This window comes from Mesorhizobium sp. WSM4815 (assembly GCF_055811575.1).
On record NZ_JBVVQS010000081.1, the window covers coordinates 53,190 to 102,516 of the forward strand.

Genomic DNA, 49,327 nt, shown 5'->3' on the forward strand with positions numbered 1-49,327 from the left:
GTCTGTGACCGCGCCGGTTCTTTCGGCCCAAGGGTGGGAGATTCGAAATGGTTAGCGCGACACGAAACAGTTGCCGCCGGCAGCCTTGTAGTTGGTGCACAGGCTGATCGCATCGTTGCGCGACTTCGCCGGGACGCGAACGCGATAGAACGTTCCCTTGCCGGCGATCTCGGCCTTGACGATGTTGGCCGTGTGGCCGGAAAGCACGCTGCCATAGCGACGCTGCAGATCCTGATAGGTCGACTGAGCGCTTTCGACGGTCGGCTGCGAGGCGATCTGCATCGACCACGAGCCACCGCCGGTCGAGGTCGCCGCCGGACTGATGGACGCAACCTGGTCGGGCTTGACCTCACCGACGACGTCGACCGGCTGGTCGGACGGACGCTGCGGCGCCACCGGAACCGTGGCCGGCGTGTTGGCAGGCTGGTTGGTTTGAGCTTCAGCCTCAGCCGTGGGCACGGCGGCCAGATTGACTGCTTCCGGCGCGGCGGTTTCGGCCCGGTCGCCGGCCGCTGGGTCGCCCACCGAGTCGCCGCCCAACAGGTCGCCACTTGCCTGGTCGGCAACAGACGCTACGGTACCGGTTTGCGCCGCGTCGCCGGCCTGACCCGCCGGGGCCACAAGCTGCGGCGCCGGATCGACAGGCTCGACGGCAGCCACCTGCGATGCCGCGGGCGCCGGATCCTCGCGCGCAACCAGTGACCCATCTGATTTGACGACCATGGTTCTCACCTTGCGTGGCGCAACGGCGACGACATCCGGCTCGATGCCCTGCTCGGCCTCTTGCAGAACCTGGGCGATACGATCCTCGGACTTGGGTGCCGGCGCGGCGGCGTCGGCATTCCCGGCCGCTTGCGTGCCGCCGGCCGCATCGGCGGCTTCAGCCGTGTCGATGTCGTCGGGCGAAAGATCGACCACACGGCTCTGCGGCGGTTCCTTGGCCGCCACGTCCACCGGCTCTTCGGTGTTGGTGACCAGTTTTTCCTGGACCGGTTCGGCAGGCCTCGCGCCCCCCTTGGCCACGGCGTCGTAAACCTTGTTGTCCTGGTTCGGCACGACGGTGCCGCCCGGGTTTTCCGGCCTGACCTTAATCGGTGCGTTGTCCGCCTTGACGATGACCGGCGCATCGGTGCCGCCGTTGCCGCCGAAAGACAGCGCGAAGGCGCCGAGACCGCCGGCGATCGCCACGGCGCCGACGACTGCGGCGACCAGCAGGCCGCGGCTCCGGGGCCTCGCGGCATTCTGCTCGGCCAGGCCTGGAACCGACATGGCCTCATCCAGTTCGGGGTCGTAGTCGAGTTCGTCCAGGGCAAAATCGTTGGCTTGCGCTTGCGAAACCGGCCGGCCGCTGGGCAAGTCGCCGAGATCAAAGCCGCTGGCGGCATCGGCGTAAGACGCACTGACGGGCGCTGCTGCCGGTCTCGCCGCATAGGTCCGCGTTTCAACGCGGTCGGGCTCATGGCCTGACTGGAACCCGGCCGCTGACTGGAACCCTGCCCCCGGCTGGGGTCCGGCCCCCGGCTTGAACCCGGATTTGTAGGATTCGTCGTCATACGCCGTGCTGCGCGCCGGGCCGGCAGCGACGTCCACGGCATTCATTTCCGAGAGAAGGTTGGCGAACTCGGTATCGAGATCGTCATAGGCAGGCGCCGGCGGTGCGTCTTCATTGACGTCGAGTTCCGGAATATCGAGGTCGTCCGCCAGCGCTACGACGCGCTCGGGCACATCGACTGTCTCGACATCGGGCATCTCGTCATATGCAGAGGCTTGTTCGCTTTGATCGGGCGCAGGTGCCGCATTGGCGGCATCGTCTTCGGCCGGCTCATCCTGATAGGCCGGCTCATCCTGATAGGCCGGCTCATCCTGATAGGAGGGTGCCGCAGCGGTTGGCGGTGTTTCTGTGGTCGCCGAAGCCGTCGGCTGGGCTGCAAAGGCAGGCTGCGGCTGTGCGACCGGCGTTACGCGGCTCCACGAACGGGCCGGCGCAGGCGCGGCGGAGGGTGCCGTCATCCAGCTGAGCGAATCATTCGGATCCTGCTGTGGAGCGGTGGCCGCAACGTCATCGCCGTCGCCATGATCCAGACCGATGTCCTTGGCGAAGGCGGCGTGCAATGCATCGTCGTCGAAATCGATATCAGCCGGTCCGGCAGCATCTTCAGCGCCGAAATCATGGCCCACGAGCCCGTCGAGGAGAACGGTGTCGAGATCGGCGTCGGCGGCCTGGACCGCGTCTTCATTCGACTGCTCCGAAAGGTCTTGCTCGTCAAGGCTCCCGGCCAGTTCGTCGGTGGGATCCACTGGTTCGTCGGCGGCTTCTCCAGCCGCGGCTACAGGTTGCTGAACCATGGCGGCCGCGGACGCTGCCACCGGGGCAGCCCGTGCGCTCATGGTGCCCAACAGCGCGTTCAATTCGTCTTCGAGGCTCCGCTCCTCAGCGACGGCAGCTGGCGCCGTCGGTTCGGCTGCAACGCCGGGGGCCTGAGTAGCCGGCTCCTCGGCTTCATCGGCAAGCGTGTCGTCGAAGCTCAATTCAAGATCGTCGTCCAACGCATGTTCCGGGGTCGCGGCGGAAGGCTCGTCGTCGTTGGCGGCGATAGAATCCCGCTCGTCAATTTCTGGCTCGTCGACTTCGACCGGCTCAGCCGTGCGAATGTCGAAATCCATGTCGACGTCATCCATGGCGACGTCGGCCATAGTGTCGTGGTCGGCAAAGTCCTCGTCGGACTCATCCGAAACGGCCCAAACAGCCGCAGCGGGAGCCTCGACAGCGGCCTCGATCGGCTCATGCTCGTCGAGCGTCAGCTCGTCTTCGAGCGAGCTTGCGACGGCGTTGTCGAATTCATCGTCGAACGCGGGTTCGGCGGCCGGCGTGGCGATGTCGGCGGCTTCGGCAGCCTGCTCCACCTGCACGTGCTCGTCGAGCGTCAGCTCGTATCCGAACGCGGGTTCGGCGGCCGGCGCGGCGATGTCTGCGGCTTCGGCGGCCTGCTCCACCTGCACGTGCTCGTCGAGCGTCAGTTCGTCTTCGAGCGAGCTTGCGACGGCGTTGTCGAATTCATCGTCGAAGGCGGGCTCAGCGGCCGGCGCGGCGGTGTCGGCGCCGGTATTTTGTTCGTCCGCCGCATCGTCGTCCAGCCGGAAATCCTGTTCGAGCGACGCAGAGAATTCGTCGTTTACCGGCAAATCGTCTTCGAACGGCGACACGTCTTCGAGCGAACTGGCGATCGCATGGTCAAAATCGTCGTCGAACGCCGCTTCAACAGCCGGCGCGGATACTTCGGCAACACCGGAACCCAGGTCGGCGACGGCAACGACATGGGCAGTTTCGTCCGCCGTGTCGTCGTCCAGCCGGAAATCCTGTTCGAGCGACGCGGCAAGCTCGTCGTTCCCAAGCTCGTCGTTCCCAAGCCTGTCGTCCACCGGCAAATCGTCTTCGAATAGCGGCACGTCTTCAAGCGAACTGGCGAGCGCTTCGTCGAAATCGTCGTCGAAAGCAGCTTCAGCAGCCGAGGGAGTTCCGGCAACGCCAGAGCGAACATCGTCGATAGCAACGGCATCGGCGATTTCGTCCGCCGCTTCATCGTCGAGCAGGAGATCCTGTTCGAGCGACGCGACAAGCTCGTCGTCGATTGGGTCAGTAGCAGCCGCGTCGAAAACCGGCTCGCGAAGCTCGGCTGCGCCGTCATTGGCGTCACCGCCGAATTCGCCCATCAACTCCTTCTCGAGGTCGATGCCGAAATCGCCGTCGTCCGCTGGCTGACTTGCTGCAGCCGCCGTCGACTGGGCCTGCGGCTTGACCGGCTGGCGCGGGTCGAAGCCCATGATCCTGGTCAGTTCCGCGAACGGATCATCGTTGGCGATATCGTTTTGGGCGGCTGCTTTCAGCTGGGTTCTGTCTGCCATTATTGTTCCCGAACTCGCACTCATTCGGACGCCGTTGACGTCGCGCAGGGTTGGCCCTTACCAGCGCAATGTGGGCAAAAGGTGACAGGTTTTTTAGTCAAACCTAACGCATTTCGGTGGGCGCATCGGCTCCGATCAGCGTCAGGCCGGACGTCAAAACGTCCGAAACAGCCTGCACCAGCCCTAGTCTGGCATGGGTCAATTGTCGGTCGTTAACCTTAACAAAACGTAAGTCGGGATTTTCGGTGCCGCGGTTCCAATGTCCGTGGAAGCTGGAGGCAAGATCGTAGAGGTAGAATGCCAGCCGGTGCGGCTCGAGCGCAAGCGCCGCAGATTCGATCAGCCGCGGATATTCGGCAAGCTTCCTGATCAGGCCGATCTCGCCTTCGTCGGTCAGCGAAGCGGTGGCGGCGGCCAGCCGATTGCGATCGAAATTGGCCTCGCCCAGCTGTTCGCTCGCCTGTCGGAACACCGAATGGCAGCGCGCCGAGGCGTACTGGACGTAGAACACCGGATTGTCCTTCGACTGCTCGGTCACTTTGGCGAAGTCGAAATCGAGCGGCGCATCGTTCTTGCGGTAGAGCATCATGAAGCGGATCGGGTCGCGGCCGACCTCCTCCACCACTTCGCGCAGCGTTACGAAATCGCCCGACCGCTTCGACATGCGCACCGGCTCGCCCTCGCGAAAAAGCTTTACCAACTGGCAAAGCAGCACGGTGAGCTTCACCTCGTCGCCGGAAATCGCCCGGGCGAGCGCTTCCAGGCGCTTCACATAACCGCCATGATCGGCGCCAAGCACATAGATCAGCTCGACGAAACCGCGATCGACCTTGTCCTTCAGATAGGCGACATCAGCGGCAAAATAGGTGAAAGTGCCGTCCGACTTGACCAGCGCCCGGTCCATGTCGTCGCCGACCGCTGTCGAGCGGAACAGCGTCTGCTCCCGATCCTCCCAGTCGTCCGGCTTCTCGCCCTTGGGCGGCGGCAGCTTGCCCTTGTAGATATGGCCCTTGAGGGTCAGGTCGTTGATCGCCGAGCGGATTTTCCGGGCGTTGTCGGCGTGCAGGGTGCGCTCCGAGAAAAAGACGTCGTGATGCACATTGAGCAGCGCCAGATCCTCACGGATCATTGCCATCATCGCGTCGATCGTCCTGTCCTTGACAATGGCAAGCGCTTCCTCATCCGGCATCTGCAGCAAGGAACGGCCAAATTCGCTTACCAGAGCCTGGCCGACCGGCACGAGATAGTCGCCTGGATAGAGCCCGGCAGGAATCTCGCCGATGTCGTCGCCGAGCGCCTCGCGGTAACGCAGCATGGCGGAGCGGCCGAGCACGTCGATCTGCGAACCAGCGTCGTTGATGACATATTCCTTGATCACGTCATAACCGGCGAAGGCCATCAGATTGGCGAGCGCATCACCCACCACCGCGCCGCGGCAATGGCCGACATGCATCGGTCCGGTCGGGTTGGCCGAGACATATTCGACATTGGCCTTCTTGCCGCCGCCAACGGTCGAGCGGCCGTAATTGCGGCCTTCGCCGAGCAGCGCAGTCAGATGCACCTGCCAGAACGCGTCCTTGAGCCTGAGATTGACGAAGCCCGGACCGGCAACGTCTGCAGCGGCGATGTCCGGGTCGGCGCGCAGCGCTTGCGCCAGCCTTTCAGCCAGTACGCGCGGCGGCTGGCCGGTCGGCTTGGCCAGCACCATTGCCGCATTGGTCGCCAGGTCGCCATGGCTGGCGTCGCGCGGCGGCTCGACGGCGACGCGCGACAAGTCCAGCGAACCGCCGTCTTTGTCGTTCAAATCAAGCGCTTCGACGGCCTTTATAATTCGCGCGTTGAAATCGGCGAAGATGTTCATTGGTGTGGCCCTGGCTCTGGCGGCTTTGCGGGAATCCGGTCTATTGGCCGGCGAAATCGAGCCCCGCCTAGCTTAATTCAGGCGTATGGTCAAACAAACGGCGGTGTTCCTTCAAAGCGTAGGTATCCGTCATGCCCGCCAGGAAATCGGCGACGCTGCGCGCCTTGATGCGATCATCAGCCCGGTCGAGCCCTTCGCGCCAGCCATCGGGCATGGCGCGCGGATCGGCGAAATAGACCTCGAACAGGTCGTTGACGATCTGCTCGGCCTGGTTGCGCACGCGCACGACTTCGCTGTGTCGATAGAGATGCTTGTAGAGAAAGGCTTTCAATTCCTCTTCGAAAGCGGCCATTTCGGCTGAAAAGGTCACCATCGTCTCGCCTGCCGCCCTCACCGCGTCGGCGCTGTCCGGCTTGATGCGGGCCAGATTGGCGGTGGTGGAGACGATGACATCCTCGACCATCATCGTGATCTGCCGGCGCATCAGTTCGTGCCCTGTCCTCACATCGTCCAGCGCCGGATAGCGCTGACGCACGCCGTCGAGGATCGAGCCGGGCAGCGAAACCTTTTCCAGCATGTGCAGCTTCAGAAGGCCCGACCTCAGGCCGTCATCGATGTCATGGCTGTTGTAAGCGATGTCGTCGGCGATCGCCGCGCACTGCGCCTCGATGCCGGCGAAGCGGTCGAGCTCGAGGTCGTGCAGCTCCGAATAATCGCGGATCGCTTGCGGCACCGGCCCCTTCAGCCCGTTTCCGCTGGCGTCGGTCAGCGGTCCGTTGTGCTTGACCAGCCCCTCCAGCGTCTCCCAGGTGAGGTTCAGCCCGTCGAATTCGGCATAGCGGCTCTCCAGCCGCGTCACCACGCGCAGCGACTGTGCATTGTGGTCGAAGCCGCCCCAGGCCGCCATCTTCTGGTTCAGCGCATCCTCGCCGGTATGGCCGAAGGGCGTGTGGCCGAAATCGTGCACCAGCGCCACCGCCTCTGCCAGGTCCTCGTCGCCGCGCAGCGCCCGCGCCAGGGCGCGCGCGATCTGCGCCACCTCGATCGAATGCGTCAGCCGGGTGCGGTAATGGTCGCCCTCATGCGCGACGAACACCTGCGTCTTGTGCTTCAGCCGGCGGAAGGCCGTCGAATGGATGATGCGGTCGCGGTCGCGCTGGAACGGCGTCCGGGTCGGGCTCTCCACCTCGTCGAACAGCCGCCCGCGCGACTTTGCCGGATCGCAGGCATAGGCGGCGCGTGGCCGATAGCCGAATCCGATGTCGCCCAACTCATTTGTCATCGCCCCAACCGATTTCCATCGCCCCAACCAATTTCCATAGCCCCGCCAATTTCCATAGCCTACCCCGCAGTTGACTTGCCCCCTCGCGCTTCATACCTATCATGTGAAACCGAAAGCAAGGTGACGCCCATGGGCGCTGATGCCAAGACCGCCATGAAAGTCGAAATGACCGACGCCGCCGCCAGGCGGATTGCCAAGATTGTGTCTGGCGAAGCCGGCAAGACGGCGCTGCGCGTTTCGGTCGAGGGCGGCGGCTGTTCCGGCTTTTCCTACAAGTTCGACCTGGTCGACACCCGCAACGATGACGACGTCGCCATCGAGAAGGACGGCGCCACCGTGCTGATCGATGACCTCTCGCTGGTCTATATGGGCGGCTCGGTGATCGATTTCGTCGACGATCTGATGGGCCAGTCGTTCCAGATCAGGAACCCGAATGCGGTCGCCTCGTGCGGCTGCGGCACCAGCTTCAGTATTTAGAGAATGCCTACCATTGGCGCGGTCCGTCAGGTCGCGCTTTCAGCCGGGCGCGATCTCGATGCAACGCTGGCGTTCTGGCAAGACGTGCTTGGCATGGCCGTGCACGTGCGCTTCGATCCGCCTGGCATCGCCTTCATCATGGCCGGCGATGTCCGGCTGCTGTTCACCGATGGCCTGCCGGCCGGCACCGTCTATCTCGACATTTCTGGCCTTGACGATTTCCACGCCTCGGCAAAAGCCGCCGGTGTCCCCTTCACTGCGCCGCCGATGCTCGTCCACCGCGACACCGAGGGCCTGTTCGGGCCGGCGGGGGAAAGCGAATGGATGGCCTTTCTAAAGGATCCGGCAGGCAATACGATCGGCCTCGTCGAACGCCATCCGCCCGAGCAGCAATGAGGCCGTCATGAAAGTCGTCACCTGGAACATCAATGGCGTGCGGGCCCGTATCGGCAACTTGACGCACTGGCTGACGGAAAGCGCGCCCGATATTGCCTGCCTGCAGGAGATCAAGACGGTCGACGAGCAGTTTCCGCGGGCCGAGATCGAGGCGCTTGGCTACAACGTCGAAATCTATGGCCAAAAGGGATTCAACGGCGTCGCCATCCTGTCGAAGCTGCGCTTCGACGAGGTCATCAGGGGCCTGCCGGGCGACGATGCCGACGATCAGGCGCGTTTCATCGAGGGTGTGTTCTCGACCGACAAGGGCGCGTTGCGCGTTGCCTCGCTGTATTTGCCGAACGGCAATCCGATCGATGACGAGAAGAAGTTCTCCTACAAGCTGTCCTGGATGGCGCGGCTGGAGCGCTGGGCCGAGGAAAGACTCGCGCTCGAAGAGGCGCTGGTGCTGGCCGGCGATTACAATGTCATCCCCGAACCGATCGATGCGAAGTTCCCGGAGAACTGGCTCGGCGATGCGCTGTTCCAGCCGCAGACCAGGCAGGCGTTCCGCCGGCTGAAGAACCTCGGCTTCACCGAAGCCGTGCGCGCGGTCACCGACTCGCCGGACATTTTTACGTTCTGGGACTATCAGGCCGGCGCCTGGCAGAAGAACAACGGCATCCGCATCGATCACTTGCTGCTCTCGCCCGAGGCCGCCAATCGCTTTTCCTCGGCCTCGATCGAAAAGCACGTGCGCGCCTGGGAAAAACCCTCGGACCACGTGCCGGTGGCCATCGAACTGGGTTTTGCGCCAATCTGATCATTTCGGGGCCCGAACCGCGGGATTGCCGGTGGATGGACCGTCATATCGCCACAATCGGGGTTTCCGCTGCAATCCGGGTTCGGCCGGGGTTCAGGATGACGATCAGGTTTGCGATTTGCCCATGTGCCGCCGCGCTCGCCCTCGCGGCGACGTCGGCGTTTGCCAATCCTGCATGCCTGGCCAACGGAACATCATTCCAGATCGGCCAGGTCGCCTGCCTGACGCTTTCCGGTCGGAGCCATCTCGCCCGCTGCGACATGGTGCTCAACAACACGTCATGGACAAGGATCCGGAACGATTGTCCTAAAACCAAGCTGGCGCCGCCGGCCACGCCGATTTCAACGCCGGAGTCCGGTCCCGTTCCGACGCAACCGACCGAGAATTGATCTCGACTTTCTCGAGATTCCCCACTCTTCCTGACTATTGACCCAGCCTTTCCTGGCTGTTGGCGTCGCGACTACCGGTCGCCGCCACCCTTGGTGAGGATGTCGTCGGCCAGCGAAATCGCGGTGCGGCGGTCGGCCTCGCCCGCGGCGGCAAACGCCTCTTCCTGCATGCCGCGTATCCATGGCTGGTCGGAAGGCGCGGCCCGTTCAAGCGCCGCAGTCATCATCGCCAGCCCCCGAACGATCTTGCCGCTCTGGAAGAGCAGGTGGCCGAGCGTCGCCTGCGCGCCGGCATGGCCCTTTTCCGCAGCGAGTTGGAACCAGCGTCCGGCCTGCTTGATGCTCGCCTTGACGCCGCCCTTGCCATTCAGGAAGATCTGGCCCATCTCGAACTGGGCATTCGGGTTGCGGTAGTTGGCGGCGGCGCGCATGTAGTACTCTTGGGCCGCCACCTCGTTCTCTTTGATCGGGCTGCCGGGGATGCCCGTCCTCAGATAGTCGCCGAGCGCCACGAGCGCATCCGAAACATAGCTCTCTTCCGGCGAGCCGGGCTCAACGTCCTGATCGACGATCTCGCTGAAGAACTTGAACGCCGCGTAGTCGTCGCGCTCGACGCCGTCACCCTCGGCATACATGCGCGCAAGCTTCCAGGTGGCGCCGATCTGGCCGTTTTCGGCCGCGTATTTATAAGCCTCAGCAGCCTGCTCCTTGCGGCCGTTCTTGTAGGCGGAGAAGCCGAACTGGAACACCGCCCACGGACTCGACTGCGGCTTCACGCCGGTCTTGTCGTCGAACACCTTGTCGTCGAAGGCCATGGCTTGGCCTGCGGCGCCCAAGGTCGCGCCAAAAGTGGCGATCGCGACCAGTGCCGAAAAGACAGACAGCCTCAGCAACTCAGATATCCGCATAACAATGTGTTTCTCTCGCACCACCGGGATGGGTGACCGCCCCGTCGCGGGCAGGCCCTACCGTTTGTGCATATTTCCAGATCGCGCCCGACTGATAGTCGGTCGCGCGCGCCTTCCATGCCTTTGCCCTGGTCGCCAGTTCGGTGTCGGACAGCGCCACGTCGATGGTGCCGTTCACCGCGTCGATCGAGATCAAGTCGCCATCCCTGAGCAACCCGATCGGGCCGCCCACGGCGGCTTCCGGCCCGACATGGCCGATGCAGAAACCGCGTGTCGCGCCCGAAAAACGCCCGTCGGTGATGAGAGCCACCTTGCCGCCCATGCCCTGGCCATAGAGAGCCGCCGTCGTCGACAGCATTTCGCGCATGCCCGGACCGCCGCGCGGTCCCTCGTAGCGGATCACGAGGACCTCGCCTTCGCTGTAGCTGCGATCCGTAACCGCCTGGAAACATTCCTCTTCCGAATCGAAGCAGCGCGCCGGACCAGAGAATTTAAGCTCCGACATGCCCGCGACCTTCACGATCGCGCCTTCGGGGGCAAGGTTTCCCTTCAAGCCCACGACGCCACCCGTTCGGGTGATTGGTCGGTTGGCGGGACGGACCACATCCTGGCTATCATTCCAGGCAACGTGCTCCATATTTTCGGCTAAAGTGCGGCCGGTCACGGTCAGGCAGTCGCCATGCAGATAGCCGTGGTCGAGCAACGTCTTCATCAAGAGCGGAATGCCGCCGGCCTCGAACATGTCCTTGGCGACATATTTGCCGCCCGGCTTCAGGTCGGCGATATAAGGCGTCTTCTCGAAGATCCTGGCGACGTCGAACAGGTCGAACTTTATCCCCGCCTCATGCGCGATCGCCGGCAGATGCAGCGCCGCGTTGGTCGAGCCGCCGGTGGCCGAGACCACGGTCGCCGCATTCTCCAGCGCCTCCAGAGTGACGATGTCGCGCGGGCGGATATTTTTTGCGATCAGCTCCATGATCTTTTCGCCGGAGGCGAAATTGAAGCGGTCGCGCATCTCATAGGGCGCCGGCGCCCCGCAGGAATAGGGCAGCGCCAACCCGATGGCCTCGGCGACGGTGGCCATGGTGTTGGCGGTGAACTGGGCGCCGCAGGAGCCGGCCGACGGACAAGCGGCTTGCTCGATTTCGAGGAGTTCGGCGTCGCCAATCGTGCCTACCGAGTGCTGGCCGACGGCCTCGAACACATCCTGCACGGTGATCTGACGGCCCTTGTAGGAACCGGGCAGGATCGAGCCGCCATAAATGAAGATCGACGGCACGTTGAGCCGCACCATGGCCATCATCATGCCGGGCAGCGACTTGTCGCAACCGGCAAGGCCGACCAGCGCATCGTAGCAATGGCCGCGCATGGTGAGTTCGACCGAATCGGCGATGACCTCGCGCGACACCAGTGACGATTTCATGCCTTGGTGGCCCATGGCGATGCCGTCCGTGACGGTGATGGTGCAGAATTCGCGCGGCGTGCCGCTAGCCGCGGCAACGCCCTTCTTGACCACCTGCGCCTGGCGCATCAGCGAGATGTTGCAGGGTGCCGCCTCGTTCCAGCAGCTGGCGACGCCGACCAGTGGCTGCGCGATCTCGGCCGCCGACAAGCCCATCGCATAAAGATAGGAGCGGTGCGGCGCACGCGCCGGACCGACGGTCACATAGCGGCTGGGCAGCTTGGCCTTGGAGATGACTCTGTCGTTCATTCTCTTCCCTTGCCCCGGGCGATGCGACCTGCGGCGCGACCTGCCCCATAGCCGAGCCTTTTGGCATGCTCTGGGACGCATTCGAGGTGCGCCGGGTTTATGGCGGGAAGTAGGCAATGTCGGCGGGCGCCGTTGTGGCGCGAGGGTTGTTCAGAAACTGTTGCCAAAACATCACGATCGCGTGAGGCAGAGGGAAGCGGCGTCGTTGCAATGACGGAACAATGCCATCAGCTTGGGACCGCCGGCCAGAAGGCCCACTCAACTAAAAAGGCCGGGCATTGCCCGGCCTTTTTATCGTTTAATTTGAGTAACCTACCACTTGACCTTGAAGGAAGCTGAGAGGGCGGTCACGAGATCGTCGCCGAAATCGTATGAAACGTCGGTGCCGTGAGGAATGCCGGCCTCGTCACGGACCACTCCGACCGAACCACTGGTCAGGATGCCGATGGCACCGCCAAAGCGGAGTTCGACGTTTTTGGTGGGCGAGAAAGACGCGCCGGCACCAACCGTCCAGGTATCGGTTTGGGTGCTCAAGCCCGTGGTCGTTCCGCGATCCCAGGTAAGCGTCGCTGCAGCGCTCCACTGATCGTTGAACTTGTGGCCGATACCGCCGGATACGGTCCATCCGTCGCGATAGAGCAGATCCAGAGACGTGACGAAGCTCGGGCCTCCGAAGGTGCAGGCAACCGGAGCGCCGACAGCGCAGAAATTGACAATCTGCAGCACACTCCAGTCGACCCACTTCACCGACCCGAAGGCAAGCCAGCCCGGAGCAATACCCGACTGGACCTTGAACTCGACCGACTGCGGCATGCTCGCCGTACCGATCACAGGAATTACACCCCGGCCAACCTGCGTAAGATCGACGTCCCCGGCCACGTCTCCCAAATCAACTTCGCTGTTGTAGACCAAGCTGGCACGGAGCGCGATTTCCGGAATCTCATAAGCGGCGCCGATGCGCCAGCCAACCCCGTTGCCTTCGAGATCGATCCGACCTACGCCGGTGAAGGGTACAGGAAAGCCGGTAAAATCCTGGACCAGCCGCTCCTTGAAGCCACTGATATCCTGGTAGAACACACCGCCGATGAAACGAAACTGGCCTTTGCCCGCACCCATCTTGTAGGAGCAGGTGGCTGCAAAATTTTCGCTTTCGATCTTGGTTTCGATATTGCTGTTGGCACCTGCCCAATTCAGACCGGGGTCCGAATGGATCCCCCAAGGCTGAGAATAATCGCCCATGCAATCGAGGTGGTCCCCGATTCCGACCTTAATTCCCATGCGGGGAACAAAATAACTCTCCGAATCATCGGCAGAACCGGACCGAGAGTTCAAATTGCCACCGCCACGACCAGTGCCGGGCGGTGGAAAGCCGGTAGTTGTATCTGTGTCTACGGCATTCCTGATCTTCCGTTCCGGCATCACATAAGTGCCCGAAAGCTCTCCGGCGACACGCGCCGGATCGAATAGCAGGTCGATGTTGTAGCCGCCGCGCTCGAGGCCGCCGGCATGCGCCGTCCCGATCAAAGCCAGCGAAAAGCACCCCGCCCCCAGCAGCGCTTTCCGACGCAAATTGTTCATGAATGTCCCTCCCCTAGTACGAATGGACTAAGCTAGAACCAATTCGAGTTAACGGCGCAACAACGAATTCTCGATGCGTACATGTACGCCTTCGCCGACAGCATTTCAGACAAAGTGACAGCTCCACAGCAAAGCCGGAAAACGGCTTGTTTGGCTGCAAATCGAGCAAAAACTCGGAAAAACGCACATGGAACGGCGCAAAAACCGCCCGTTTTGCGGCAACTGAGCCCATTGTTACATTATGGCAACAATGGGGCTAAAACATTCCGTTTACGTCAAGATTTACCCTGCGGAATGCCTATTTTTCGTGCAGGAAGCCGCCCGAAAAGCGCGTTCACAGAACTCGCGAATCCTGAGCATCAGGCGCCCAAGAAGCGGAAGTCGGTTTGGCAAATCCGCTCCTCCGCCAATTCGGTTCTCAAATGCCACAGATTGGTCAACCGGCGTCGCGCACGCGTGTCAGCGCCACCGAAAGCTTCTCTTGCGCCTCGCGATACTCGGCGAGTTTTTCGCGCTCGGCTTCGACGACATCTTCCGGCGCGTTGGCGACGAATTTGTCGTTGGACAGCTTCTTGTGCAGGCGGGCGATCTCTTCGGTCACCTTGACCAATTCCTTCTGCAGCCGCGCCGCCTCGGCGGCAAGGTCAATCAGGCTGCCGAGCGGCAGGCAGATGGTGGCCTCGTTGAGCACGATCTGGGCGGAGCCCTTGGGCGCCGTATCGACGAGCGAGATGTCGCCGACCCGCGCCAGCCGCTTGACGGCCGATGCCTGACGCTCAAGCCTTTCGCGGGTTGCGGTATTGGCGCCGATCACCATCAGCGGCGCGATCGCCGCCGGCGGCACGTTCATTTCCGAACGCACGGAACGGATGCCTGAGACCAGGTCGATCAGCCAGTTGATGTCGGCGGCCGCTGCCTCGTCCTCGAAGTCGGGCGACGGCCACGCGGCATGGCAAAGCAGCGACGGCCGTTCCTTGCCCTCACCTGATGTCTCAGCCCACAGCTCTTCGGTCATGAACGGCATCATCGGATGCAGCAGCTTGTAGATCTCGTCGAGCACGAAGGCGACGCAAGCCCGGCTCTCGGCCTTGGCTGCCTCGTCCGTACCCATGAAGACCGGCTTCAGCAGTTCCAGGTACCAGTCGCAGAACAGGTTCCAGACGAAGCGGTAGGCGGCAGTCGCAGCGTCGTTGAACCGGTATGAAGTGATGCCATCGGTGATTTCGCGCGCCGCGCGTGTCAGTTCGGTCAGGATCCAGCGGTTGACCGCCAGCTTGGCGTCGTTCAGCCAGAAATCGTCGTTTCTCGCGACGTCGTTCATCTCGGCAAAACGCGTCGCGTTCCACAGCTTGGTGCCAAAATTGCGGTAGCCGGCGATACGAGCCGGATCGAGCTTCACGTCACGCCCTTGCGCGGCCATCACCGTCAGCGTGAAGCGCAGTGCGTCGGCGCCATATTCGTCGATGAGATCGAGCGGGTCGATGACGTTGCCTTTCGACTTCGACATCTTCTGCCCGTTCTTGTCGCGCACCAGCGCATGGACATAGACGGTGTGGAACGGCTCCTCGCCCATGAAATGCAGGCCCATCATCATCATGCGAGCGACCCAGAAGAAGATGATGTCGAAGCCGGTTACCAGCACGTCGGTCTGATAGTGGGTCTTCAGCTCCGGCGTCTGGTCCGGCCAGCCGAGCGTCGAGAACGGCCACAGCGCCGACGAAAACCATGTGTCGAGCACATCCTCATCGCGGATCAGGATCTCGCCCGGCTTGAAATTCTCGAGCTTGTCCTCGACCCAGGCCTTCCACGGCCCTTCCAGCGCCAGATAATATTCGATTGCGGCGGCGAGCGCCTCCTCCTCGGTCTTCTCGACGAAGATGCGGCCGTCCGGCCCGTACCAGGCCGGGATCTGGTGTCCCCACCAGAGCTGGCGCGAAATGCACCAGGGCTGGATGTTCTCCATCCAGTCGAAATAAGTCTTCTCCCAGTTTTTCGGCACGAACCTGGTGCGGCCCTCGCGCACCGAGGCGATCGCCGGCCTGGCGAGCTCCGCCGCGTTCGCATACCATTGTTCGGTCAGGAACGGTTCGATCGGCACGCCGCCGCGATCGCCATGCGGCACGGCATGGCGATGCGGCTCGACCTTTTCGAGGAAGCCGTCCGCCTCCATCAGCTCGACGATCTTCTTGCGCGCGACGAAACGATCGAGGCCGTTGAGCTCATCCCAGACGGCCTGACGCTCGGGCGTTACCTCCAGCCCGGCGAGAAAGTCGTCATTGTCCGTCAGAGCGATCGCCGCCTCGACGGTGAGGATATTGATGGCCGGCAACTTGTGGCGCCTGCCGACCTCAAAATCGTTGAAGTCATGCGCCGGCGTGATCTTGACCGCGCCGCTGCCTTTCTCCGGATCGGAATATTGGTCCGCCACCACCGGGATCTTGCGGCCGACGATCGGCAGGACGAGGTTCCTGCCGAGCAGATGCCGAAAACGCTCGTCGTCGGGATGCACCGCCACCGCCGTATCGCCCAGCATCGTCTCGGGCCGCGTCGTCGCCACGGTGATGAAGGTTTTTGGATTTTCCGGATCGAAAACCTCGCCCTCGACGGGGTAGCGGAAATGCCAGAGATTGCCGTTGACCTCCTGCTGTTCGACCTCGAGGTCGGAAATCGCAGTCAACAGTTTCGGGTCCCAGTTCACAAGGCGCTTGTCCTTGTAGATCAGGCCTTCCTTGTAGAGGGTGACAAACACTTCGAGCACCGCCCTGGACAGACCCTCGTCCATGGTGAAACGCTCTCGGCTCCAGTCGGCCGAGGCCCCCAGCCGCTTCAGCTGGTTGAAGATCGCGCCGCCGGATTCGGCCTTCCACTCCCAGACCTTCTCGATGAACTCATCGCGCGTCAGGTCGCGTCGGTGGATCTGCTTCTCCATAAGCTGGCGCTCGACCACCATCTGGGTGGCGATGCCGGCGTGGTCCATGCCGGGCTGCCACAGCACGTTCTTGCCGCGCATGCGCTCGAAGCGCACCAGAATGTCCTGCAGCGTGTTGTTGAGCGCATGGCCCATATGCAGCGAGCCGGTGACGTTCGGTGGCGGGATGACGATGGTGAAGGCTTCCGCGCCCTCCTCGGCGCCTGCGCCGGCACGAAACGCGTCGGCCTCATCCCAGACTTTGGCGATCTTCGGCTCGACGATTTTTGCGTCGTAGGTTTTTTCGAGCATGGGAAGGCGTCCGGGCTGTCGGGTTTTTGCTGGTCCGGTGTAAATCGGAAGGTTTTGGCCAAGTCAACCGCAAGCAAGCGGCAGACGGCCATGCCAGCAAATAGCGCCTGGGCAGATCGGGGCAACTTGCAGGAGTGAGCGTCGCAGGGCAATCGCTTAGAAGTTTGCGCTACCCCTCATTGCCCTGCCGGGCATTTCTCCCCGTATAGTGACGGGGAGAAAGACACATCGCAAAAGATTTCGCCAATTTCCAGCGTTGCAGAAAGTGCGCCAAGGTTGCGGCCAGCCCCTTCTCCCCGTCACTATACGGGGAGAGAAGATGCCGGCAGGCAGATGAGAGGCGGCGCCGACTTCGGCGATTTGCCGGTTACTGCGCGCCGCGCGCTACACGTTCAATTTCTTCGCGCACCAGCCGCTCGACCAGCGTCGGCAGATTGTTGTCCAACCAGTCCTGCAGCATGGGCCTCAGCATCTCCTCGGCCATCTCGTCGAAGGTTTTCTTGCTGCGGCTGGCGAACGCATCGGAAAGCTCGCCGAAGGCGGCGGCAACTTGCCGGCCGGTATGTTCGGAAAGGATCGCCGGACGAGCGGACGGTGCCTCGCTCGTCGCCGGGCGCGCCAACCCGCTTCGCGGCGGGGCCGGCTCGAAAGCAGGTTCGGCCGCGTCCTCGATATTTTCGGCCTTCGGTTCGGCATCCGGCGTCTGTCTCAGATCAGCCCTGTCTGGGGCCCTGTCCGGCCTGGCCACGGTCTTCGCTTCGCTAATTGCGGCGATATCACGCCGCCACCCGGCAACGATACTGTCGGTCGTCTCCGCAACCCTTGCCGTCGCAGGCGCATCCGGCTCCGGCTTGGCGGCCGGGGCCGCTTCGGCCGCGACCCTGTCACCAGCAAGCGTCACGGGCGATTTGACCGGAGCCGAATCGGAACGCACCGGCGGCTCGACGCGCGCGATGCCAGCCTCGACGGCCGACGGTTGCGCCTGCACCTCGGTCAGCGTGGCCGGCCTCCTGGCGTCGAATCCCGGACGCAACTCGGCGCGAAACGCGCCTGCCTCCGGCGGAGCCCCGCCTGCCGCCGGCGGCGCCCCGCCTGCCGCCAGCGTCGGCACAGCTACCGCCGGTGCCGGCACGGCTACCGACGTCAGATCCTGCAGCAGGTCGTCCGTATCGTCCGGCTGCTTGCGGCCTGTGTCGTTGTCCTCGATGATCCTCCTGATGGAAGCCAGTATCTCCTCCATGGAAGGTTCGCGCTGTAAGCTGCTTGCCGTCGCCATCGTCACATCCGCCGCCCTTGTGACTCGTTGCAGATTTCCTGTCCGGCCAGAGCCGGATTCGAATCATGGCAACAGCGTAACCCACGGATCGCCTTACGAGAATCCCCAATCTGAGGGCATGTTGGATTTCAACAGATTAGAGCCCGCGCGACCTTTTGGACGCGCGGGCTCTAAATAGCTTGAAACTGGACGGAAGTTGAAACTGGTGAGGGGATCAGCGGCCGTCTGGCGTGCGCAGGCCGAACCACTTGTCCTTGACCGCATTGTAATGCTCTTCGGGCTTGTATTTCACCACCTGGAGGGCGAGACGCTCGACCGAAAGATGACCCATAGCCGACAGGATGGCATAGCTCGCCACCACCAAATCGCGTTCGGCGCTGGCCTGGTTGATCTTGGCGGTGATGAGCGTGGCCTGCGCGTTGAGAACGTCGAGCGTGGTGCGCTGGCCGACGTTGCGCTCCTCGATGACGCCGCTCAGGGCAAGCTGCGCGGCGGCGATCACCTGCCTGTTGGCCACCACGGTTTGCTGAGCGGCGGTATATTGCGTCCACGCCGAGGTCACGGCCTGCCGCACGGTGTCGCGGCTGACATCGACCTCGATCCGGGCCTGGCTGAGCGATTCCTTGTTCTGACGCACTATCGCCGACGTCCGCCCGCCCGAATAGATCGGTATGGTCAAGGTGGCGCCGATGCTGGCCGAATTGGTTGTGCCGTCCTGCCCCGTATCGGCGGAGCCCGGAGCCGTTCTGCGATAGGCGCTGGAAACGCCGGCGGAAGCCGAAAGCTGCGGCAGCAGCGCGCCTTCGGCCGATTTCACCGAAAACGCGGCCGCGTCGACCAGGTGCTGGGTGGCGAGGATGGCCGGGTGCTCGATGGATGCAATCGCGATAGCCGCATCGAGGTTCGACGGCAACAGCTTCGCCAGCGGCGAAGCGGCCCTGAGCCTGCCTGGCTCGTCGCCGACGATCTGGCGATAGGTCGCAGCGCTCGCCAGCGCCTGCGCGCGGGCGGCCGCCAGTTCCGCCACAGCGGAGGAGCGCTCGGCATCGGCCTGCGCAACGTCGGTGCGGGTGCCTTCGCCGACCTCGAAGCGCGAACGCGCGGCGCGCGCCTGCTCGGTCAGGAACTGCAGGTTTTGCTCCGTCAGCACCGCCACTTGGCGGTCGCGAATCACGTCCATATAGGCGCTTGCCGCATTGAACAGAATATTCTCTTCGGTGTTGCGCAGGCTCTCGAACGAGGCGCGGACCTGCGCTTCGGCGGCGGCGACGTTGTTCCTGGTCTGGAAGCCGTCGAACAGGGTCTGGTCGATCTGGACGCCGAAGTTGCCGGTGGTTAACGAGAGGCTTCGGCTGGGCCCGCTACGGGCATCGAAATGGCTTCTGGAGTAATCGATGTTCGCGGAACCGGTGATGGTCGGGCGCCAGCCGGACTTGGCGATGGCAACGCCCTCATCGGTGACGCGGACGCCGGCGCGGGCCGAATTGAGCTGGGAATTGTTCTGATAGGCTTTTGAAAGTGCACCGAGAATGGTTTCCGCCGAGGCGCCTAGCGGAGAAAGCGCGGTCGCCGAGAAGAGGACGGCGGCAAAAAGACTCTTTCGTAAAGACGGCACGTTATTCCCTCATTCGTTTTGCATGGGAACCACACCGCGCCGGCTTCTCCCATTCGAGCAGCCGGCGCCGTGTGTTTCAGGTTCCCTGCTGTCTGCCCCCAAAAGAACACCCCGGTTGTGCGGATCAGCAACAATTGTTCAAGCGCAAGCGAACATGACAACGGCTTTGCTGCAAGCCAAAATCACTCAGAACTCGAACGCACGAATACGATCGAATCCCGGTAGTGGCTTAATTGCCGCATTAAAGGCGCCTCTTCCGGTTACGACCCCCCCTGTTTTCAGGAACAATCGGGCCACGCCCGAATTCCCCTGCCCTTCGACGGCGACGAGCCGACCGCCTTCCGCAAGCTGGTCGAGCAGCGGTTCCGGCACTTTCTCGACGCTGCCGCCGATGAAAATGACGTCGTAGGGCGCTCCCGCGGCATGGCCTTCCGGCAGCGGTCCCTTGACCACGCTGACATTGTCGCAGCCCAGCGCCGAAAGCGTCGACATCGCGGTCTCGGCCAATGCCGGATCGCTTTCCAGCGCAACGATGGACTTTGCCAGCCGCGACAGGATCGCCGCGGCATAGCCGGTGCCGCAGCCGACATCGAGCGCCGAATCGCCAGGGCCGATCTCGGCCAGTTGCATCAGCTTGGCCAGCGGCGAAGGCTCCATGAGATAGCGCGGGCCGTCCGCGGTATTGGCAATGCGGATGTCCTCGTCGATATAGGCCAGATCGCGCTGATCGGGAGCGACAAAGGCCTCGCGCGGCACGACAAGCATCGCCTCGAGCAGCGGCGCGCTGGTTACGTCGGTGGTGCGGACCTGGCCGTCGACCATCTTTACTCGACGTTCGGCAAAATCAGCGCTCATGTTCCAACCAATCCGCCCAAGACCAACCTGTTCAAGATCAATCCGCCCAAGATCGATCCGCTTGCCGCGCCAAGACCGCGGCTCATGTCGACTGGAACTCAAGCCCCCTGGCGCTGGTGCGCGGGAGCTTGGGCAACTGGAGGCCTCGCCCGGAATCGAACCGGGGTGCAAGGATTTGCAGTCCTCTGCGTAACCACTCCGCCACGAGGCCTCATTGCTCCCGGCGTTCCACCCGGTTCCAATAGGTTGCGGCGAAAATGCCGTCAAGCGGCCATGGTGCATTCCCGGACGGTTTCCCCTCGGCCATGATGCCACGCGCCGAGCCAACGACACGCATGCTCCGAGAACCGGAGCGCAGCGGACGTCAGAGCGCTGCGCCACCAATTGGACGCGCGGCGCTGCAGGTATGCGGAGAAGCGCCATCATCTGGCCGTCGGAGCAGAATTTCCAAGCAAGGCTCTCAGCCAGTCCGGGCATTTAGCCAGGTGAGTCGAGCCGGAAAGACTCCTTCGCAGGGCTTGCTGGCTTGCGAAGTCGGTACAGCCGTCAGTTCGGCCGCCGCCGCCGTTCCCACCACACGACGAGGCGGCGCCGGTGGCGACGCACCACGGCAAACTCGTAGGAGAGCACAAGCAATCCGATCGGCACCATCCAGAAGCCCAGGATCGGCAGAAAGCCAAGAATGCCGCCGAAGATCAGCACGACGCCGATTGCAATCCTGAGGCCGCGCGAGCGCGGCATGGTAAACTCACGGCCGAAGACCGATATTTTCCGTGCCGGTGGGTGGTTGTGGCTTGCTGCGCTCATGTCTGATCAGTGGTCCGTTCGGGCAAACTAAAAGCACTAGCTGACGAAAGCCGCAACCGCCTTTTCGGTTCCGCGCACCCCGCCAGACGGCTCATATGAGGACGCTCGCACATGATTGCCAGAAATCGTGGCGCGAAAAAGCGCCGAAAAATACGAAATGCTTCTTTGCAAAGCCGAAACGGGTTTGCTATAGGCTGCGCCACTCACATGAGAGCCTCTGTTCCCCGGTAGCTCAGTGGTAGAGCAACCGGCTGTTAACCGGTTGGTCGCTGGTTCGAATCCGGCCCGGGGAGCCAACATTTTCAAAGACTTAGCTTTTCATCGGAATTGCCTACGCCCTCCTGGGGCAACATCTGGGGCAACGAAGGAAGCTCGCGAAATTTGACATCACGGTGGAATCGGGGCTTCCCTCTTCGGGAGGGGGAAATAGGCTATGACAGTTTGCGTAGGGGTCGCAGTTAACGATTGCCTTGTCTTCGCTGCTGATAGCGCTTCCAGCATCGTACAGACATACGAAGAAAATGGACAACAGAAGTCCACAATTCTGAATGTCTATCAGAATGGCGAGAAGGTATATAATATCTACAAAGGGTTGCCTCTTTGCGCCATGACCTGCGGGATTGGAAACATCGGAAGCGAATCTATCGGTACTTTAGCGAAGCGCCTTCGAAAGCTACTAAGTGGCGGGGGTGAGTACGCCATCAATTCCGATGCTTATACTGTTGAGGAAGTGGCGCAGAAAGCGCGACGGTTCTTTTTTGAAGATCGGTATCAATCTCTCGACCAACCGCCGCTCGGCTCCTCATTTGAGTTTTGGGTTGGCGGCTACTCTTCAGGCCTCGATTCCAAGCATGAGGTCTGGAAGATTGCCATCGTAAACGGGAACTGCGATGAGCCCGAGCGAGTGATCGACAACGGTGAGTCGAGCGTAATTTGGGGCGGGCAGCCAGGGCCAATACACCGGTTGATATTTGGTTTCGATCCCGATCTATTGGACGTTCTGCGCGAAATGGGTGCGGAAGAGGTTGCGATTACCCAGATTGCCGATGCATGCCGTCAGCGCCTTGTGCGGCAAGTCGTCCTTCCGACGATGCCCGTGCGCGACGCGATTGCGCTCGCCGACTATCTTGTGGCAACTACCAAGGACTTTTTTCGTTTTCTCCCCGGCGCCGATATAGTTGGCGGAGAGACTGACATCGCCGTTGTGACGCGGTATGAGGGCTTCAAATGGGTTCGTAGGAAGCACTTTTACCCCGCGCATTTGAACCCGCTGGAGACCGGACATGCCTAAGCAGCCGAAGAGTGCACCATCTACGGTTCGGACACCGTCCAAAGATCTTCCGATGCCGAAATACGACTATCAGACACCGAAATCGGGAAGCTTTGTGCTGCGCGCGCCTTCACCAGGTAGTTCGGCCCCTGCACCCGTGAAGAAGATTGCCAGCCTTCAAAACCTCGGACATTAGGGCAGTCGCGATTGGGCCGGGCAGCCGGGTGGAAATGAAAAGCCCGCCACCGTGAGGCAGCGGGCTATCAGTGGAAATGTTTTCCGGTTGATCAGTGCCGTCCCGCAGGCCCTTCGAGAAACTCCATGAAGCTTTCCACCACTTTGTCCGAGGGCGTTGACCGGGCGTTGCAAGCGCTAAGAATGGCGGCCGCGATCTTCAGCATGTCGTTGCGACTTCCGACAATCTTTGAGACCACGGCATTTTCTGTGCCGCCGTCATAGGTCGAGCGCTGCAGGACATGCAGCGTCAGCCTTAGATTGTCGCCCATGAGTTGGAGCGGGCCGGCGCCAGTGACGAACGTGTCAGAGACGCAGAACGGCTCAACGGTCGGGGCGGAAGTGAGCGCGTTCATGCGGCACCGCCGGTTGCAAGACGCCTGATATCGGCGGCGATCGAAAAATAGGCTTCGCTCGGATCAGAAAAGTTCTCCAGTCCTAATCTCTGGCCTGCGCGGATTTTCACCGCCATACCTTCGAGGGTATAGGCAGGGATCGCAAATATGCGGTTGCCGATTTCCCACTCCTCGCCGCACAGCGCATTGAATGCCTCTTCGGCAGCGTCCATCCCGCCTTCGCGGTTTATCTCTTCGCATTTGGCATGATACGCGTCGTGCAAGGCCTTGTTCGCGGCTTTTTGTTCTTTGACCTCGTTGCTCCACGCGGCATAAATGGCGGGCCGGTTGATGGTCCCCATGTCTTTAACCGTCATGGCATGGAACGCTACCCTTACGTCTTCCGGCATGTCCGGCTCTTCCCACTTCGGAGGCCTTGGCGGCAACAGGGCCTCGATCTTGTCGCTGAGTGTGCTGTTAGCTTCCGCCGCCGTTTCCATGCGGGCGTGCACTTCTTCCTGTTCTTTGTCGAGCTGGAACAGCTCTGCGTCGGGATGCTCGCCAGGCGCGGCGAGCGGCGCTACCGTCGCGTCGATGATCGTTGAAGCGGCAGCCAAAGCCACCGCGGTTGCCCCTGTGCCGAGCAGCATTCGCCGCCGGTCGATTCTCACTACATTCGTGGTCATTGGGTTTCTCACTGGATTTGGGCTTGCTACGGCCCTCGCGGCGATCGGCGCCGCAGCCGGGGGTTAGCAACTCGCCAGTGAGACGAGCCGATGGCTTTTACGGTTTCCCGCTGGACAGCACCACCGCCCCCGGCCTATAGATGGCCGATCGCGGCAGCCGCCAAGCTGCGCGTCATCCCGATAGACGGGATAAACGACTTGAGATCGCGCCAACGATTTTAGGTCGTCACTGGTCCGGGTTGCTACGCCCACGGACATGATGCTCTCAGTCGGTTAATAATTCAAGCACGCCCTTTCGGGGGCGAAGCTTGCGCGCATGTGCAAAAATGCGCATCCTCAGCCAAAGGGGGGGCATGCCTTTGGACCGCAAGGCGATAATTATCGGGATATGGATCGCTGGCGCAGTCGCGCTTGATCTCTGGTTCGGCGATGCGATTTTCGCCGCCGGTGGCGAGGGGCTGATTGTTGCAGCCGGCTTCGCCTATTTGGGTGTGCTGATCTTTGTCATGGGCCAGGCGTCAGATTGAGAGGCGCGAGAATCGCGCCAGGGTCGAGGCCAAGAGCCGTGACTAGCAGGATGGCGTCTGGATCATCGCAGTAGACCTCGGGTCGATCAGGCGCGAACCATCGCGCAAAATAAATCGGGTTTTGCGTCAAGGCGCCGTAGGCCTCAGGCATCTTGCCGGCGTCGATGATGCGAGCCTGCACAAGCGATTTCGGAACTGTCTTACGAGGCGGCGGCGTTGGCTCTGGGCCGGTGAATTTCTCACCATCGAATGAAAAGCCGGCGAAAACATTGTCGGGAACCTTTGTCCATCCCGGCTCTGGGCCGCCTTCGAACGAAATCGAATCGACCACGCCATCAATGATGCGGGCGTATTTCATGTCGTCCTCCAGAAGTTCACCCGGGCGTAGACTTCGGTCCCCTGCGAAAGAGCCAGGCCAAGGCCGTTCGCGACGGCGACCGAGGCGTAGTACTGGATCGCAAAGGCCTTGCTGGCGACGACCGCCGCGCTGCCTGTCGATGTCGCACCTGAGTTTGGCCCGTTGTTTCCGTTACCCTGCATACCCATCCCGGCGGTCGTGCCATCGGTGATGTTTTGCAGGCGTGAGCCGAAACTAGTGACGGTATAGGATCTAATCTCCCATTCGACCCAGCCACCGACGGTCGGTGTGAACTGGTCGGAGGAGATTGATACCAGGCCTGACGGGTCGCGAACTTCGGTGTTGAGAGCATGCGCCGTCCATGTCGTAGCGACCGGCGTTCCGCCCCCTGTCCCGGATGACTTCTGATCCTCCATGACAGCATCTGGCGCGCCGGTGACACTGACCCATTCAGGTGCTGTGGCGCCTGAATTCATGCGCAGTGCTTGGCCCGCAGTGCCTTTGGCAAGCCTAGCCTTGACTTTGGCCCCGGTGAAATACTCGATGTCGCCGGCCGCAGTGCTCGCAGGAATTGCAACGAAAATTTTCGTTGCCGCTCCATCACCAATCGCAAGAACATTGTCGTCCGTATCCCACTGCGTGTCGCCCTCGGCAGTTGGCGCTGGCGCCGCGCTCTGCTTCAGGGTCAGCGTGGCGGAGGCGATCGTACCGCCAGTGATCGTCGGCGTGTTGATCGCTGGCGAGGTCAGCGTCTTGTTTTCAAGCGTCTGCGTGCCGGCCAGGGTAACGGAGGTCGAAGCATCCGGGACCACCAGCAGGAAAGCAATGTTCGACGTACCGACATCGATCGGGTCGGCCGTTGTGATCTGCCACAATCCGGAGCCAACCGTCCCACCGGCGACAACGACCATCGTCCCCTTGCGGACATCTCGCGTCTTGTTGAAATCCTTCGATCTGCGCCATGGGCCGGTATCAACAACCCAGATTCCGTTTTCTGAGGGCGTGTCCTGAATGCGGACAAGCACTCGGTCATCGGCCACCGTCACCACGCCGTCGATCGTCTGCAGACCGGACAACGTAATGTTCGCCGTGGTGGCAACGCGGCACGGGCCTTTGATTGCCGTGCTGGACGACAGGCCGTCTGACTGAGCGATCTGAATGCTGGTCATGGGGGCGTCAGAAAGCTCCGAACGGGTCGAGAGGCTTCACAACGCTTTGCTGCCCGTACTGCTTGCGGCGGCGGCTTTCCTGCCGCCGGTAAGCGCCCGGTGAAGCGACTTCCCGCATTGAGCTAAGGAACAGAAAATCGAGGGTCGGCCGGACATAGTAGAGATTGGCGTACGGGAGGTTCTGCGTCACAAAGTTGAACAGATCGGAAAACCTCACCTGCTCTTCATCACTCAAGCCGGCATCGCGCGCCTTCAGCACAAGCTCGCCCAGATCAGCAATTGCCCCGAGGGCCGGGCCGGCAGCGGTTTCGGTAAGTCCGCAATGGAATTTATGCATCGATGCTCTCCAATAGCTTTGCCGTCTCAACCATCGCTTCAATGTCCACAGGGCGCCAATTTGGGCCTATCGGCTTGGTCGCGCCGCCGCAGAACCAGGGCGACATCAGATCGATCGCGGCCTCCAGATTGGCGTCTTGCTCTTCGGTGTTATCGAGCATCCAAGGGGTTTCCTTGGCGCCGACGATCAGGTGCATCGCAGCCATGTGGGATTCTTCCACGGCAAGCACGATCGGGGGTTCAAGTTGGCCCAGCATGTAGGCTTTGCGGCCGGCTCGGGTTGTGGTCATGCCCAGAAACATCTTCACGACGCCCAGCCAACTATTGCCGTGCAGGGATTGGGCCAGGCCTCGCATCGGCCCTGTTTCCTTCAGTACGACGGCAACCAGCTGCCCCGGCTGGATCTCCGGCGTCGGGTCCGCTTCCAGTTGGGCGCCGGTCGGGATGAAGCCGCCCATACAGTGACCCTCTGTGAAGAACGTATAGGTGCTGCTGGGTGCTGCCATCAGGAATACCCTGCATTCGCGCCCGCCCAAGTCGTCTCTCCGTACCGATAACCCATGGATGGCGGTTTGAGTTTCGGTTTGTAATATTCGGAGGCAAAGGTCCCCATGCCCTGCATGATCGTCCCCGCAGAGCTGAGGTAGGAGCCGGTCTGCGCTGCCTTGCCCTCAAGCCTGGCCGCTGCTGCCTGAGCCCGACGGCCCTTGGCGCGCTCCTGCCCGCCATAGAGCGCCATGCCCTCGTTGACTGCGCCCTGCTGAACGACGTCGCCGGCCAGATCCTGCACGGTCTCATCAAGCGCGCCGAGCCCGGATGCTCCCGCTACGGCCTGCTGCCGGGAGAGAATGAAATCCTTTTCCTTGCGCGCCTGTTCTGCCTCACGCTGGGATGCGGCAACCTCTTCCTTGCCCTGCTGTTCGAGTTGCGCCGCCTGATAGTCGGAGGCGCTCTTGCTGGCCGAGCCAGCCGCGATTGTGCCGGCGGCCGAAGCTGCGGTTCCCGCAAGGGCGAGGATCGCACTAATTCCGAAATCTGCCATGTTCTTTCTCCTTATCCAGCCACAACGCGCAGGACGGCTTTCGCCTCATGCGATTCGAGCCCATTGAACCAGGCCAGGAAATCCCCCTTTGTCGAGCCCATGGCCATCGTTGCGCGTGCAAACCGGGCCTTGATGACGGCCACCTTTTGCGGAGCGCGAAAACCCCATTCCCGTACCAGTTCGGAGCCTTCCGGGGTTGTCGCGAAAAGCTCGACTGCCGCGGCTGGCGCATCTTCAAGATAATTCGGCTTGCCGAGGCTGAGCGCCCGGTAAACTTCCACGATCGCCTTGTTTGGCAGCCGGTCGAAGCGCTCCATGAAGGCCCTTTGTTCCCGGTCAGTGAGATCGGAAACCATGTTCAAGACCGCCGTCTGGACGCTCTGCAGGTTGACCTGGTAGCCACCGGATCTCTGCCACTCCTCGACCAGTTCGGAACCGACATCGCCCATGGTCGCCATGCCGGCGCTGCTCTCCTCGGTGGTGAGCAGGCCAATTCCGCCGTCAGCGCGATCCTCCGGCGGCATTTGCTGTGTGATCAGTTCCGAATATCGGGCCTGCATCACAGGGTTGCGGAAATACGCCGCGCGATCGTCTCGCATGGCGGTCTGGGATCGATGCCAGTTCCCGGGATTCCGGAGTGTCGCCGGCCATCGTCATGCCACCTTGGGGTAGAGCCGAGCCAGATCGCGCTCGGCAAGCGGGATGTTCGGCGCCGGGTGCGACACGATCGCCTTGTCGGCCTTTCGTTCCACAACGTAGCCAATGCCGGTCCATTTGATCCGGTAAAGTTCATCCTCAAAAAGGTTGTCGAACCGATCGGGGAAGGTATGAATGCGCGGCTTTGTGATGATGGCCTTGCCGGCATCACTGTCGGCGACGATGGCCTCCGCCGCCCAGCTGTCATCAAAGGCGATGATGTACAGATGGTCATGCCGGACGAAGGAAACGCCCTTGGCGTTCTGAACCCTTTTCCAGATCATCGGGTCCTTCAAGCAATCGGCCGTGGCGCCTTCAGGCAAACGGACCAGAAAATCACGCCAGCCGAAGCCGTTGTTGTTCATGATGACCTTTTTCGGGTCTACCGTCTCGTAGACTTCCGCGGCTTCCGGCTGGTCGTTCTCTGCTTTGGCAAGCTTGGTCATGTCGTCCTCTATTGCTTGGTGGTCGGGGTTTCGTGGGTAGCTTCCGGCGTCGGCTGAACTTGCGCGATCAGATCGAGGACCGGTTCCGGCAGCAGATGCACCCTGCCTTCCCTCTTGGCGTTGTGGTGCATGAAGAGGATGCGGCGGGCCAGTTCGAGATTGGATGGATCGCCCGTGAGGACGGCCCCATACGAGGGTGAAACGCTTCGGTTTGCGGTCGCGTCGGTCAGAAGGCTTTGGAGAGTGCTGACAGCCCGGAGGTAGGCCCCCATGTCGATTTCGCGGCCTTGGGCCATCAAAATTTCGGTGGCAGAGCACCACGTTGCCAAGCTGGCAGCACGACGGGCGATCAACCGACCGGCTTCCGAACCGTCTGCCTCGTTGATCAGAGCTGCGAGGGTGTCCCTGTGGGTCTCGATCAGGCTGCGCACTTCGGTCTTCGGCGCCGCGGTCATCAGAGTTTGCCCTTGTCGATGAGCGCTTGGGCTCGCTTCTCGGCTTCGTCAACATCGGCGAGCAGGATGCGCTCGACGCGAGTACCGTTCGGGCGGCAGAGCCAGCCACGAATGCGCGGGCCGCCTACCTCCTTCGAGGTGAAGTACACCAGCGCTTTGCCACCGCAGATCGGGATGTTCTGGTTGATTGCCGGTGTGTCAGCGGTCATTGGCTGCGTTCTCCTGCTCAACGGTCTTGCGCCATGCGTCGAACTGTTCCCGCTCGTCTGGCGACAACCCATCCCTGCCTACACCTACGGCCTTGTCCGCCGGTGAGAGCATGCGGTCGACGTTCGCTTGGAACACCTCGCCCCACACTGTCTGTGCGTCCTTCACGATGCGCTTCAGGCCAAGGCTTTCGAGCAGGCGCCGCAGCGAGTTGCTGGCGCGCTGGTAGGCATCGAGGTCTTGGGCACTGATCAGCCCTGCCATGGCAAAGGAAGCCTCCAGGCGCTCCAGTTCGACACTGAGAGTTGCCGCACGTCGCACGATCGATCGTTGCGCCTGGGTGAGGTTCTCTGTCCCGCCCAGATCTTCCTCATGAGCGGCGATCAGATCGCGAAGCCGGCGCACCCAGGTCGAGCGGCCGTCAGCATCAGGGACGATGGCAGACCCGTTGGTTACCCGGCTGCGAGCCGTGCCCTTTCCTCGGGCTTTCTCTATGCTATCTGCCTGCATTTTGTTGCCCTATTGTTGCCCTGCGCAAATCACTTGCCAGAAGTATCACGACAGAACCCTTGAAATGCAAGGGTTTAAGGCACTACGATCAACCGGTTGTTAGCCGGTTTGCTCTAATGTGCGCTGATTTTTGGGATAAACGCCGCCAAGAAAAGGTGGAGGCAGATCATCCGTGCGTCCGGCCAGGAATTCGGGCCATTTTCAGCCCAATTTGCTGCTGCTCTCACTATCGGGACATTGCGGGACATTGCGGGACAATGTCCCGGTACGTCACGGCTGGAAGGCGGGACAGGACGGGACATATACCTTTAGGTATGTCCCGGCTGTCCCGTCCCGGCCTATCCGAAGCACCGCCACACATGATCGTCATAGAACTCCACCAGCTTGCGCTCCCTGAGTGCGTCTCTCGCCCGTTGGAAGGCCTTTCGTTTTGCCTCGGCGGTATCGTCGGCCGAGTGGCGATAGAAGTGTCCCCGCCAATGCTCGATCAAGACTACGTTGCAGGGAGGCCAGTCCTGTCCGACTTTGAGGAGCCCATGCTCAACGATAGCGTCGTCCAGCGCATTGAGTGCGGCGCGGTTCTTCGCGGACAAAGACGAAGACTTTTCCACTTTCACACCGGCATCGAGTTCAGGAACAAGGCTGTTGCCCGTTGGGGTCATCCGGAAGCCCCATGAGCCGCTGCTGTCGGCATCCTTGTGGCGTTCTACGGTCAACGTGCCGGTGAGCGCGTCCTTGTCGCCCTCCATGCGTAGACGGGTGTCGAAGCTGCCCCAGAAGTGGGTGTGCATTCTTGCCCTGCTGTCGTCCTGCCAGCCGGTATGCGCAACCACGAGCACGGAGGCGCCGGTTTCGCGGAGAATGCGCTGGATGCCGTGCACCCATGCCCGCGCTGTCTTGTCCTCGATCTCGGAACCCTTCATTGAACCGCCGAAGATGTCGATGACAACCAGGCTGAAGTTTCCTCGAATGCTCATGGCAGCGATGAGCGCTGTCACGTCGTCCGCGGCGTCCAGGCAGATTTCTTGCGGATAGAGAAAGGCCCGGCGATCTTCCTCAGAAACGTTGTGGTGCTGATACCATGCCGGGATGCGAAGCCTGCCGACACCGTTGGCGCCTTCGGTGGCCACGAACAACACGCCGCCACCGCACACTGCATTGCCCTGCCAGTCGTGGCCGGTATCGACGGAAAGGCCGATGTCGATCGCCAGGAAGGACTTGAACGAGTTCGACTTGCCGAACATCAAGGCCGTGCTGCGCTTCTGAATTAAGCCTTCAACAAGCCAATCGGGTTCCGGCATCGCTTCCATTTCGGCGTAGTTGAGTAGGTGCAGCCCGGGCCGGCTCGGCGGCCTGCCGTCATAATCGACGCCGCGGTAGGGATCGTCCAAGCGGTCCATCAATAGCTCCTCCTCGCCGCTCGGCGATATTGTTGCGCTGCCTCGGTGAAGTAGAGGGGCACGGCCGGCGCCGGGTGCGGCCTATCCCTACCCGCCCATTCGGCAAGCAGCGTCGCAGCGCCGTCCTGCAGCCCGTCGAGCAGGCGGCAGTGGTAGCCGTGGTCATCGAGACGAAATTGCGCGTCGAGCAGGCACGTGCGAGCGACGCGGACAGCCGCCACGACATCACCGGGTACGGGCTCATTCATCATGAACATGCCCTCCCGTAGGCCAGCCTGGCCGTCGTCAGCGCTACCGCGATCGACATCGGGCAGCGCCGGAGGATTCGAGCCGCTTGCAGGCGGGTGAGGCTTTCGATAATGTCGCCGGTATCGAGTGCTGCCCCGCTCTTCGATATTTCCAGCGAGCCGACCTTTGCCGAGGTCGGCTTTCGCATCTCAGGAGACATCGGCGCCTCCCGGAAGATCCGACTCGCGGATCACCGCAACAGCCTCGGCCGCGCTGATCTTGAATCTTTCACGGAGGAGCGGAACTATTGACCGACGCAGTCGCTCGTCAGGCTGGCGTTGGCGCCACTCCATTACAGCGTCGATCATCTCTGGACTGGGCGTGAAGGACATAGTCATGCCGCCGCCTTGTCACGCTGATCGACGCGGGATTTAATCCAGGCGTCGATTTCTGATTCAAGGAAGGCGCGGCGCCGCGGTGAGAGAAAGACCGGCTTGGGAAAGCGATCTTCCTTGATCAGCCGATCGATGTAGTTGCGGCTGTAGGTAATTCCCTTGGCGGGCAGTTCGTTGAGGGGGATAAGAGGCATGGTGTTGGCCCTTGTGTGGTGTGTAGACCACTCCAAGGTCGCCGATCCGCCGAGGCACAAAAACTCGGCATAAAACGATAATTATATGCCCTGTTTTATGGCCTCTCGGTACTGCTTCCGCAGCAGGTTTTCGGTGGAACTTGGCAGCGGCCGTTTTGCGTCAGGGTGGGCCTCTGCAAACCAATTCAGAATCGCCCTCACCTCACCCGCCAAGCTGTCAAGCGTCTCGCCTGCCTCGCGCCGCCGCTCGAACTCGCGGATGATATATGTCCGGCCCTTTTCTGGCGCTCCAGGCAATCCAGTTTCGAGGATCTGCGGTGCCGCCTTGTGCTGCGGATCGATTAGGTCGGCCAAGGCCAGTTCAAGGCTACCCCCTTCAATCTCCTTTTTCGCCGCAACCTCGGCAGATGACCAGTATGCCGTCCAGTTCGGGCCGCTGTCCTTGAAGCCGACGTCATCCGGTTGAATGGGCGCCTTCCATTCCCGCTCGATCTCGTCACCGAAGAGGTTGCGGCTCTTTACGGTGCCTCCTACCGCAGTCCAGTCGTCAAGCAGTTCCTCGGCCTCGGCCTTCGGAAGCTTGGTGACCAGTGCCACTCGGACAACAGCCTGGGTAAGAGAAATCCACTGCTCGGCCATCACGCCCTCGCCTGCAGAGCGACAACGTTGTTGCCCTTCTGGCGGCCCGTCAGGGCAGCAAGGGCGCCCTCCCAGCGCGTCAAAGCATCCCGCTTGACCTTGAGCCGATCAGACTGGTTGTACGTCCTGACGAGCGCCGTTGGCACATGCCCGATGACAGCCTCGGCAACTTCGTCCATCACGTCGAGCTCGGACAACCGGGTGCGAACCGTTCGGCGGATGTCGTGGTTGACCCATGCCGGCGGATTGGCGTTGGGATCTTCATCCCGCAGGGCAGCGAGCATGGCTGCATCGATCCGCATCTTGACCTTGTGGCCGATCGTCACCGGATGCTGTCCGTCGAGCGAGCACAGCCAGTTGCACTTTTTGAACCGCGGCAACTTGCTAATGATCTCGATTGCCTCGTCGGTGAGCGGAACGACATGATCGCGGCCGGACTTGAAGCGCGCAGCCGGTACCGTCAACATTTTGCGGTCCAGGTCGATCTCAGACCACGACGCCTGCGCAATGTCATTGAGCCGCTGGCCGGTCAGCAGCAGCAGCCGGTACACGCTGGCCTCAACAGAGCCCAAACCCTTCGTCGTGCCGGCGGTGACCGTCCAGAGCGCGTTGATCTCGGCATCGGTCAGCACCCTCTCCCGCGATGCCTTCTCGCCTATCGTGGTGCGGACCTTCTTAGCGCGAAACGGCGTGACCTCGATTACCTCGTCATCAACGCACCACGAAAAGAACGTCCCGATTTTCTGGGCCATATTCAGCGCCTGCCGTTGCTTGCCGCGCTTGTTGATCTTCTCCAGCACGGCCATCACGTCGGCGCTGCGAATGTCTCCTACGGCCTTCCCTTGCCACGCTGGCAGACATTCGCGGTTGAAGTCGCGTTCGTCCTCATCGGCCTTGCGGATGCCATCACGGCGCCGTGCCTTGATGAACCGGTCAAGGATGGTCTCAAAAGACTTGTCGCGCTTCTCGGCCGCCGCACGTGTAGCCGCCTCGCGCTCCTCCTCGGCCTGCACCCTTGGGTCGATGCCTCTATCGATGAGCGCTGCCCACTGCCTCGCCTTGGTGCGAGCCGCTTCGAGCGACATGACGTCGTATTCTCCGAGCGCCCGCCTGGCGGGCTGGGCTGCACCACCGAATCGGGCGATGTAGACGAAGCTGACTTGTCCGGCCTTAAGCTTCGAACCGTTCGCAGGTGCCTTGTCGGTCACGCGGACCCCCATGCTCGGGACCTGGGCATCCATGATCACGTAACGCTTGCCAGGCGCGGCCGGCTTCAAAGCCTTCAGTCGGTTATCGGTCAGGTTCTCGCGGGGCATATCGTCCTCGGGGCAACATTGGGGCAACAGGTTTCGTCTGCTGCTTATGTTGCCCTAGTGTGCGCTAATGCGCAATAGCAAAAGCGTAATTCCTTTGTTTACAAGGGGTACAGCAACCTCGATCAACCGGTAGTGAGCGCTAGTTGGCGCTGCATAGAGCGGCTGTTAACCGGTTGGTCGCTGGTTCGAATCCGGCCCGGGGAGCCATCGTCTTTTCTACGCTATGGCGCGCAGGAGCCCTCTGAACGCCCAGTAACGCTATGCGAGGCTGCGAGGATCTAAGTCGCGGTCGAATACTTTAGCCTTTGGCGGTGGCCAGGTTGGTGCTGAGCTCGAAGGCCAGTGTCGCGCCGGCCGATTAGACGGCATAATTGGCACGAAGTTAGAAATCACATTGATAAATGGTCGGCCGCCCCCTTATCCCCTGTATCGGAGAGCGTCGACCAGAAGCGTGAAGGCGGCAGTATGCTGCCGCCGGCTTGGATAATAGAGGTGGTAGCCCGAATATGGCGGGCACCAGTCTTCCAGCACCCGGACCAGGCGGCCGTCCGCAACATGCTGGGATATCTGGTTTTCGAACGTGTACACCAAACACAAGCCATCGACTGCGGCATGCAAGAGCATCTCGCTGTCGTTGAAAATAACCGGTCCATTGACCCGGACCTCAAGTTCGACGCCGTCCTGTTCGAACTCCCAGGCATAAAGGCCGCCCCCGGTGTTCTGGCGATAGCTTGCGCATCGGTGTTCGCTCAAGTCGCGGGGTGTCTGCGGGGCGGGATGATTGGCAAAGTAGACCGGGGATCCCACGACGGCCATCCTGACGTCTGGGCTGATCCGGACCGCAACCATGTCCTTTTGCACCTGTTCACCCATGCGGATACCGGCGTCGAAGCGCTCTGCGACAATGTCGGTGAGACCTTCATCGACATGGACCTCAACCGTGATGTCGGGATAATTCTGCAGCAGTTTCGACAATACCGGCCACAGGACAGTTTGGGCGGCATGCCGGAACGTGGTGATGCGGATCGTGCCTGCAGGCTTGTCGCGAAGCGCCGTGAGCGCAGCAATTTCACTGTCGATATGGTCGAATGCCGGCCGCAGGCTGATAAGCAGCCTTTCGCATGCCTCGGTCAGCGACAGGCTGCGCGTCGTTCGCGAGATCAACCGCACACCGATCCGTTGTTCGAGCATGCGCACCGCATAGCTGAGCGCGGATTGGGAGAGGCCGAGCTTTGCGGCCGCGCGTGTAAAACTCCCCTCCTCGGCAACCGCGATAAACACAGCCCATTCGCTGAAGTCGCCTCTTCTCACCTATAAACCTCATTTCTATATCCATGAGGATTATGGCGGATAATCAGCATGCCTGTCTCGACATATTTATGCTCCGCGCAGCCTCGCCGGCACGAGCCAGCATTCGGGACTGCCTGGTACCGCGCGGATTCCGAACGCCCCGATGGCAGCCGAGCGCCGACAGGACGGTTATCTGCCTCGCTCGCTGCCGGAACAACAAGCAGCGAGCAGAAGCGGTCTGGGGTAAAAACGGCTACGTCAGATTGAACGGCAATTGACGCAGCGGTTTTCCCGTGAGCCGTGCTATGGCGTTGGCAAATGCCGGCGCCAATGGCGGCAAGCCGGGCTCGCCCATGCCCGTGGGCGGTTCGGGGCTAGCCACGATGTGAATGTCGAATTCCGGCACGTCCGTGATGCGCGCAACCGTATAGTCACTGAAGTTGCTTTGCTCGACGACGCCGTCCTTGAGCGTTATTGCAGAGCCTGCCAGGCACATCGACAAGCCCATGATCGCCGCGCCCTGTACCTGCGCCTCCACGGTCAGAGGGTTGACGGCCAGATTGCAGTGAACCCCGGCCGTGACCCGATGCAGTTTAGGCTGTCCATCGGCAACAGAGGCTTCCACCACGTAAGCGACCACTGAGCTGAAGGACTCGTGCACCGCCACACCCCAGGCCCGCCCCTCGGACAATTGCGTCTTGCCGTACCCGCTCTTGTCAACGGCCAGTTGCAATGCGTCACGATGGCGGATGTGCTGGTCGCCGAAGAGCTGCATGCGGTAGGCTACAGGGTCTTGCTCGGTTGCACGCGCTATATCGTCGAGCAGGGTTTCCATCACATAAGCCGTATGGGTGGAGCCGACGCTGCGCCACCACAGAACCGGCACGTTGTCCTTGGGATGATGCACGGTCAGCCGCATTGGAAGCGGATAGGGAGCCCGCATGCCCTCCGTCGTGGCGGCGTCGATCCCGTTCTTCACCATGAACTGCTCGAACACGGTTCCGGTAAGTATGGACTGGCCGACGATGCTGTGATCCCAGGCCAGGACCTTGCCCTTTTTGTCAAAGCCGATGCGGGCGCGGTGCAGGTGCAATGGACGGTAGTAGCCGCCCCTCATATCGTCCTCGCGGCTCCAAAGCGTACGGATCGGTGCATTCAGCCCCGCCGACCTGGCGGCCTTGGCTATTTCGCAGGCCTCGACCACGGTGTCGGAGGTGCTGGAAAAGCGCCGACCGAAGCCGCCGCCCGACATCTGCACGTTAAGCACGACCTGTTCCGGCTTGAGGCCGAGCGCGGCTGCGGCAGCGGCGGCATCGGGTCCGGCACTTTGGCTTCCCATCCAGATCTCGGCACGATCATCGGTAAGCCGTACCGTGCAGTTCAGCGGTTCCATCGCCGCGTGGGCGAGATACGGGAACACGAACTCAGCTTCCAGCTTCAGCGGCGCCGTTTCCAATGGCACCATGTCGGAATCGAACTGGCGCGGGCCGGGGCGAGTGGCCATCTCGCGATAGTGCGCGAGTTGCCGTTCGCTATCGACCTTTTCGACGGCAGATGTGTCCCACTCCACCTTGAGGGCATCGCGGCCCTGAGACGCCTGCCAATATCCGTCGGCCACGACGGCCACGCCCTCGGCACCGCGATCCAGCGGCACGCGCAGGACGGCCTTCACGCCCTTGACCGCCCGGGCTGCGCTGTCGTCCAGGGTGGCTATCTTGGCTCCGAAGACGGGAGGACGAGCCACCACGGCCGTCAACTGTCCCGGCAGCTTGAAGTCGATGCCAAAACTCTGTTGGCCGCTGCTCTTGGCTTGAGCGTCCAAACGCCGGGTGGGCTGGCCGATGATGCGGAAATACTTGGGATCCTTCAGCGCAATCTTCTGCGGCACCGGCAAGGCCATGGCCGCCTCGGCAAGCTCTCCATAACCGAGCTTGCGGCCATCGGAGGCCAGAACCGCGCCGGCCTCGGTTCGCAGAGTGGACACATCCACATTCCAGCGGGTCGCAGCGGCCGCCAGCAGCATGGCGCGAACACGAGCACCTAGTTCGCGATACTGCGTAAAGCTGTTCTTGATTGTATTCGAACCGCCGGTAAGGTGCATGCCGAAGAGCGGATCGACATAGGCGATGTCATTGGTGCCGAGTTGGCTGCGCACCAGGTTCCAGTCCGCATCGAGTTCTTCGGCAAGGATCATGGGCAATGCCGTTTGGACGCCTTGACCGAACTCCAGCCGGTTGATCGTGACCGTAACCTCTCCATTGGGCGCGATGTGGACAAATGCAGAGGGCTGCTCGGTCGGCTTCAGACTGGCTGCCGCCTCATCGGCCTCGGACGACTGCGCGACTGCCAAATCAGGGAAAATGCCGACAGCCAGGCCGAGGGTCCCCGCCAGCTTGAGAAAGCTGCGGCGTGGCATCGCCTGGACCGTCGTTGAACGGCCCCGTTCCATGATGTGTTGCAGCGCACGCGGCAGCTCTTTGTTATCCATGTTGGGGAACATATGCGTCTCCTTCAGACGAGGCTGCTGGCGGCGTCGGCTATAGCGGCGCGGATACGGGCATAGGTTCCACAGCGGCAGATGTTTCCGGCCATGGCGGAGTCGATCTCTTCGGCGGTCGGCTGCGCTCCGGGCGACAGCGACGCGAGCAAGGCCGTCGCGCTCATGATCTGGCCGCTCTGACAGTAGCCGCATTGTGCCACGTCGTGCCTGACCCATGCAGCGTGGACAGCCGCGCCGACACGGTCGGTGCCGTCGGTTGTCTTTTCAATCGTGGTGATCTTGCCGCTTTCAACGGCGGAAACCGGTGTGCTGCACGAGCGGATTGCCTCGCCATCCAGATGCACCGTACAGGCGCCACAGAGCGCTGCGCCGCAGCCGAATTTGGTGCCGCTCATTCCGAGCGTGTCACGCAGGACCCAAAGGATCGGGGTTTCGGGGTCAACGTCAATCTCGTGCTCTCGCCCGTTGATATTCAGTGAGATCATGGCCGGTAGGTTCTCCTGGGTTGCTCCACCCGAACAGGTTTCCCAAGCGGCCTGGGGCTTCCCGGCCGACTGAGACATTGGCAATCTGGTGGCTAGCGCTAAAGCTAGCTCGCCGGGCGATGCTGGATTAGACTGCGCAATTTGCATGACCTTAGAAACATGGTTTCTGAATGCGTCACACAGGCGAGGCACGTCCGCGTTTGCGCGGTCAGCGCCGGCATTGCCGTTCACGGGGATCGAAAAGCAGTAGATGCGCCAGTTGCGGCGAACGGCCCTGAAAAGGACTGCTGCTTCCGCTTCGGAAGATCAACACCTAGGCCGCCAAACGTTCAGCGCTGTGCATAAACCCGGCTAGAGTGGATTGAATCGAACGCTTGGTACCCGCCCGAGACCGTCCTCACAGATCGGGGAAGAGCGGCGCGGCCCTGCTCGTTGCAGACGTTCGGAAGGTCGCCATAGGTGGGAGGCGGCCGTTGCCGCGAGGTAGTTGCTGCCTGCCCGAGCCGGGACCTAGACAGCCATCAAGGCTTCCAGATGTCATTCCACTACCCGAGCGGTTTCGACATCGATTTCGTCGTGAATTTTCTCATCATGACGGAAACTGATCCAGCTGATCGGAATGGAGGCGAGATAAAGGACAGTCAGAACAACCAGAAACTCGCTGGGATAGAGCACGAGGGCCGCAACTAGCCCTGCGACTGCTAAGAACAACGCAATCATCATCCACTTGGGGACTTGGCAAGCCCACTTCTTCCCGGAAAAAGTCGGGATCGTCGAAACCATCAAGAAAGCGATCAGAGCTGCGTGCAGCCCCGCAATCTGAACAGTTGCAGGCGTCGGCGGAGCCAGCGATATGGGCAACAAAACCGTTAGGGCAGCGGCCGGTGTCGGCATCCCAGTGAAATACGCTTTCTGCCATGCCGCTGCTGCCGAATTTGACTGCGCATTGAAACGCGCCAGGCGCGCGGCCGAAGCAAGAGCGAATGCCATTAGGCACAGGCTGAACGGGCCGGTCATCAATTCCTCGCCCCAAAAGAAAAGCAGGACGATCGGCGCTACGCCGAAGCTAAGAAAATCCGCAAGACTGTCAAATTCGGCTCCGAACTGTGACGACGCATGCAATCGCCTCGCCAGACGGCCATCAAGACCGTCGAGCACTGCTGCCACGACGATCGCCAACAGTGCGAATTCGAACTCGTTTTCGATCGAGAAGCGAACGGAAGCCAAGCCCGAGCAAAGCGCCAACGCTGTTATGGCATTGGGTATCTGCTGGACAAGTCGAGAATGTGTTTTGTGGCCATCCGATAGCGTGTTCTTGCTGTCGTTCAATGCCGCGTCGGCCGACTTGCGTTCATTCGCCATTGTCGATCTTCCTTTTTCTCTGCCATCCCCTGCTATTCGCTCGAGATTGGTTCCGGACCTGCGACGCAGCCAATGCCGCCCTCGCAAATATTCGGACGCGAGTTCGTCAGCGTAACCTGGAGGTCAAGCCGCTGGCGACCCTTTTGAATCGTTGGATCGACGGAGTGCCAAGCGGGACGATTGGAGAACAATCCGAGGATATCGTCTGTTACGAACTGAAGCTGCGATGTAAGGCTGTGAAGGAGGGAGCTTTCGTATCGAGCCGATATTTCGGATGGTCGGTAACCCATCAACTCCAACAGCGTTGGCGCTATCGCAAAATGAGTGGCCATGTTCGGATATTGCGTGGCGACTTTCTCAAAGCGGGCCCGAAGCTCCTCATCCCCGGTTGAAACCAACATTGGAACTATGGCTTCGTTCGGGTCTACATTCGTATATGAACTGCAGTGGGTGAGACGGCCGACGCTGAAATTTTGTCCGTGGTCCGACGTGTAAATCATCGTTGCGTCACTCCAGTCGGCCCCATCGATCAAACGGGACAAAGTGCGGTCTGTCGACCAGCGCACCGCGTTTACATAGGATTGAAGCGTCCCTGAGATGCCGGCGTCGGATGCAAACTCCGCAGGCGACCCGTCACTGTATGGAAAATGCGCGCCATTCTTGTTTGCGTATATAAAAACAGGATCGCCGACGCTCATTTCCTTGAGCACGATATTAACGAGTTCATCGTCGAGATCATGCGTTCGAATTGCATTGTCCAACTTGTAGAATCGGTCGATCGAAATCGCTTCGGCGGGCGTCATGTAGTTTTGCAGTTTGCCATAGACGGTGACGAAACCTGCCTGGGCGTCTATGAACACGGTGCGATAACCTGCCCTCTTTGCATACTGCCAAACTGTCGGGCTCGCCTTGACTGACTGGATTAGATCTCGAGGATAGGCCATAAAGCGAAGCAATGCGTTCGATTGAAGAGAGCAATTCGAGCCGGACACAGCGGGGCCAAAATCAATCAATCGGCTTCTGAGTTCGGCCAGTTGCGGAGTGACGGGGTTACGCGGCTCAAGACTTACGAAGTCGGACCGAATGCTTTCGTCGACCAGCAGCACGATAGCCCGCGCCTGTTTTCGTTCCGGCGTCATGGATACGATTTCCCGCTCCGGGAACGTTCCACTGTTCAACTTGTAAGCTGCGATCGCTGCCAGGGACAGCGGCGAGAACTGCTTTGGCAACGCTTCTGAACCTTTGCCCTCTCGATAAATAACCACGCCCGCAATGAGGACGATCGGCAACATGGGCACTAGTGGTGACCAGTATCTGGTCTTGCGTGTCGCCAGTGGCGGAAGGGAGGGGGGCATGGCGATTGCGACAACACCCAATATCGCGACAGCGACCGACCACCAAATCGCGTTGGAATAAAATTCGGACGCCCTGTGAGCCTCGTGACGGACCGTCCAGAAATTGAGAACGTCGAAGATGAAGAACTCGGACCCTTGGACAAGGTAATAGCCATAGGCTGCGGCGCTTGATATCGCGAGGGGGACGGCCCACAGGAGCCGAATGATCCAGTTGGGATGAAAGGCAGCGGCCAACACTGCCAACACAGAGATGACCCAGATGATGCTGAAGATCATCAAGGTCAGCTGGCGCTGATCGTCAATGAGCAAACGGATGCGATCGATAAAGCCATGATTGGTGAGGAGGATCACTGCGAGCAGCAACGCGCATTTCAGGGCAAGAAGTGCCCCCCTTGTCGCATTGACACCGCCTTGCCTCCCCATTCCCTCCCCCCTTCCCTGTCGCCCAGCATTGGCCACGCTTTGGGGTGTTCAGGCGGGGAGTCTATCGTCGGCTAAGTTTTCGGGAAGTTCACAATATGACAGATAGATGACGTTGTCGGACAGCAGAAAGGCGGTGCCTATAAGCCATGCACCAAGCAAAGGGAGTAGAAGCAGGCCTAGCATCAGCCCGATGGGGAACAGGATTCCTGCGCGACGTCCTCGGACGCCTCTCTGACGGACCACGTGCGGACGGAATCATGTAGGCGAAGACATTACGGTTCAAAGTCTGGAACGAAGCAGGCGTGCGCGGCGTCGAACACCGCTCACCTTCGAAAAGCACCTGGCCATGTTGGGGTGGACGTCAGAACAAACCGGGTCCGTTGCCGCAGGTCGCAGAGACTGCACGTGTGCTCAGGGTTGGAGGCCGGCGCATTGCGGAAGATGGCTCGCCACTTTCCGATGGCGGGCGGATTCGAAAACGATGCCCGCATTCCGGGATGCAAATTCGAGCCTACTGCGACAAGGACTTCAGGTATGCGACAATATTCTGTCGGTCCTCAGGCTTGGACACGCCCATCGTCATCGTCGTTTTCGGAACAACCTCGCGGGGCGCCGCTAGAAACCGGTCGAGCGTTGCCTCGTCCCATACCAATCCGGAGGACTTCAGGGCTTCCGAATAACGGAACCCCTCCATAGATCCGGCGGGCCGTCCGACAATGCCGCCGAGGCCGGGGCCGGCTTTTCTCTGGTCGGCGGTTGAATGACATCCTGAGCAGCGTTGAAACGCTCTTTGCCCCAGCGCAGCATCTCCCTCCGCAAAGGCAGGGACAAATACCGACAGAAGGGCCAAGGCAGAGGACGCGACGCTGAGCAGAATTCTTTTCACGCTAATTGTTCCCGAATTGGACGGCCAAAAAAAAGCCCGACCGGAAAAGCAGTGAAGAGATGATCCGACTTCGATTTGCTCGGGCTTCTATCTGGCGACGATAACCTCTGTGCCAAAGCCGGATTAGCTGGCGTTCGTTGCATAAGCCCAGAAGTGCGATTTCTAAGTACGCGGTTCCGATCGGCGAGCACGCCGCCCCAAATCGGCGAGCGCGCGCAGGAAAAGCCCCTCGAACAAACAACGTTGGAAGGGAAACCCCCGGAGGCATAGGCGGGCCCGGCGAACTTCCGCGATCACGCCATAACCGATCTGGCGAACTTTGCTACGCTTCCTGCGTGGCGAACCCCAACGCCGCCTGGCCGGCGCCAACCTAGGCAACCCCACCTCCCCCGCTCCCTGCGGCGCCGGCCATCTTTTCGCCAATGCATGTCGCGCAAAAGCACGCCCTCGGGCTGGAACCGAGGGCGCGCAGCGGTTTTGCAAGACGGCATGCATACTTTCAAAAACCCTAAGCGAGCCGCATGCGTCGCATGGGTCCATTCCAACGCGACGCGCTTTAGGCAGCTACATCGGTTACGCCGTCACGCCACCGCGACCGGTTTTCTGTGCCGTCATCCAGGGCATAGCTGCAGAGGCGTCCTCGAGTATTTTGGCCGATCTCGCGAAGCCGGCGAAAGCCTCGCGTGCAACGGTAATGGGAACCTGGCCATCATAGGCGCGCTGGCAGGCGCGGAACGCCGTGTCAAAGATTGGCCCTCTGCGATTGTTCGGCCATTCCTGCAGGAACTCGAAAGCATCGGCCAAGCTTTCGATTTCCTCCACCATGAACTCCCCTTTCCTGACGAAAACAGGCCGGTCGAAAGTCCTGTCGTTCATTACAACCTCCATTCAACTGAACGAGTGTTTGAGCTTCCACGAGAGCCGTGAGCGACGGCTGCGGAAAATATGTGAAGCGCATTTTTTGCTGTCAAGGAACGGCCAATTCGGGACTGAAGCAAACCTCGAGTTCGGTTTCATCGGGAGCGATGGCGTGCAGACCGTCCTCGGCTGCGGTTTGCAGCGGCTCAGTCCGGCGCGCCTGGCCGCGGCTTCGGCGCCGCCCGGTCAATTCGCCTGGAACAAAACATTCCAGAGGTGGTTTTCCCCATGAAGGGACAGACTTTTCGAAGGAGACGTCTCGTGAAAAAAGTTCTGATCACCAGTATGCTGGCCATAGGCGTTGGCTGTGGCGCAGCATTCGCTCAGGAACAGCAGCCTGCCCAAAGCCAGTCCGGCACCGACTGCCCGGCCGGCTCGGCCGGTTGCCCGGAAGGTGCGATGGGCGAACAGGGTAAGGCCGGCGCCACCACCGAGCAGCAGACTCAAGGCGAGGCCGGCGCCACAACCGAGCAACAGGCTCAGGACAAGGCCAAGACCCAGACCGAGCAGCAAACCCAGGGCGAGGCCGGCGCCACAACCGAGCAACAGGCGCAGGACAAGGCCAAGACCCAGACCGAGCAGCAGACCCAGGGCGAGGCTGGCGCCACGACCGAGCAACAGGCGCAGGACAAGGCCAAGACCCAGACCGAGCAGCAGACCCAGGGCGAGGCCGGTACCACCACCGAGCAGCAGACTCAGGGCACTACTCAGTCACAGGATGAGACGGAGACCGGCGCGATCAGCAATGTGACCGTTGAGCAGAAAACGCAAGTCACCCAGATCCTCAAGGAGGAAAAGGTCGAACCGGTTGCCGACGTCGACTTTGACATCTCAGTCGGTGTCGAGGTTCCGCGGCAGAGGGTTGAACTGCGTCCTCTGCCACGGCGAATCATCGAGATCGTCCCGGCTTACGAAGAGTACCAGTATTTCGTGTTGGCCGATGGCCGTATCGTCATCGTCGACCCGGATACATTCAAGATCGTCCTTATTCTGACCTGACGCCCTAGTTCGGGGTAATCGAGGGGTCCGCTGCCCCCACGGCGGACCCCTCGTCTGCATCGACAAGTCTCTGCCACCGAAGGCACGGCTATTACGCCTGTTCAAACTGACAGGCTTTCTGCGTGTCGAGGTTCCTTCCAGCCGCTTCCCACCAGGATTACATCTGGACGGCGTCCTCCCTGCTCAAAAGGCCTGAGCTAGGACTTCGGTCTGGCCGCTTGCCGACCATGGGCTGGCCCAGGCAGTGCTTTGGTCCGGGACCGCTATGGCAAAAGCCTGAAATGGGGGAGTTTGTAGGAACCGAGCTCCTGCTGGCGTCGTTGCGATGCGGACACCGTGACAGGAGGCTGCAATGGACCCCAGCATTCACCAGGCACGTTGGCTGCTTTTTCCGATATTTGGCCTGGTGTTCGGGGTTGCAGCCGTTGGGCTTTTCATCGGCTGATGAGGTCCACCGATGAAGGCAACGCACTCGCGCAGTCATGAGTCCCTTCCTGCGCCAGCGAGACCCACCGGTTCTCCCCCTTGAGACTGGTGGGGTCTTGACACAGCCCGATGATGGCGAAAGCCTGATAAAGAAGATTGGCTTGGGCGAAGGATCGACTTGGGCGAATTCGAAATAGGCAGAGATGCAACATAGGGCGTGACGGTAAAAGGATATTCTGGCGTGCTATTGGCAAATTCATTGATCACAGACGCAATACGGCCGCAGCGCCCGAAGCATTGTGAGACAAGAGTTCTCGCCGGTGCGCGGCCTGCCCGGCCTCAATCGCAGCGCAGTCTCAAATCTCTTCGAGGGCTTCGCGTCGCCATCTGCCTGAGCGCATCGGCCTTGGTTCTCGTCGTCAGCCCCTACCGTGTGGCACAGGACGGCCTGTCCCTGACGCTAAGCCCACAGGCCGCCTGGGCACAAGGGAACTCTGGGAACGCTGGGAACTCAGACTCCGGCAACTCTGATTCCGGCAATTCCGGCTCCGGCAACTCCGGCTCCGGCAACTCCGGCTCCGGCAACACTGGCTCCGGCAACACTGGCTCCGGCAACTCTGGCTCCGGCAACTCAGGAGACACTGAAAGCCCCGGCAACTCTGGAAACGCTCCTGGAAATGCCACAGACCCTGGAAATGCCACAGACCCTGGAAATGCCGCAGCCCCACAGGCCACGGACCCGAACGGCAATGCGAACGAAGCAAAAGCACTGAACGTCACGCCGCCGACAAATCCGGCTACCGCGCTAAATCCTGGCAACAAGCCCAAAACATATATCAACGCGACCACTGGAGACCGGGTCGAGGTGCGCGGGGCAAGCGTGGGTGTGGTGCATTCCAACGGGCTGAGCGAGCGCATCGACGGCGGCCATTATGAGATGCGCGATGCCATGGGCCGCACCATCATTCGGCGGCAGGCAAAGAACTCCGATCGGCCAAGACTGCTCCGGATGATCGAGTGATGGCGCGTTCCACTGGCCGCAAGGCTGTCTTGCTTCATGCAGGATGGTCGACAGGCGGATGCTGATGCTCGGTCGCGTCGCGCAATGTCATCGCGGCTTCGGTCCGGTTGCTCACGTTGAGCTTGGCCAGAATCCGCGTCATGTGATGCTTTATGGTTTTCTCGTGCAGGTTCAGCTGAAGACCGATCCGCTTGTTGCTCAATCCCGCGGCAACGAGCGTCAGGATCTCTCTTTCACGACTGGTGAGTTCGGCCAGCACGTCGGGTTTCTCGATCGCGGTTGATTGGCTCGACAAGTCGACCAACACGCGCGCCGACAATTGCGGGCAAACATACCGCTCGCCCATCGCCACCGTGCGCAGTATGGCGGCCAGGGTTCTCGACCCGACACCTTTTAGGACATAGCCTCTTGCCCCGCTCTGCAAGGCGGTCATGACGTGCTGGTTTTCCTCCGAAACGGTCAGCATCACGATTTTCAGATCCGGGTGCCGCTCCAGGGCCGGCTCGACTGCGCTGAGTCCCCCTCCAGGCACCGAGATGTCCATCAGCAGAATATCGAGCTGCTGGTCTTCCGATATCCGCAAGGCGTCATCTCTACTGCTGCCTTGGGCAACGATCTCGAACCCGCCGATCTGCTCGAGGGTGCGCACAACGCCTTCCCTGAACAGCGGATGGTCGTCGACAATGGCGAGCTTTATGGCCGCTGCCATCACGCCTGTCCTATTTCGACTGTGTTGAGAACCATTTTCACCACCGTGCCGTTCTGTGAAGATGTTACATCAAATTGGCCGCCGAGGCTTTCTACCCGCTCACGCAGCCCGATGAGCCCCAGCCGTTCAGGATGGATGATCTTCGGGTCGAAACCCGGGCCGGTGTCGGAAACCTCGATAGAAACGCGCTCCCCGTCGAAATGTTTCGCGACCGATTGATCGGCACCCCCGGCATGGTGAAAGCCGTTGTTCAGCGCCTCCTGAATGAAGCGAAAGATGCAGATCTTGGCCGCTGGCGACAAGGGTGTGTGGCTCCCGGTCATGGACAGCATCACTTTGACGCCGGTCCGCTCTTCGTGCGCTCGCACGGCAAGCTCGAGGATTTCCGTCAACTCGGCATTCTCGACATGCGGCAGCATAAGACCCTTGCTGACATTCCTGATTTCTCGCATTGCATCGTCCAGATTCGCTTTGACCACCTGCAATTCCCGCGCGCGCGCCGCAGCCGGGGTGGCAGGATCGGCTAGCACGGGGCTGTCAATCCCTAGCGCAGCGAGGGCAACCAGTTGCGCCGGCCCGTCGTGCAGGTCAGCGCCGATCCGCCTGAGGTAACGTTCGTTAAGTGCCGTGGCGCGCTGCGAAGCACGCTGCACCCGCAGCCTCAACATTCTGTTTTGAGCGACCAGATCGGAAAGTTCGGCAATACGCTGCTTCAAGGAGCGGCTCTGCGAACGAATCGTGCGGCTGCCACGAAAAACGATCACCGAAAGCCCGAGGAAAAAAACCGCGGTGACGGCTGCGACATCGAACCAGGTCCGAACGAGTGCCTGCCGGAGATCCTTTTCAAAATCGGTGGCGATCTCGTCGAATTCCAAAACAGCCACGACTTCGCCCGACCACGGCTGAAGCATCGGATTATAGATTTCAAGAAGATGCAGGCTGCTGTCCCTCTCAGCCTGGTTATCATAGTCCCTGTCCAATTCAGCAACCATGTCGCCGGCGAATGCGGCCCGGAGATTGTCGCTGAGTGGAAGGCGCTTCCCGACCAGATTTTTATTGGTCGAATAGAGGATGGTGCCATCGCGGCGCCATAGCTTGAACGATTCGAGCCTTTTGCCGAGCGCGCCTTGTCCCAGCGTTTCATCCAGCGCGTGCGCAACACTCTCGTCCAGCATCTCGCTCCTGCGCATGTCGGGAAGCAGCGGCGCGATGACGCTGTCGACGTAAAGAGCGGTAGAGGCGGCCGAGTTCCGGGTGACCGCAGCTTCGATCTGGCTTGTCACGGACATTCCCACCACGATCATCGCCGACAGCGAGAACAGCCCGCCGGCGAGCAGAAACTGAGTGGCCAGCGACAGTGCATTCCACCGATCGAGCAATCTTGTCGGTCTGTATGGCGCCATATCTCCACCGGCCCGGTCGGCGGCGCGTCGCGCCAGCGGCACGATTCGAGAGAACCAGCCAATTTGTCGTCGAACGACGCTAAGTGACGCCATCTTTGATCTGCACCGATCAATAACAAGGGAACTTAGGGCTTGCAGGCTGGACGAAAACCGCAACCCTGCGGTTTTTTGCGCAAGCGCCACTGCCATGGTTGAGCGAGGCAGCAAATATGAAGCCTCAACCACGTGCTACCGGCACCTGTCGCCCCTGGCAGCGGAGGAAGGTGCTGCGTACTTTCACTTCCGGTCGCGCAATGCTCTCACCGCTTGCGTAAGGGTCATCCGATCGTTGCCGTTCTTTTTGATAAGCCTGCTGACCTGGCTGGGCGAAACGCCATTTTCTCGCGCGAAATGCTCCACCTCGTAATACTGGTCCACCGACAGGCGGTCGCGGTCGAGAAACGATCGATCTTTGTTGTTGTCGTCCATTTCCGTTTTCCCACTGAAGCTCGTTTGAACATTGGACGCAAACGAGGGACCACCCGCCAAATCGAGGAATGGCGGGTGGTCCCTTGTCAGCGCAGGAAGGGACTTAGCTGCGCAGATATCTTCGTCCATCAGCCACATCGTCAAGTCGGTCGTTCGTCAGCTGACGACTATTCCAATTGCCAGGAAGGCAATGGAGACAGCGAAGACCGGTGCAAGTAGCCAGCGGGCTTGGTGAACACTATTCTCCATCGATTCCTCCCGTGACGCACGGCGAGCAACGAGTGCTGGAAGTCGTGGTTCCGGGCCACACGCCATCGTCGCCCTTTGCGCACGACAATTCAGACTTAGGTCCAACGGCACGGCGTCTCTGGTCGGACCGAAGCCCAGCCGCGGAACGTTTGCAGCTGTCTCGTTGTTGAAGGCGAGCTTGGCGCGACGAAGATGCGTCCCAGCGCAAGACAGCTCATTAGGAAGGAAAAACTTATGAGAATGCATCTTTCCACTGCAGCCGCAGGATTTCTGCTGCTGGCAAGTGTCGGCGCCGTGGCTGCCCAGGACGTGATCATCCAGCCCGAACAGGAGACCGTCATCAGGGAGTATGTGAAAAAGCAGCCGCTCGCCTCGGTGAACCTGCTTGGCGTGGAGCTCAATATCGGCTCGGCGCTGCCCGAGACGGTCGAGCTTCATGAGGTTCCCGACGTCCAATATCGCTACGTCGTCGTCGACAATCGGACCGTTCTTGTTGATCCAGGCACACGCAGGATCGTTAAAATCATCGATTGACTGAAATGGCCTGGGGAGGAGAAGCTCGCCGCTTGGACGCGGCGGGCCTTCTTGCCGTTTCGCTGTCGCCTACGGTTCATAGCGCCTACGGTTTCATAGCGCCCATGGTTGATAGCAATTGAAGCGTGCAGTCGGTGCACCCCGAAACCCGCGGCATCGCCCTTTGGGCGGGACGCGTCAGACTTAGGTCCTACGCAAAGGCCCTGCCGAATCGGACCGAAGCCCCGCTAAGGAACGTTTGCGGCTGCCTCAAGTTTGGGTAAGCGAGGCGCTGATGCCGTCCGGCGCAAATGGGCTTACAAGTCACAGACATAAAGGAGGCAGTTATGAGAATGCATCTTTCCACCGCAGCCGCGGGCCTTTTTCTGCTGGCCAGCGTTGGCGCTGTTGCCGCTCAGGACGTGATCATCGCGCCTGAACAGGAGACCGTGATCAGGGAATATGTGAAAAAGCAGCCGCTCGCATCCGTGGAACTCCCTGGGGTGGAACTCAATATCGGTTCAACGATACCCGAGACGGTCGAGCTTCACGAGGTTCCCGACGTCGAGTATCGCTACGTCGTCGTTGACAATCGCACCGTTCTTGTTGATCCCGGCACACGCAAGATCGTCAAGATCATTCAGTGACCTGAACGCGAGGGGAGGAGACGCCCCCCCCGTGGAAAACAGCCGCGGGGGCCAATGAGATGGGCAGGGTGAAAAATGGGAAAAAAAACACTCAATTAGATTAACCCGGCCACGCCGCGCGGGCCCGTTGCGCGCGTGAGGCGGGCGGGG

At 61.1% G+C, this 49,327-nt stretch carries 49 protein-coding genes and 2 tRNA genes; 11 read left to right on the forward strand and 40 right to left on the reverse strand.

All coding sequences use genetic code 11. The features are described from left to right. Positions 1 to 51: 51 nt before the first annotated feature. The 3 genes from AC0L2B_RS06785 to AC0L2B_RS06795 all read right to left on the reverse strand — a co-directional run bounded on the left by AC0L2B_RS06785 (position 52) and on the right by AC0L2B_RS06795 (position 7,046). Positions 52 to 3,903: an SPOR domain-containing protein gene (locus tag AC0L2B_RS06785; protein WP_473744674.1), complete on the reverse strand. Its 3,852-nt coding sequence runs from the start codon at positions 3,901 to 3,903 to the stop codon at positions 52 to 54. Between the two features lie 103 nt (positions 3,904 to 4,006). Further along, positions 4,007 to 5,764 carry an arginine--tRNA ligase gene (argS, locus tag AC0L2B_RS06790; RefSeq protein ID WP_473744675.1) on the reverse strand — a complete coding sequence of 586 codons (1,758 nt, stop codon included), beginning with the start codon at positions 5,762 to 5,764 and terminating at the stop codon, positions 4,007 to 4,009. A 67-nt stretch (positions 5,765 to 5,831) separates the two neighbouring features. After that, positions 5,832 to 7,046 carry a deoxyguanosinetriphosphate triphosphohydrolase gene (locus AC0L2B_RS06795; RefSeq protein ID WP_473744676.1) on the reverse strand — a complete coding sequence of 405 codons (1,215 nt, stop codon included), beginning with the start codon at positions 7,044 to 7,046 and terminating at the stop codon, positions 5,832 to 5,834. 129 nt (positions 7,047 to 7,175) lie between these two features. Between AC0L2B_RS06795 and erpA the strand changes: the two genes are divergently transcribed. The 4 genes from erpA to AC0L2B_RS06815 all read left to right on the forward strand — a co-directional run bounded on the left by erpA (position 7,176) and on the right by AC0L2B_RS06815 (position 9,110). Further along, entirely contained in the window at positions 7,176 to 7,523 is a 348-nt protein-coding gene (erpA, locus tag AC0L2B_RS06800) for an iron-sulfur cluster insertion protein ErpA (RefSeq protein ID WP_006335221.1), read from the forward strand. 3 nt (positions 7,524 to 7,526) lie between these two features. After that, the gene (locus AC0L2B_RS06805; RefSeq protein WP_473512663.1) at positions 7,527 to 7,919 is read left to right on the forward strand and encodes a VOC family protein; all 393 of its coding nucleotides are present in this window, start codon (positions 7,527 to 7,529) and stop codon (positions 7,917 to 7,919) included. 7 nt (positions 7,920 to 7,926) lie between these two features. After that, positions 7,927 to 8,721 (forward strand): exodeoxyribonuclease III, encoded by a 795-nt coding sequence (gene xth, locus AC0L2B_RS06810; RefSeq protein WP_473744677.1) that lies wholly within the window; start codon positions 7,927 to 7,929, stop codon positions 8,719 to 8,721. 98 nt (positions 8,722 to 8,819) lie between these two features. Next, a complete protein-coding gene (locus AC0L2B_RS06815) occupies positions 8,820 to 9,110 on the forward strand; it encodes a hypothetical protein (protein ID WP_091596906.1) in 291 nt (96 codons plus the stop codon). A gap of 71 nt (positions 9,111 to 9,181) precedes the next feature. Here AC0L2B_RS06815 and AC0L2B_RS06820 read toward each other — a convergent pair whose 3' ends face one another. The 9 genes from AC0L2B_RS06820 to AC0L2B_RS06860 form a co-directional block, all read right to left on the reverse strand. Further along, positions 9,182 to 10,018: a tetratricopeptide repeat protein gene (locus AC0L2B_RS06820; RefSeq protein WP_473490380.1), complete on the reverse strand. Its 837-nt coding sequence runs from the start codon at positions 10,016 to 10,018 to the stop codon at positions 9,182 to 9,184. Next, a complete protein-coding gene (gene ilvD / locus AC0L2B_RS06825; protein WP_473744678.1) occupies positions 10,005 to 11,729 on the reverse strand; it encodes a dihydroxy-acid dehydratase in 1,725 nt (574 codons plus the stop codon). Before ilvD ends, AC0L2B_RS06820 begins: the two co-directional genes overlap by 14 nt. Positions 11,730 to 12,041: 312 nt before the next feature. Further along, complete coding sequence (locus AC0L2B_RS06830) at positions 12,042 to 13,307, reverse strand: OmpP1/FadL family transporter (protein WP_473744679.1); 1,266 nt, start codon at positions 13,305 to 13,307, stop codon at positions 12,042 to 12,044. Between the two features lie 436 nt (positions 13,308 to 13,743). Beyond that, complete coding sequence (locus AC0L2B_RS06835) at positions 13,744 to 16,527, reverse strand: valine--tRNA ligase (protein ID WP_473744680.1); 2,784 nt, start codon at positions 16,525 to 16,527, stop codon at positions 13,744 to 13,746. A gap of 367 nt (positions 16,528 to 16,894) precedes the next feature. Further along, complete coding sequence (locus tag AC0L2B_RS06840; RefSeq protein WP_473744681.1) at positions 16,895 to 17,803, reverse strand: PopZ family protein; 909 nt, start codon at positions 17,801 to 17,803, stop codon at positions 16,895 to 16,897. A gap of 214 nt (positions 17,804 to 18,017) precedes the next feature. Then, positions 18,018 to 19,418 carry a TolC family outer membrane protein gene (locus AC0L2B_RS06845; RefSeq protein WP_473744682.1) on the reverse strand — a complete coding sequence of 467 codons (1,401 nt, stop codon included), beginning with the start codon at positions 19,416 to 19,418 and terminating at the stop codon, positions 18,018 to 18,020. Positions 19,419 to 19,604: 186 nt separating this feature from the next. Beyond that, positions 19,605 to 20,273, reverse strand: coding sequence for a protein-L-isoaspartate O-methyltransferase family protein (locus AC0L2B_RS06850; protein ID WP_473744683.1), 669 nt, complete (start codon positions 20,271 to 20,273; stop codon positions 19,605 to 19,607). A gap of 137 nt (positions 20,274 to 20,410) precedes the next feature. Beyond that, a tRNA-Cys gene (locus AC0L2B_RS06855) sits at positions 20,411 to 20,484 on the reverse strand. A gap of 335 nt (positions 20,485 to 20,819) precedes the next feature. Next, a complete protein-coding gene (locus AC0L2B_RS06860; RefSeq protein WP_023802589.1) occupies positions 20,820 to 21,080 on the reverse strand; it encodes a hypothetical protein in 261 nt (86 codons plus the stop codon). A 221-nt stretch (positions 21,081 to 21,301) separates the two neighbouring features. On the opposite strand from AC0L2B_RS06860, the gene AC0L2B_RS06865 reads away from it, so the two are divergent. Continuing rightward, positions 21,302 to 21,376, forward strand: a tRNA-Asn gene (locus tag AC0L2B_RS06865). Between the two features lie 137 nt (positions 21,377 to 21,513). After that, positions 21,514 to 22,371: an Ntn hydrolase family protein gene (locus tag AC0L2B_RS06870; protein ID WP_473744684.1), complete on the forward strand. Its 858-nt coding sequence runs from the start codon at positions 21,514 to 21,516 to the stop codon at positions 22,369 to 22,371. Between the two features lie 266 nt (positions 22,372 to 22,637). On the opposite strand, the gene AC0L2B_RS06875 is transcribed toward AC0L2B_RS06870, so the two are convergent. Further along, positions 22,638 to 22,940, reverse strand: a complete 303-nt coding sequence (locus AC0L2B_RS06875) for a hypothetical protein (protein WP_473744685.1) — start codon at positions 22,938 to 22,940, stop codon at positions 22,638 to 22,640. Then, positions 22,937 to 23,605, reverse strand: coding sequence for a hypothetical protein (locus AC0L2B_RS06880; RefSeq protein WP_473744686.1), 669 nt, complete (start codon positions 23,603 to 23,605; stop codon positions 22,937 to 22,939). The genes AC0L2B_RS06875 and AC0L2B_RS06880 overlap by 4 nt, the downstream gene beginning before the upstream one ends. 326 nt (positions 23,606 to 23,931) lie before the next feature. On the opposite strand from AC0L2B_RS06880, the gene AC0L2B_RS06885 reads away from it, so the two are divergent. Next, positions 23,932 to 24,132 (forward strand): hypothetical protein, encoded by a 201-nt coding sequence (locus AC0L2B_RS06885; RefSeq protein ID WP_473744687.1) that lies wholly within the window; start codon positions 23,932 to 23,934, stop codon positions 24,130 to 24,132. On the opposite strand, the gene AC0L2B_RS06890 is transcribed toward AC0L2B_RS06885, so the two are convergent. The 23 genes from AC0L2B_RS06890 to AC0L2B_RS07000 all read right to left on the reverse strand — a co-directional run bounded on the left by AC0L2B_RS06890 (position 24,110) and on the right by AC0L2B_RS07000 (position 42,700). Beyond that, positions 24,110 to 24,490, reverse strand: a complete 381-nt coding sequence (locus AC0L2B_RS06890; RefSeq protein ID WP_473744688.1) for a hypothetical protein — start codon at positions 24,488 to 24,490, stop codon at positions 24,110 to 24,112. The two genes, AC0L2B_RS06885 and AC0L2B_RS06890, sit on opposite strands and share 23 nt — an antisense overlap. Beyond that, positions 24,487 to 25,539 (reverse strand): hypothetical protein, encoded by a 1,053-nt coding sequence (locus tag AC0L2B_RS06895; RefSeq protein WP_473744689.1) that lies wholly within the window; start codon positions 25,537 to 25,539, stop codon positions 24,487 to 24,489. Before AC0L2B_RS06895 ends, AC0L2B_RS06890 begins: the two co-directional genes overlap by 4 nt. 127 nt (positions 25,540 to 25,666) lie before the next feature. Continuing rightward, positions 25,667 to 25,996 (reverse strand): hypothetical protein, encoded by a 330-nt coding sequence (locus tag AC0L2B_RS06900; protein WP_473744690.1) that lies wholly within the window; start codon positions 25,994 to 25,996, stop codon positions 25,667 to 25,669. Next, positions 25,989 to 26,501 carry a hypothetical protein gene (locus AC0L2B_RS06905; protein ID WP_473744691.1) on the reverse strand — a complete coding sequence of 171 codons (513 nt, stop codon included), beginning with the start codon at positions 26,499 to 26,501 and terminating at the stop codon, positions 25,989 to 25,991. The genes AC0L2B_RS06900 and AC0L2B_RS06905 overlap by 8 nt, the downstream gene beginning before the upstream one ends. After that, positions 26,501 to 27,037, reverse strand: a complete 537-nt coding sequence (locus AC0L2B_RS06910) for a hypothetical protein (RefSeq protein WP_473744692.1) — start codon at positions 27,035 to 27,037, stop codon at positions 26,501 to 26,503. The genes AC0L2B_RS06905 and AC0L2B_RS06910 overlap by 1 nt, the downstream gene beginning before the upstream one ends. Before the next feature lie 11 nt (positions 27,038 to 27,048). Continuing rightward, positions 27,049 to 27,636: a hypothetical protein gene (locus tag AC0L2B_RS06915; protein ID WP_473744693.1), complete on the reverse strand. Its 588-nt coding sequence runs from the start codon at positions 27,634 to 27,636 to the stop codon at positions 27,049 to 27,051. A gap of 54 nt (positions 27,637 to 27,690) precedes the next feature. Next, positions 27,691 to 28,179, reverse strand: coding sequence for a hypothetical protein (locus AC0L2B_RS06920; RefSeq protein ID WP_473744694.1), 489 nt, complete (start codon positions 28,177 to 28,179; stop codon positions 27,691 to 27,693). A gap of 8 nt (positions 28,180 to 28,187) precedes the next feature. Next, positions 28,188 to 28,634, reverse strand: coding sequence for a hypothetical protein (locus AC0L2B_RS06925; protein WP_473744695.1), 447 nt, complete (start codon positions 28,632 to 28,634; stop codon positions 28,188 to 28,190). Beyond that, positions 28,634 to 28,843, reverse strand: coding sequence for a hypothetical protein (locus AC0L2B_RS06930; RefSeq protein ID WP_473744696.1), 210 nt, complete (start codon positions 28,841 to 28,843; stop codon positions 28,634 to 28,636). Before AC0L2B_RS06930 ends, AC0L2B_RS06925 begins: the two co-directional genes overlap by 1 nt. After that, the gene (locus AC0L2B_RS06935; RefSeq protein WP_473744697.1) at positions 28,833 to 29,351 is read right to left on the reverse strand and encodes a hypothetical protein; all 519 of its coding nucleotides are present in this window, start codon (positions 29,349 to 29,351) and stop codon (positions 28,833 to 28,835) included. Before AC0L2B_RS06935 ends, AC0L2B_RS06930 begins: the two co-directional genes overlap by 11 nt. A gap of 338 nt (positions 29,352 to 29,689) precedes the next feature. Further along, positions 29,690 to 30,751 carry an AAA family ATPase gene (locus AC0L2B_RS06940; protein ID WP_473744698.1) on the reverse strand — a complete coding sequence of 354 codons (1,062 nt, stop codon included), beginning with the start codon at positions 30,749 to 30,751 and terminating at the stop codon, positions 29,690 to 29,692. Then, positions 30,751 to 31,002: a hypothetical protein gene (locus tag AC0L2B_RS06945; protein ID WP_473744699.1), complete on the reverse strand. Its 252-nt coding sequence runs from the start codon at positions 31,000 to 31,002 to the stop codon at positions 30,751 to 30,753. The genes AC0L2B_RS06940 and AC0L2B_RS06945 overlap by 1 nt, the downstream gene beginning before the upstream one ends. Next, positions 30,999 to 31,199 (reverse strand): hypothetical protein, encoded by a 201-nt coding sequence (locus AC0L2B_RS06950; protein WP_473744700.1) that lies wholly within the window; start codon positions 31,197 to 31,199, stop codon positions 30,999 to 31,001. Before AC0L2B_RS06950 ends, AC0L2B_RS06945 begins: the two co-directional genes overlap by 4 nt. 174 nt (positions 31,200 to 31,373) lie before the next feature. After that, on the reverse strand, positions 31,374 to 31,568 hold the full coding sequence (locus tag AC0L2B_RS06955; protein WP_473744701.1) for a helix-turn-helix transcriptional regulator: 195 nt from the start codon (positions 31,566 to 31,568) through the stop codon (positions 31,374 to 31,376). Between the two features lie 81 nt (positions 31,569 to 31,649). Next, positions 31,650 to 32,207, reverse strand: a complete 558-nt coding sequence (locus AC0L2B_RS06960; RefSeq protein ID WP_473744702.1) for a hypothetical protein — start codon at positions 32,205 to 32,207, stop codon at positions 31,650 to 31,652. Beyond that, entirely contained in the window at positions 32,207 to 33,523 is a 1,317-nt protein-coding gene (locus AC0L2B_RS06965) for a tyrosine-type recombinase/integrase (protein ID WP_473744703.1), read from the reverse strand. Before AC0L2B_RS06965 ends, AC0L2B_RS06960 begins: the two co-directional genes overlap by 1 nt. Before the next feature lie 417 nt (positions 33,524 to 33,940). After that, positions 33,941 to 34,834 carry a LysR family transcriptional regulator gene (locus AC0L2B_RS06970; protein ID WP_473744704.1) on the reverse strand — a complete coding sequence of 298 codons (894 nt, stop codon included), beginning with the start codon at positions 34,832 to 34,834 and terminating at the stop codon, positions 33,941 to 33,943. A gap of 232 nt (positions 34,835 to 35,066) precedes the next feature. Next, positions 35,067 to 37,313, reverse strand: coding sequence for a xanthine dehydrogenase family protein molybdopterin-binding subunit (locus AC0L2B_RS06975; protein WP_473744705.1), 2,247 nt, complete (start codon positions 37,311 to 37,313; stop codon positions 35,067 to 35,069). An 11-nt stretch (positions 37,314 to 37,324) separates the two neighbouring features. Continuing rightward, complete coding sequence (locus tag AC0L2B_RS06980; protein WP_473744706.1) at positions 37,325 to 37,798, reverse strand: (2Fe-2S)-binding protein; 474 nt, start codon at positions 37,796 to 37,798, stop codon at positions 37,325 to 37,327. 537 nt (positions 37,799 to 38,335) lie between these two features. Continuing rightward, entirely contained in the window at positions 38,336 to 39,160 is an 825-nt protein-coding gene (pssA, locus tag AC0L2B_RS06985) for a CDP-diacylglycerol--serine O-phosphatidyltransferase (RefSeq protein WP_473744707.1), read from the reverse strand. Positions 39,161 to 39,192: 32 nt separating this feature from the next. After that, positions 39,193 to 40,878 carry a sulfatase-like hydrolase/transferase gene (locus AC0L2B_RS06990; RefSeq protein ID WP_473744708.1) on the reverse strand — a complete coding sequence of 562 codons (1,686 nt, stop codon included), beginning with the start codon at positions 40,876 to 40,878 and terminating at the stop codon, positions 39,193 to 39,195. Positions 40,879 to 41,449: 571 nt separating this feature from the next. Continuing rightward, positions 41,450 to 41,824 carry a c-type cytochrome gene (locus tag AC0L2B_RS06995; protein WP_091598042.1) on the reverse strand — a complete coding sequence of 125 codons (375 nt, stop codon included), beginning with the start codon at positions 41,822 to 41,824 and terminating at the stop codon, positions 41,450 to 41,452. 573 nt (positions 41,825 to 42,397) lie between these two features. Further along, positions 42,398 to 42,700 carry a DUF982 domain-containing protein gene (locus AC0L2B_RS07000; RefSeq protein ID WP_473744709.1) on the reverse strand — a complete coding sequence of 101 codons (303 nt, stop codon included), beginning with the start codon at positions 42,698 to 42,700 and terminating at the stop codon, positions 42,398 to 42,400. A gap of 303 nt (positions 42,701 to 43,003) precedes the next feature. On the opposite strand from AC0L2B_RS07000, the gene AC0L2B_RS07005 reads away from it, so the two are divergent. Together AC0L2B_RS07005 and AC0L2B_RS07010 are read left to right on the forward strand one after the other, a co-directional pair. Next, positions 43,004 to 43,741, forward strand: a complete 738-nt coding sequence (locus AC0L2B_RS07005; protein WP_473744710.1) for a DUF1236 domain-containing protein — start codon at positions 43,004 to 43,006, stop codon at positions 43,739 to 43,741. 832 nt (positions 43,742 to 44,573) lie between these two features. Beyond that, entirely contained in the window at positions 44,574 to 45,188 is a 615-nt protein-coding gene (locus tag AC0L2B_RS07010) for a hypothetical protein (RefSeq protein ID WP_473744711.1), read from the forward strand. Between the two features lie 34 nt (positions 45,189 to 45,222). On the opposite strand, the gene AC0L2B_RS07015 is transcribed toward AC0L2B_RS07010, so the two are convergent. The 3 genes from AC0L2B_RS07015 to AC0L2B_RS07025 form a co-directional block, all read right to left on the reverse strand. Further along, entirely contained in the window at positions 45,223 to 45,897 is a 675-nt protein-coding gene (locus tag AC0L2B_RS07015; protein ID WP_473744712.1) for a LuxR C-terminal-related transcriptional regulator, read from the reverse strand. Next, positions 45,897 to 47,300, reverse strand: a complete 1,404-nt coding sequence (locus AC0L2B_RS07020) for a sensor histidine kinase (RefSeq protein ID WP_473744726.1) — start codon at positions 47,298 to 47,300, stop codon at positions 45,897 to 45,899. The genes AC0L2B_RS07015 and AC0L2B_RS07020 overlap by 1 nt, the downstream gene beginning before the upstream one ends. A 276-nt stretch (positions 47,301 to 47,576) precedes the next feature. Then, positions 47,577 to 47,897 carry a DUF3606 domain-containing protein gene (locus AC0L2B_RS07025; RefSeq protein ID WP_473744713.1) on the reverse strand — a complete coding sequence of 107 codons (321 nt, stop codon included), beginning with the start codon at positions 47,895 to 47,897 and terminating at the stop codon, positions 47,577 to 47,579. A gap of 354 nt (positions 47,898 to 48,251) precedes the next feature. On the opposite strand from AC0L2B_RS07025, the gene AC0L2B_RS07030 reads away from it, so the two are divergent. Together AC0L2B_RS07030 and AC0L2B_RS07035 are read left to right on the forward strand one after the other, a co-directional pair. Next, complete coding sequence (locus AC0L2B_RS07030) at positions 48,252 to 48,551, forward strand: DUF1236 domain-containing protein (RefSeq protein WP_027156174.1); 300 nt, start codon at positions 48,252 to 48,254, stop codon at positions 48,549 to 48,551. A 326-nt stretch (positions 48,552 to 48,877) separates the two neighbouring features. Further along, positions 48,878 to 49,177: a DUF1236 domain-containing protein gene (locus tag AC0L2B_RS07035; protein ID WP_031256955.1), complete on the forward strand. Its 300-nt coding sequence runs from the start codon at positions 48,878 to 48,880 to the stop codon at positions 49,175 to 49,177. The last annotated feature ends 150 nt before the right edge of the window (positions 49,178 to 49,327 follow it).

Excerpts from the sequence above, each read along its gene's own strand:
- AC0L2B_RS06785 (WP_473744674.1), bottom strand. The coding sequence starts at position 3,903 with ATGGCAGACAGAACCCAGCTGAAAGCAGCCGCCCAAAACGATATCGCC.
- argS (WP_473744675.1), bottom strand. The coding sequence starts at position 5,764 with ATGAACATCTTCGCCGATTTCAACGCGCGAATTATAAAGGCCGTCGAA.
- AC0L2B_RS06795 (WP_473744676.1), bottom strand. The coding sequence starts at position 7,046 with ATGACAAATGAGTTGGGCGACATCGGATTCGGCTATCGGCCACGCGCC.
- erpA (WP_006335221.1), top strand. The coding sequence starts at position 7,176 with ATGGGCGCTGATGCCAAGACCGCCATGAAAGTCGAAATGACCGACGCC.
- AC0L2B_RS06805 (WP_473512663.1), top strand. The coding sequence starts at position 7,527 with ATGCCTACCATTGGCGCGGTCCGTCAGGTCGCGCTTTCAGCCGGGCGC.
- xth (WP_473744677.1), top strand. The coding sequence starts at position 7,927 with ATGAAAGTCGTCACCTGGAACATCAATGGCGTGCGGGCCCGTATCGGC.
- AC0L2B_RS06815 (WP_091596906.1), top strand. The coding sequence starts at position 8,820 with ATGACGATCAGGTTTGCGATTTGCCCATGTGCCGCCGCGCTCGCCCTC.
- AC0L2B_RS06820 (WP_473490380.1), bottom strand. The coding sequence starts at position 10,018 with ATGCGGATATCTGAGTTGCTGAGGCTGTCTGTCTTTTCGGCACTGGTC.
- ilvD (WP_473744678.1), bottom strand. The coding sequence starts at position 11,729 with ATGAACGACAGAGTCATCTCCAAGGCCAAGCTGCCCAGCCGCTATGTG.
- AC0L2B_RS06830 (WP_473744679.1), bottom strand. The coding sequence starts at position 13,307 with ATGAACAATTTGCGTCGGAAAGCGCTGCTGGGGGCGGGGTGCTTTTCG.
- AC0L2B_RS06835 (WP_473744680.1), bottom strand. The coding sequence starts at position 16,527 with ATGCTCGAAAAAACCTACGACGCAAAAATCGTCGAGCCGAAGATCGCC.
- AC0L2B_RS06840 (WP_473744681.1), bottom strand. The coding sequence starts at position 17,803 with ATGGCGACGGCAAGCAGCTTACAGCGCGAACCTTCCATGGAGGAGATA.
- AC0L2B_RS06850 (WP_473744683.1), bottom strand. The coding sequence starts at position 20,273 with ATGAGCGCTGATTTTGCCGAACGTCGAGTAAAGATGGTCGACGGCCAG.
- AC0L2B_RS06860 (WP_023802589.1), bottom strand. The coding sequence starts at position 21,080 with ATGAGCGCAGCAAGCCACAACCACCCACCGGCACGGAAAATATCGGTC.
- AC0L2B_RS06870 (WP_473744684.1), top strand. The coding sequence starts at position 21,514 with ATGACAGTTTGCGTAGGGGTCGCAGTTAACGATTGCCTTGTCTTCGCT.
- AC0L2B_RS06875 (WP_473744685.1), bottom strand. The coding sequence starts at position 22,940 with ATGAACGCGCTCACTTCCGCCCCGACCGTTGAGCCGTTCTGCGTCTCT.
- AC0L2B_RS06880 (WP_473744686.1), bottom strand. The coding sequence starts at position 23,605 with ATGACCACGAATGTAGTGAGAATCGACCGGCGGCGAATGCTGCTCGGC.
- AC0L2B_RS06885 (WP_473744687.1), top strand. The coding sequence starts at position 23,932 with ATGCGCATCCTCAGCCAAAGGGGGGGCATGCCTTTGGACCGCAAGGCG.
- AC0L2B_RS06890 (WP_473744688.1), bottom strand. The coding sequence starts at position 24,490 with ATGAAATACGCCCGCATCATTGATGGCGTGGTCGATTCGATTTCGTTC.
- AC0L2B_RS06900 (WP_473744690.1), bottom strand. The coding sequence starts at position 25,996 with ATGCATAAATTCCATTGCGGACTTACCGAAACCGCTGCCGGCCCGGCC.
- AC0L2B_RS06905 (WP_473744691.1), bottom strand. The coding sequence starts at position 26,501 with ATGGCAGCACCCAGCAGCACCTATACGTTCTTCACAGAGGGTCACTGT.
- AC0L2B_RS06910 (WP_473744692.1), bottom strand. The coding sequence starts at position 27,037 with ATGGCAGATTTCGGAATTAGTGCGATCCTCGCCCTTGCGGGAACCGCA.
- AC0L2B_RS06915 (WP_473744693.1), bottom strand. The coding sequence starts at position 27,636 with ATGCGAGACGATCGCGCGGCGTATTTCCGCAACCCTGTGATGCAGGCC.
- AC0L2B_RS06920 (WP_473744694.1), bottom strand. The coding sequence starts at position 28,179 with ATGACCAAGCTTGCCAAAGCAGAGAACGACCAGCCGGAAGCCGCGGAA.
- AC0L2B_RS06925 (WP_473744695.1), bottom strand. The coding sequence starts at position 28,634 with ATGACCGCGGCGCCGAAGACCGAAGTGCGCAGCCTGATCGAGACCCAC.
- AC0L2B_RS06930 (WP_473744696.1), bottom strand. The coding sequence starts at position 28,843 with ATGACCGCTGACACACCGGCAATCAACCAGAACATCCCGATCTGCGGT.
- AC0L2B_RS06935 (WP_473744697.1), bottom strand. The coding sequence starts at position 29,351 with ATGCAGGCAGATAGCATAGAGAAAGCCCGAGGAAAGGGCACGGCTCGC.
- AC0L2B_RS06940 (WP_473744698.1), bottom strand. The coding sequence starts at position 30,751 with ATGGACCGCTTGGACGATCCCTACCGCGGCGTCGATTATGACGGCAGG.
- AC0L2B_RS06945 (WP_473744699.1), bottom strand. The coding sequence starts at position 31,002 with ATGATGAATGAGCCCGTACCCGGTGATGTCGTGGCGGCTGTCCGCGTC.
- AC0L2B_RS06950 (WP_473744700.1), bottom strand. The coding sequence starts at position 31,199 with ATGTCTCCTGAGATGCGAAAGCCGACCTCGGCAAAGGTCGGCTCGCTG.
- AC0L2B_RS06955 (WP_473744701.1), bottom strand. The coding sequence starts at position 31,568 with ATGCCTCTTATCCCCCTCAACGAACTGCCCGCCAAGGGAATTACCTAC.
- AC0L2B_RS06960 (WP_473744702.1), bottom strand. The coding sequence starts at position 32,207 with ATGGCCGAGCAGTGGATTTCTCTTACCCAGGCTGTTGTCCGAGTGGCA.
- AC0L2B_RS06965 (WP_473744703.1), bottom strand. The coding sequence starts at position 33,523 with ATGCCCCGCGAGAACCTGACCGATAACCGACTGAAGGCTTTGAAGCCG.
- AC0L2B_RS06975 (WP_473744705.1), bottom strand. The coding sequence starts at position 37,313 with ATGTTCCCCAACATGGATAACAAAGAGCTGCCGCGTGCGCTGCAACAC.
- AC0L2B_RS06980 (WP_473744706.1), bottom strand. The coding sequence starts at position 37,798 with ATGATCTCACTGAATATCAACGGGCGAGAGCACGAGATTGACGTTGAC.
- pssA (WP_473744707.1), bottom strand. The coding sequence starts at position 39,160 with ATGGCGAATGAACGCAAGTCGGCCGACGCGGCATTGAACGACAGCAAG.
- AC0L2B_RS07000 (WP_473744709.1), bottom strand. The coding sequence starts at position 42,700 with ATGAACGACAGGACTTTCGACCGGCCTGTTTTCGTCAGGAAAGGGGAG.
- AC0L2B_RS07015 (WP_473744712.1), bottom strand. The coding sequence starts at position 45,897 with ATGGCAGCGGCCATAAAGCTCGCCATTGTCGACGACCATCCGCTGTTC.
- AC0L2B_RS07020 (WP_473744726.1), bottom strand. The coding sequence starts at position 47,300 with ATGGCGCCATACAGACCGACAAGATTGCTCGATCGGTGGAATGCACTG.
- AC0L2B_RS07025 (WP_473744713.1), bottom strand. The coding sequence starts at position 47,897 with ATGGACGAAGATATCTGCGCAGCTAAGTCCCTTCCTGCGCTGACAAGG.
- AC0L2B_RS07030 (WP_027156174.1), top strand. The coding sequence starts at position 48,252 with ATGAGAATGCATCTTTCCACTGCAGCCGCAGGATTTCTGCTGCTGGCA.
- AC0L2B_RS07035 (WP_031256955.1), top strand. The coding sequence starts at position 48,878 with ATGAGAATGCATCTTTCCACCGCAGCCGCGGGCCTTTTTCTGCTGGCC.